We start from the raw sequence: 55,123 nt of genomic DNA, 5'->3' as shown, positions 1-55,123 counted from the left end.
CGAGCAGCGCGTCGGGCTTGCGGCGCAGGAGGCCGGCGATGCCGTCCGCGATGAGCTCGCCGCCCGCCTTGGCGTCCTTGACGATGACAACTTCCACGTATGGCCTACCGTTTCTGAAGGAGGGTGGACTAGACCACCGTATCGAGATCGGCCCGCTCGGGAAACCTGGCTCGACCACTTTATTCGGTCATTGACAGAACGTTTTCGGGCTCCTACGTTGACCGGCAGCGATCAGGCCGTCGACCACGGTCGGCGCGCTTCCCCACGACGGTCCGACATCAGCAGACACCGACACCAGGTGGTACTCATGACCCCTTCGCCCTCGATCGATCGTCGCCGCGTCCTGCAGTGGGGAGCGGTCGCCGGCCTCGCCGCGGCGTTCGCCCCCGACACGGCCGCCGCCGGCACGCCCCGTGTCCGGATCACCGAACTGGGCCCGGCGGTGAACAACTTCTCGCTGGCCGCCGGCATCCCCGTCGGCGATCGGGTGTACGTCGCCTCGCGCAACATCGACCCCATGCGCATCGTGGGCTACGACCTCGCCACGCAGAAGGTCACGAGCATCACGCCAGGGCCCGGGATCAGCACCCAGCTGCTGGCCGCCGACCCCGACGGCCGCTACCTCTACTCGGCGATCGACGAACGCGGAGGCACCGCGCCCGGGTTCATCCGGCTCGACCTGTCGCAGCCGGACGCCCCGAAGGAGGACCTGGCGAAGCTGGGCGGCCTGAGGCCCTACGCGATCGCGATGGCGCCCGACGGTGTGCTGTTCTTCGGTGGTCAGGAGACCGCTCCACGGCTCCGGATGTACGACCCGGCGTCCGACACTCTGACGGAGATCACCGGACCGGACCCCCACGTGCCGATGATCCGCTGCCTGGTGGCGACCGAACACCACCTCTACATCGGCACCGGTGCGTCCCTCGGCGCGACCCCGACCAGCACCAGGGCGGGGCTGTTCGTCATGGATCGCGCCACCGGCGAGTACACGTCCCTGCTGCCCCCTGAGTTCGCCGATGCCGTCGAGGTGCGCGACATCGCCCTCAAGGGCGACACGCTCTACGTCTGTGCCAGCCCCGCGGACGGAGCCGCGGTCGCGATCATCGACCTCGCCGATCCGAACCGGTACCGGCTACTGCGTCACGGCGGCAAGTTCCTGCGATTGCCGGTCTTCGTGGGCGAGGACAAGGTGTACTTCAACGGCGGCACGCTGGTGGAGCTCACGCCGAGCACCGGGGTCTTCCGTGGGATCGAGCTCCAGGAGGGCGAGTTCGGCGAGATCTGGGGGCTGTGGGAACGGGACGGGTCGGTGATGGCCGTCTCGGCGTTCGGCCTCGTCTACCAGGTGGACCCCGCCACCGGTCAGGCCACGACCTACGACCTGGTGGCCGGAGGCGCGCCGGCCGACCCCCAACTGGCGATGTCGGTCGCCGCCGGAGCCGACGGCGTCTACGTGGGCGGCACCAACGCGGTGATGCGCCACGACCTCCGCGACGGCACGAAGACCCGGATCCTCGCACCGAGCGAGGCCAAGGACATCCTCATCCACGAGCGCGTGGCCTACTTCGCGCAGTACAACGGCATCGGCATCCTGGCCCACGACCCGCGGGTCGACGGCGAATGGACCCGCAAGCAGGCCCTCCTGCCTCCCGGCCAGAACCGGCCGCACCAGATCGTCTGGGACGACAGGAACCAGGTGGCGCTGATCGGCCTCCAGTCCGACACCCTCGGCGGCGGCTCGCTGATGACGTTCGACCCGAGGACCTCCGAGACGACGGTCGCCGTCAACCCGATCGACAAGACCCAGATGGTGCGGACCGTCGCGGTGCATGACGGCATCGCCTTCCTCGGCGGGCAGAACGTCGGCAACAGCGGCGGGACCGTGGTGGCGTGGGATCCCTCGTCCCACCGCGAGCTGTGGCGGATGACTCCGCAGACCAGGCCGACCGGCGTCACCGGCCTCGCGGTGCTGGGCCGTCACCTGTACGTCATGTGCCACCGGGGCGACTTCTTCGTGGTCGACCTGACGACGCGACAGGTGGTCCACACCGCCAACCACGGGCCGGTGGTACCCAACTACGGCACGCTTCTGGTGAGCCGTGGGCAGGTGTTCTGCGCTTCCAGCAAGGCCTTCTTCCGGCTCGACCCGCGGACCTTCGAGCGCACCGACCTCGCCACCCTGAACGGCGAGTGGTACGGCATCCCGCGCGCGACGGTCGACGAGGTGGGCCGGTTCTACGCGATCCGCGGCCGCAACCTGGTCCGCATCGAACTCCAGGACCGCTGACCCACGTCTCGGCGCTCCTCGCGGCGAGCGGCACGCTGCACAGCTTCCCGAAGTCCGTCCTTCGGCACCTGTTGCGACAGGTGCCGAAGGATCCCTTCTTCGAGACGGTCCGCCGGCCCGCGAGCAGCAGGGCGGCTACCCGGCCAAGTGCGCGTGACAAGCCACTAGAACGCCTCTGCCGCGAGGGTCGCTCCGGCTCGCCGAAGCCAGTGCGGGGCGTGGGCGCGGGCCGAGGCGTCGTCGCCAGCGAGTGCGGTCAGGGAGAGCAATGTGTGTGCCCTGCCGTCGGCCGCGGCAACCCGCCCTGCCACTACCGCAGCGGACGTGCCCGCCCTGTGGGCCCGGTGCAATGACTCGCCGACGGCCTTGCCCAGGGCGCTGGTCCGGTCGAAGCATCCCTCACCCGTGATCAGCAGGTCGGCGGCGGCGAGTTCGCGGTCGAGGGCGAGCAGGTCGGCGATGGCTGCCGACCCGGGCACCAGCCGGGCGTCCCAGGCGGCCGCGAGGCCATAGGCCGTGCCGCCGGCCGCCCCGGCGCCGGGGGCTTCTGGATCCCCGCCGAGCAGCGTGGCCAGGCGGGCGAGCCCACGGTCCAGATGGGCGACTTCCCCCGGTCCCGCGCCCTTCTGCGGGCCGTAGACGGCCGCCGCGCCCTCCGGCCCCCGCAGCGGGTTCGTCACGTCGCTCAGCAGGAGAACCCCGCCGGGCGGCGGCGGACGAAGGGCCGTCAGGTCGGCCGTGGCGGCCTGGACGAGGATGCCGCCGCCGTCCGGGAGGAGACGGCCGTCGGCGTCGAGCAGCCTCAGGCCCAGCGCACTCAGGAGTCCGGCGCCGCCGTCCGTGGAGGCCGAGCCTCCCAGGGCCACCACGAGGCGTCGGGCGCCGTCGTCCAGGGCACGCGCGATCGTCTCACCGGTGCCGCGTGTCGTGGCCGTGAGCGGGGCGAGTCGGCCTTCCAGCAGCGGAAGGCCGCTGGCGATGGCGAGTTCGACCAGTGCCGTACCGTCGGGGAGCATCGCGTACGCCCCCTCGACGCTACGGCCGTCGGGCCCGGTGCAGCCCGGCACCATGCGCATCTCCGTACCCGGCGTGGCCGACGCGACGGCTTCGAGGGTGCCCTCGCCGCCGTCCGCCATGGGCAGCAGAACCAGGTCGTCGTGCGGCCGGACGGAGCGCCAGCCGTCGGCCAGGGCGCGTGCTGCCTGCGCCGCCGTCGCGGTCCCCTTGAACGAATCGGGTGCTATGACGACCCTCATGGGCCGGCCACATGGGCCAGGTGGCGTTCGACCACGGTCTTGAGGGTCTGCTCACCCGGGGTGTCCCAGATGTGCTCGTTGAAGATCTCGACCTCGATCCAGCCGGTGTAGCCGGCGGCGGCGACCTGGTCGGTCAGCGTGCGGAAGTCGATGCGGCCGTCGCCGACGTGGCCCCTGCCGAGCAGGGCGTCGGCGGGCAGCGGCAGGGTCCAGTCGCAGACCTGGTACGAGGCGATCCGCTGTCCGGCGCGCGCGATCTGGCGCGGCAGGTCCGGGTCCCACCAGACGTGGTAGCTGTCGACGACAACGCCCACCTGCTCCACGGGGTGCTGCTCGGCGAGGTCCAGCGCCTGGCCCAGGGTGGAGACGACCGCCCGGTCCGCGCAGAACATGGGGTGCAGGGGTTCGATCGCCATACGGACCCCGGCGTCACCCGCGTGCGGGGCGAGTTCGGCGATCAGGTCGGCGACCCGTGTCCGGGCGCCGGCCAGGTCGCGTGATCCCTCGGGCAGGCCGCCGACGACCATGACGAGCGTGTCGGTGCCGAGTTCGGCGGCCTCTTCCAGAGCACGGAAGTTCTCCACCAGCGCCGCCCGGTACGCCTCGGGCCCGTCGACGGTGAGGAAGCCGCCGCGGCACAGGCTGCTGACGGCGAGGCCGGCGTCGCGGACCAGCCTCACCGCCTCCGACAGCCCTGCTTCGGCGACTTTGTCCCGCCACAGGCCGATCGCCGGGATACCAGCGTCCACGCACCCCCGGACGGCTTCGGGAAGGCTCCACCGCTTGGTGGTGATCTGGTTCAGCGACAGGCGCTCCAGCCCGCTCACGCGTCCACCCCCGCGATGTGGAGGAACTGCCGCATCCGCTGGGCGGCGAGCTCCGGGTCGGGAAGGACGCCGGCCGCGTCGGCGAGCCGGAACAGCTCGGTCAGATGCGAGACGGAACGACCGCTCTGCGCACCGGCCACCATGGTGAAGTGACTCTGGTGTCCGGCCAGCCAGGCGAGGAAGACCACTCCGGTCTTGTAGTGGTACGTCGGCGCGGCGAACAGGTGCCGGGCCAGCGGCAGGGTGGGCTCCATCAGGGCGTCGTACCGGTCGGTGTCACCCGCGTCCAGTGCGCGCAGCGCGACCGCCGCAACGGCCGCGATGGGGTCGAAGACGCCCAGCAGCGCGTCACTGTGACCTACCTCGTCCCCGCGGATCAGATCGGGATAGTTGAAGTCGTCGCCCGTGTACAGGCGTACGCCCTCCGGCAGCGCGCGCCGTAGCGCGATCTCCCGGTCGGCATCGAGGAGGGACACCTTGATGCCGTCGACGCGGGGCTCGTTCTCCCTGATCAGGTCGAGCACCGTGTCGGTCGCGTCGTCCAGGTTCACGCCGCCCCAGTAGCCGGCCAGTGCCGGGTCGAACATCTCGCCCAGCCAGTGCAGGATCACCGGCTGCGAAGCGGTGTCGATGACCTCGCCGTACACGTGGAGGTAGTCCTCGGGGCCCTTGGCCACCGCGGCCAGTGCGCGGCTCGCCATCAGGATCGGCCGGGCACCGGCCTCCTCCACGACGGCCAGCTGTTCCTGGTACGCGTCGATGACGGCGGGCAGGGAGGGGGGCCCGGTGAGCTGGTCGGTGCCGACGCCGCAGGCCAGCCGTCCGCCCACGGCGCGGGCCTCCGCTCCGGACCGGGTGATGAGTTCACGGGTGGCGACCCAGTCGAGGCCCATGCCGCGCTGGGCGGTGTCCATGGCGTCGGCGACGCCGAGGCCGAGGGACCACAGGTGCCGGCGGAAGGCGAGCGTGGTGTCCCAGTCGACGGCCGCAGGGGCTCCCGGGCGGTTGTCTGCCAGGGGATCGGCGACCACATGCGCGGCCGCGTACACGACCCGGGAGGTGATCGGGCGGTCGGGCACGTCGAGGACGGCGGGGGCGCGGAGACGGTGGGGGCCGTCCGGGAGGCGCAGGACGAGTGTCATCAGATCTCCAGTGCGGGGACGTCGAGACGGCGGCCCTCGCGGGCGGAGCGCAGGCCGAGTTCGGCGAGCTGGACGCCCTTGGCGCCCTCCAGCAGGTCCCAGTGGTACGCGGAGCCGGTCACCACGTGCTTGAGGAAGAGCTCCCACTGGATCTTGAAGCCGTTGTCGAACTCGCCGTTGTCCGGGACCTGCTGCCACTGGTCGCGGAACGACTCGGTCACCGGCAGGTCCGGGTTCCACACCGGCTTCGGCGTCAGGGAGCGGTGCTGGACACGGCAGTTGCGCAGGCCCGCGACGGCGCTGCCCTCAGTGCCGTCCACCTGGAACTCGACCAGCTCGTCGCGGTCGACCCGGACGGCCCAGGAAGAGTTGATCTGGGCGGTGATGCCGCCCTCCAGCTCGAAGACGCCGTAGGCGGCGTCGTCCGCCGTCGCCGGGTAGCTCCGGCCCTGCTCGTCGACCCGCGCGGGGATGTGGGTCGCGGTGTGCGCGTACACGGAGCGGACCTCGCCGAACAGGCCGTCGAGTACGTACCGCCAGTGCGGGAACATGTCGAGGATCATGCCGCCGCCGTCCTCGGCACGGTAGTTCCAGGAGGGGCGCTGGGCGGTCTGCCAGTCGCCTTCGAAGACCCAGTAGCCGAACTCGCCGCGTACGGAGAGGATCCGTCCGAAGAAGCCGCTGTCGATGAGCCGCTTGAGCTTCAGCAGGCCGGGCAGGAACAGCTTGTCCTGCACGGCGCCGTTGCACACACCCGCCTCGCGTGCCAGCCGGGCCAGTTCCAGTGCGGCGTCGAGGGATTCGGCGGTCGGCTTCTCGGTGTAGATGTGCTTGCCGGCCGCGATCGCGGTCCGGATCGCCTTCTCCCGAGCCGTGGTGACCTGGGCGTCGAAGTAGATCTCGGCGAGGGGGTGGGCCAGGGCCTCGTCCAGCTCCGTGGTCCAGTGCTCCAGGCCGTGCCGGTCGGCCAGTTCCTTCAGCTTGCGGTCGCTGCGGCCGACGAGGATCGGTTCGGGCCAGATGACGGTTCCGTCGTCCAGGGGCAGACCGCCCTGTTCGCGGATGGCCAGCACGGAGCGGACCAGGTGCTGGCGGTAGCCCATGCGACCGGTCACGCCGTTCATGACGATGCCTACGACTTTGCGGCTCATGCTCGTGTCTTCCTCTGGTGTGGCGTGGAGCTAAATGCAACTGAGTGCAGAAAGCGCTTGCTATGCGGTATGCGGCTGCCCCCGCCTCCTTGTGAGAGGTAGGGATCGGGGTACCCGTGTCAGGTCAGCCGGTTTCGGCGACGCAACGGAAGCCGATGTTGCCGGCGCTGCTGTCGGGAGTGTTGGAGCTGCGGGCGTCGACCCGGTAGCGGAAGCAGTAGCTCTCGTGGCACAGGTAGGAGCCGCCCCGCATCACCTTGCGGTCCCCGCTCGGCGGCCCGACGGGGTCGGCCCGGGGGCCGGTGGCGTGCCACGTGGGGTGGAACCAGTCGGAGCACCACTCCCACACGTTGCCGCAGGTGTTGTACAGGCCGTACCCGTTGGGCTCGTACGCGTCGGCCGGTGCGGTGCCGAGGTGGCCGTCCGCGCCGGTGTTGCGCGCGGGGAACTCGCCCTGCCACACGTTCATCCGGTGCTCCCCGCCGGGCTCGCGCTCGTCGCCCCATGGGTATCGGGCCTGCGTCAGACCGCCGCGGGCCGCGTACTCCCACTCGGCCTCGGTCGGCAGGCGCTTGCCCGCCCACTTCGCGTAGGCGCGGGCGTCACGCCAGGTGACGTGGACCACCGGGTGGTCCATGCGGTCGGCGATGTCCGATCCGGGTCCTTCGGGACGGCGCCAGTCGGCGTGCGCGACTTCCCGCCACCACGGCGTCACCGGTACGGGGCGGCCGCCCCCTACACCGTCGGGCAGCAGGCCGGCGAACACGAAGGAGGTGCCGAACCGCTCTGCCAGCGTCACCCACCCGGTGGCGTCGGTGAACTCGGCGAACGCCTCGTTGGTGACCGTCGTGGTGTCGATCAGGAAGGGCGCGAGGCGGATCTCGCGCACCGGGCCCTCTCCGTCGGCGGCGTACCCGTCTCCGGCGTCGGTGCCCATCAGGAACGTACCGCCGGGCAGCAGCGCCATGCCGGGACGCCCGGACGGAAGCCGTTCCCCGCTCGGCTCCATCGCAGGCAGCCGCTGCTCCCGCCCGGCCTCGCGGCTCGCGGCACAGCACGACCGCTGCGCGGTCATGACAGGCTCACCGGTGCGCCGCTCGTGCGGCTGCGGTGGGCGGCCTCGACGATCGCGACGATGTCGAGCACCTCCGCCTCGGGGACGTTGGGGATGCCGGTGCGGCAGGCGTCGACGATCGAGGCGAGCAGCCCGGTGAGCATGGGCGGTCCGGCCTCGATGGTGAATTCACGTGCTCCGCCGGGACCGCTGACGCGCCCCGTCGTGAGCGGTGACCACCGCTCCTCACCTCCGAGGGTCGCCACCCGTCCGTCCGGCCAGGTCAGCGTGACCCTGTCGCCGGTCGAGGCGTCGACCTGCGCGCATCCCGGCCCGAGCGCCGCGACCGCGAGGTCGACCAGGTGCACGCCGTACCAGGCCAGGAAGGCGTGGCCGGGCTGGGTGGGCAACGGGCCGGTCAGGTCGACGCGGTCGGCCCGCCCCCAGCCGGTGGCGCGGCGGAACTCGGGTGTGAAGCGCTTCGGTGAGCCCGCCAGCGGCAGGCACCCGTGGACACCTGCCGTCGCCAGCATGGCCCGGGCGTCCTCCGCCGTGAGAGCGAAGCGCGTGTCGACGTAGACCGGCTTGCCGAACGGCGCCAGCCGGGTGAAGTACCCGGCGTGGGTACGGGCGTCGGAGGCGACGACGAGCAGGGCGTCACAGCGCTCGGCGACGTCCTCGGGAGTGTCGTACAGCAGCACGCCCAGATCGGAGACCTCCTGGGCGAAGGCGTCGATGCGGTCCCGGCTGAGCGGGAAGTCCTCGGCCGCCACGCCCCTCCAGGCCGCGACGACCGTGCCGCCCGCCACGGTGCCGGTGACTCCGTCTCCGAAGAGTCGGGTGAAGGACGGTGCGTGCGGGGAGTCGACGCCGATGAGTCCGAACCGCAGGGGTGGCGCTGTCACGTCGTACGTCATCCCTTCACCCCCGACGAGGTGACGCCGGCGACGATGTGCCGCTGGAGGACCATGAAGATCACGAAGCAGGGGATGAAGCTCACGAGGGCGGCGGACATGATGCCGGCCGTGGACACCGTCTCGGTGTGCAGGGTGGCGAGTCCGACCGTCAGGGTCCGGGCCTCGTCCGTCTGGCCGACGACGAGCGGCCACAGGAGGTCGTTCCAGTGCCACAGGAAGACGAAGATGGCGAGCGTGGCGAGCACCGGCCGGATCAGCGGCAGCACGATCTGCACGAAGGTCCGCCACTCCCCCGCACCGTCGATCCGTGCCGCGTCGAAGAGTTCGTCGGGCAGGTCGCGGACGAACTGCCGGATGAGGAAGACCGCCTGGGCGTTGGCGAGGGTCGGCATGATCAGGCCCCACAGGGTGTTCACCCCGTCCATGCGGGCCACCAGGATGAAGGTGGGGATGAGCGTGGCCTGCATCGGCACCATCAAGGTGGCGACGATCGCCCACAGCACCGCGTTGCGCCCGGGGAACCTCTTGCGCACCAGGGCGTAGGCGGCCATGGAGGCGGTGAGGAGGATGACCACCACGGAGACCACGGAGTAGACGAAGGAGTTGAGGAGCCAGAGCGGGAACTCTCCGACCTCGAAGATCCGCGTGATGTTGTCGAGCGTGAGGGAGTCGGGGATCGCGTGCGGCAGGGTGGGCGCGTCCTCGGGCGAGAGGGCGAGGACAACCACGGCGATCAGCGGCGCGACGGTGAACAGCGAGATGACGGTGAGCGCGAGGACCGGCAGCCGGTTGCGGGGCCGACGGGCGGCGGGGCGGCCGGCGTCGAGGGTGGAGGGCTGGGCGGTCACTTGGTCTCCTTGCCTTCGACGAGGCGTCGCTGGACGAGGGACAGGACGAGCACGATGACGAAGAGGACCATGCCGATCGCCGCCGCGTAGCCGAAGTCGAGGAACTTGAAGCCCTCGTCGTAGAGGAAGTAGATGAGGCTGTGGCTGGCCCGGTTGGGGCCGCCGCCGGTCATCACGTAGATGGTGTCGAACACCTGGAAGCCGATGATCGTCTCGATCACGAGGACGAAGAACATCACGGGCTTGAGCAGCGGGAGGGTCACATGCCGGAACGCCTGCCAGCTGCTCGCCCCGTCGAGGCGCGCCGCCTCGTGCACCTCGGCGGGCTGGGCCTTGAGTCCGGCGAGGAAGACGAGCATCGAGTATCCGAAGCCCTTCCACACCGAGACCAGCGCGAGGCTGGCGAGGACCAGGAGCTGGTCCCCGGTGAGGAACGGGACCGGGCCGAGTCCGAGTCCGCCGAGCGCGGCGTTGAGCGGCCCGTCCATGTCGAAGATCCAGGACCAGATGATGCCGGCCATCACGAAGGAGCTGAGGTACGGGACGAAGAGCACGGCCCGGAACGTGCCGGTGAACCTCACCATCTTGTTCAGGAGCAGCGCGCCGGCCAGCGAGACGACGATGATGAGCGGCACGAAGATGAGCACGTAGCTCACCGTCACGCCGAGGCTCTGCCAGAAGTGGGGGTCGGAGAACAGGCGCGTGTAGTTCTCGGCCCCCAGATAGCTGACGTCGCCGTTGAGGCGGTAGCGCGTCAGGCTCATCGCACCGGCGCCGGCGATGGGAAGGAACTTGAACACCACGAAGATGACGAGCGTCGGCAGCACGAACAGGATGCCCGCCATGGCCTCACGGCGCTTCAGACGGCGCCGGGCCGCCCGACTGCTCGGAGAGAGGTGCATGGGCTCAGGATGGCGGAACGGTCGGCTGTCCGAGCCGGTGCTCGGAGGTGTGTACACGGGCATGGCGGCCTATCAGCGGGGAGGAGAGGAAGCGCGCGGTCGGTTGGCGGGGACCGCGCGCTCCCCTGACGGGTTCAGGACCGGGCGAGAAGGGCGCGCGCTTCCTCGGCGGCCTTCTTCAGCGCCTCCTTCGGCGTGAGGTCGCCGCCGAGGGCGGCCTGGATGTACGGCGCCAGGGTGGCCATCACCTGGCGGGCGAAGGGCGAGGGCTCACCGGGGTTGGCGTACTGGAGGGTGTCGTTCAGGACCTTGAGGTCGGGGCCGGAGTCCGGCGTGTCGACGCCGATGCGGGTCGGCAGGTTGCCAGCGGCAGCGTTGAGCGACTTCTGGGATTCGGCCGAGGAGAGGTAGGAGAGCACCTCGTAGGCGGCTTCCCGGTTCTCCTCCTCGTTGATGGAGGTCAGGGACAGCAGACCGGGGTTGCCGTAGGTCGCCCGGACCTTGCCCTGGAGGGGCAGGCCGAGGGACACGTTCTCCTTGCCGAGGGCGGCGCGCATCTGCTTGAGCTCGGGCAGGGACGTGACGGGTCGCATGGCGACCTTGCCGGCCGCGATGGGGGCCCCTTCGACCTTGGGGCCTTCGGTGGCCGCCTCGGCGGGGAGGCCGCCCGCCTTCTTCAAGTCGACGAGGAACTGGAGAGCGGAGACGCCGGCGGGCGAGTCGAACGCGACGTCGCTGCCGTCCGGGCTGAAGACGAACCCACCGGCCTGCCAGAGCAGGGGGTAGAACGAGAGGTTCAGGGTCTGCTCGGGGCTGCCGGCGTAGTCCATGACGGCGATGCCCTTCTTGGCGAGTACCGGGGCGGCCTTGAGCACGTCGTCCCAGGTCTTCGGCAGGGCGAGGCCGGCATCGGCGAAGATCTTGGTGTTGTACGCGGTGGTGTTGACGTTCTGGAAGGCGGGGACGCCGTAGAGCTTGCCCTCGATGGTGGCGGCTTCGAGCGTCCCGGGGAGGAACTTCGTACGGTCGTCGGCGACGGCGTCGTCGACGGGAAGCAGCCCCCGCACCTTGTGGTAGGTCGCGGCCTGGTCGGGGGTGATCAGGACGATGTCCGGGCCGGATCCCGCGGCGAGGGCGGCGGAGATCTGGGCGTCGCGCTTGTCGAAGGTCTGCAGTTCGATGTTCAGGTCGATGTCGGGGTGGGCCTTCTCGAAGGCGGCTTCGGTCCCGGCCCAGTACTTCTTGCTCGCGGCCTCGTCCTTGATGACGGGGTACATCCACAGCGTGACCTCGGCCTTGCCGTCACCGGAACCCGAGCCCGAGCAGGCCGTGATCGCCATGGTGGCGGCAGCGGCGAGGGCCGCGAAGCGAAGCGGTCGTGTGCTCATGCTGTTTCTCTCTCTCGTGGGGGTGCGACGGCCTTGTCGGCAAGGGAGTGACAGATGGGGGCGGACGGACCGGGAAGCGGCTGCGTCCCGTGGTCGTGGGCGGCGTGGCCCAGAGCGGTGAGAGCGTCCTGATGACGCCGTTGCAGCGGCGGCGCGCTGAGGAGCGGATCGCCGGTGGCGCGCATCCAGTCCAGCAACGCGGCGGCGAGTTCGCCCCGGACGCCCTCGTAGGCGGGGTCCAGGGCACGGTTGTCCCGCTCGTGCGGATCGCGGACCAGGTCGTACAGCTCCAGAGCGGGACTGGAGCCGATGCTGGAGCCGTTGAGGTCCACGGGGAGGCTGCGCCGTATCCACGACTGGGTGGGGTCCATGGCCCGCGGGGCGTTGGAGAAGTTCACGACCAGCTTGTGCGACGCGGACCGCACCGAGCGCTTCGGGTCGTAGTAGATGTGGTGGGACAGCTGCCCGAAGGTGTGGGTACGAGCCGGGCGGTCCTGTTCCACGACGGGGACCAGGCTGACGCCCTGACCGTCCGCGGGCTCTGGCAGGCCGACGAGTTCGAACAGGGTGGGCAGGACGTCGACATGGCTGACCTGGCCTTCGACGCGGCGGGCGCACCAGTCGGGCCGGCCTGGTACGCGCATCATGAGCGCGACTTCCAGGCCGGGGTCGTAGAGGGTGCACTTCGCCCGGGGCAGCGCGAGGCCGTGGTCGGTGGTGAACACGACGATGGTGTCGTCGTTCAGACCGAGAGCGTCGAGGTGGGCCAGGATGCTCCCGACGCCCTCGTCCATGTGGCGTACGGCGCCCTGCAGTTCGGCGATCTCTTCGCGGGCGCCCTCGTCGTCCTGGAGGTACGGGGGGACGGTGAGCCCGAGGGAGTCGTCCGCGGTCACCTTGCCGCCGAGGAACCCCATGACTCCGGGTCGGTCGTTCTTCGACGGTGTGCGGTGCGGTTCGTGGAATCCGACCTGGAGGTAGAAGGGGGAGTCCGACGCGGCCGCCCGGTCGAGGGCCTCGACGGTGCGCTCGACGACGGTGTCCCGGTCACCGCCGCTGCGGACCCGGTCGAAGCCGAGGCGCTCGGCCACGACGTCGTCCGCCAGGACCCGTGACTCGTGGTGCACGCCGATGAGTTCGGTCGCGTATCCTGCCGCGCGCAGACGGCCGGCGAGGTGGGTCGAGGGGTCGGTGAGATCCCAGCCGAAGGGGTCGTGGGTGAGTCCGAGGACCCCGTTGGCCTGCGGGTAGGTGCCGGTGAACAGGGAGGCCCGGGCGGGGCTGCAGTGCGGGGCTGTGGCGAACGCCGCCTCGAACAGGGCCGACTGCGCGGCGAGGGCGTCCAGGTGCGGTGAGACCACGGTGGGAACCTCGTACGCGCCGAGGAACCGGCCCAGGTCGTGGCAGTGGAGCAGCAGAATGTTGCGTGCCGTGGTCGCGGTCATCCCATCCTCGCCAGGTCCTCGCGCGTCAGCGCGTGCTCCAGAGGCTCTCCTGCCAGGTGCCGGCGGATCTCCTCCACGACGATCCGCCCCGCGCGTTGCCGCGAGTCGCTGGTCGCGCCGGCGATGTGCGGCGTGAGGAGGGCGTTCGGCAGGCGGCGCCAGCGGTCGTCGACGGGCAGCGGCTCGCGGTCGAACACGTCCAGGGCGGCGTCGATCCGACCCGAGGCGACCGCCTCGAACAGGGCGTCCATGTCCACGATCGAGGGCCGGGAGGTATTGACGAACCGGGTGCCGTCCCGCATCGCGGCGATCTCGTCCGCGCCGATCATGCCGTGCGTCTCCGGTGTGGCCGGGGCGTGTACGGCGACGACGTCGCTGGAGGCGAGCAGGTCCCGCAGTCCGGTGGTGAACTCGGCGAGCGGATCACAGGGCTGGACGTACGGGTCGTAGACGCGGATGTCGGCACCGAGCGCCCGGCACATGTCGATGTAACGCCGCCCGGTCCGTGAGGCGCCGACGACCCCGATGCGGGCCCCGCTGATCTCGCGTGCCCGCTCGGAACCGGCAACCGTCTCCCAGCTCCGGCCGGAGTGGAGCGCGTGGTCGTGGCGGTGGGTACGGCGCAGCAGGGACAGCGTGAAGCCCAGGGAGAGCTCCGCCACGGCCGGGGCCATCGCCGCTCCCGCCTGGGAGACGGGCAGGCCGGTGGCCCAGAAGTCGTCGCTGACGAGCCAGTGGAGCGAGGACGCGGCGTGCATGACGAAACGCAGGTCGGGTGCCAGCGCGAGGCGGGCGGCGTCGAGCCGGGGGAATCCCCAGGCGGTGACGAGAACGTGTACGCCGTCGAGGGCCCGGCGAAAGGCGTCCTCCGTCTGCAGCGCGGCCGGCTCCCGCTCGGTGACCTCACCGAGCGCTGCCAGTGCCTGAAGTGTCGCCGGAGGGAAGAAGGCTTCCTTCTCTCCTGGAGGGACGCTCAGGAGGATCCGGATGTGTGAGCCCAGAAGGCGCTGCTCCTGGCCCACTCCGAGGTGGTGACTCATGCGGCGAAGCTAACCCCGAGAGTTACTTCTGTCAATGACCGAATAAACTAGACTGGGCCCACGCGCCCAGAGGACGGAGCCCCGTCCACATCGAGCGATCAGCAGAAGGAGCCGCCAGTCATGAGGCCACGCGCCGGGAGCAAAGCCCTGATCCGCGAGATCAACGAAGCCCTGGTTCTCGATGTCGTCCGTGCTCATCGCCCTGTGGCCAGGGCCAGGATCGCCGCCGAGACCGGACTGAGTCCGGCGACCGTCACCGGCATCACGACCCGGCTGCTGGGCGCCGGGCTGCTCACGGAGACCGACGCCGTACGCAACACCGGAGGCAGGCCCGCCCGCCTGCTCGACCTGGGCACCGACGCCGTACTCGCCGCCGGCGTCAGGCTGTCGGACACCGAGGCCTACGTGGTGCTGGTCAACCTGCGGGGTGACGTCGTCGCCGCCCACCAGGAGCCACTGGCCTCCACCCGCCCGCAGGACGTCGGCGAGAGCGTCGCCCGCGCGGTGGCCCTCGCCGGCGCGAGCAAGACCTCCGCGACCCTCATCGGCGTCGGCGTCGCCGTGTCGGGCGTGGTCGACCAGCAGGGCGGCGTCGTCCGGCACAGCGGATCGATGGGCTGGGAGAACGTACCGCTCCAGCGTCGGTTGACGGCGCTGCTGGAGGCTCCCGTCGTGCTCGACAGCTACGTCAACGCCTTGGCCTCCGGTCTGCTGCTCTTCGACGACAGACTCACCGGCCGGGATCTCATGATCTTCAGCGTGGGAGCGAGTCTGGGAGCCTCCGTGGTGGTGCGGGGACGCATTCACCGTGGCTTCAGCGGCAGCGCCGGGGGGTTCGCCCACTCCCGCGTCGGCACAGATGCCGGGCGGCCCTGCCACTGCGGTGCCGAGGACTGCCTGGAGACCTGGGCCAGTCACTGGGGTATCCAGCGAGAGCTCGAAAGGCGCGGTGCGAAGCCGGGAAGCCCCGTCGGCCGCGACGACGACATCATCGAGAGCGCCGCCGACAGCCTCGGCACCGCCGTGGCCAACGCCGCCAAGATGCTCGGCCCGGAACGGGTCGTGGTCGCCTTCACGCCCGAGATGAACCTGCCGGCACTCACCGCCCGGACGGAGCAGGTGTTCCGACGGCAGTACGCTCACGGCACCAGCACTCCCCCCGCGCTGGAGATCGCCGCGACCGGCCCCTCCAGTCACGCCGCCGGCGCCGCCTACACCGTCCTGGCACAGCTCTTCACCGCCAGCACCTCCGATCCGGACACCAGCGGCGCCCACAGCAGCGTCACGGCCGGATGAGCCCGGGCCGACGCGGGCCCGGCATGGGCGACTCCGCACAGACCATCCGCCTTTCGTTCACGCCCAGACGCATCCGCGACGACGGTGAAACGCCCGACTACCGCTTCTCTCTCGCCAACGAGCGGACCTTCCTCGCCTGGATACGGACAGCGCTCGCGCTCATCGGTGGTGGCTTCGCCGTCGACCAGTTCCTGACGGACCTCGACGGGACGGTGCGGGCGGCTCTGGCACTCGCCACCATCGGCGTGGGCGCGCTGTGCGCCGTGCGGGCGGTGCACCACTGGGTCCGCTGCGAACGGGCGATACGACGCGGCGAGGACCTGCCGGCCACCGCCTTTCCCGCGCTGCTCGCCGCCTTGGTGACCATCGTCTCCGTCACCATGGTGGCCGTCGTGGCCCAGGGCAGCGCATGACCGCACCGAGCAACCGCGACCCCGGGCTCCAACCCGAACGCACACGGCTCGCCTGGCGCCGGACCACCCTCACCTGGACGGTCACGGCCCTTCTCGCGAGCCGTCAGACAGCCCACTCCCCCGCGATACTCGCCGCGGCCATGGTCACCGCACTGCTCACCTTCTGGGCCGTCGCGCACCACCGGATCACAACGTTGCGCCACGCCGAGGAACCTCCGACCATGGCGCCGGGCACTGCGGCCGCCGCCCTTGCCACCACGCTCACGCTGGCAGCGATCGCCGTCGTCCACGTCCTGTAGCACTCGGCATCCGCCCACCACCGCCCCTCCGTCGGGCAACGGGCGACGGGCGACGGGCAGACGACGATCCACCGGCCCGACAGGGCGTGCACCGCCACGCCGGCCGGTGCACGCCCTGGGCTCCTCGCTGAACGAGCCGTGGGCGGCGGCCGTCAGACAGCTGCCGCCGCGGCGAGCAGGTCCCGGGCTAGCAGCCCCGCACCCACGCACCCGGCGGCGTCCCCGAGGGCCGCCGGGACGATCGTGGGGAGCTTCTGGAACGTGATGCGTTCCGCCACTGCGGCGCGTAGGGGTGCGAGCAGGGTTTCTCCGGCCTCGGCGAGGCCGCCGCCGATGATCAGTGTGCGGGGGTCCAGGACCGTGAGCGCGGTGAGCAGGCCGTCGGCGAGGGCGTCGACCGCCGCCCGCCACACCCCGTTCGCCGCCTCGTCGCCCGCCGCGACGGCCCGGGCGCAGTCGGCGGCGTCGGCGGCGGGGTCACCGCTCGCCACGGCCCAGGCGCGACCGACCGCGGCTGCGGAGGCCACGGCCTCCAGACAGCCGCGCCCGCCGCAGCCGCACGCAGGGCCGCCGGGTCGTACGACGATGTGGCCGAGCTCGCCGGCGCCGCCGCGGGCGCCGGCCTCGATGCCGCCGTCCAGACCGATCGCACCGGCGATGCCGGTGCCGAGCGACACGTACAGGAACCGGCCGGTGCCCCGGCCCGCCCCGATGCGGCCCTCGGCAAGGCCGCCGGTGCGCACGTCGTGCCCGAGCGCGACGGGGATCCGCCCGAGCCTGTAGCTGATCAGCCCCCGCAGCGGGACGTTCCGCCAGCCCAGGCCGGCGGAGTAGACGGCGACGCCGCGCTCCGCGTCGACGGTGCCGGGCACGGCGACCCCTGCGGCCTCGGCCGCCGTGCCGAAGTGCCTCTCTCCGTGGGCGCGCAGCTCCTTTGCGAAGCCGACGATCGACTCCACGACGGCGTCGGGCCCCCGCTCGCGCCCGGTGGCCCGCCGCGCCGCGTACAACAGCGCCCCGTCCAGCCCGACCAGAGCCGCTTTCATTCCGGTGCCCCCCACATCGAGGGCGATGACATGTCTCACGGGAACACTCTCACTGGTGACTCAGGCCGTTCTGACCACTGGTTCGTATCTCGTGCCGCGTCGTGACACGGCTGTGAGGGCGAGGACTTCCTAGCGATGGAGGAGCCTCGCCCCGCGGGCTCAGCCCTGGGAGAGATCCAGGACGCGGATGTCGTCGTGGTAGACGACGCGCGTCGGTACGTCCCCCTTTTCGATCGTCTGGCCGGGGCGGTAGAGGCCCCACTTGATGTAGCCGAAGTCGGCCGGGTTGACGGGGTGGAAGGTCTGCACGTTCTCGTACGTCTGCCGCAGCGTGTAATCCGCTTCGCCGGGCATCCGTGTGGAGACCTTGTAGTAGCCGGTGCTGTCGTCCGTCCAGCTCACGTCCACGCGGAAGTGCATCCACTGACCGATGTGGGGGCGGAAGTCGCCGACCACGGTGGACTGGAGGTCGAGGGTCGGCGACCGGAAGGCGATGCTGTTCCGCTTGGTCATGAGGTAGAAGGAGGGAAGGTTTCCGCCGGCGTGCTTCCCCTGGAAGATGATGTCGCCGGTTTCCGACTCCCCGGACTCCCACGTATCCCAGTCCTTCAGCAGGACGCTGAACTCGTACCGCTGCTTGTCGCCGACGACGAACTTTCCCTCGTAGACGTCGTTCGTGGCGCTCTCGCTGCGCGGGGCGCCGTCGGAGACGTAAGCGGGATCGCCCAGGGTCACCTTGTGCGCAACGGCGTGGTCCTCGCCCGACTCTACGACGTACGAAGCGTCGGCCGCAGTCGCGTGCGTCGTGGTCAGGTTCGGGATGCCGGAGTTCAGTTCGCCGTTCCTGTAATCGATGGCCAGCAGGACAGGGACGCTGCTACTGGTGGTGCACGAGACCACCGAAGACTCGCTCCCGCCGTCCTGCCCCGCCTGCGCGGTGGCCAGGCCGGCGATGGTCAGCGTTCCCGCCATGGCCACGGCGATGGCGGACCGCCTCGTCGACTTCTTCATGGTCAGATCACCGGCCTGTCCTCGACGCGGACGAGGTTGTGGCCGCGCATGGTGTACAGCCGGCCGTAGTTGTCGGCGTTGACATGCGGGCCGCTGTACCAGGCGCCGTTGATCTCGGGGACGACGGTGCTGACGGCGAAGGTCTTGGGATCGAAGCGGAAGAGGGTGGTGTCGGAGACGCCGTAGACGATGCCCCGGCTGGTGACCATGGCCGCGAAGCCGGGGCAGAGGGCGCGGTGGTCGGCGGTGTGGATCACCCGGCGGATCGTGACGTCGACGACGAAGAAGCCGCCCTTACGGGTGAGTCCGTACAGGTGCTTGCCGTGCACTGCCAGTGCAGCCGTTCCCGTGGTCAGGGTCGCGGGGAGGTCGATGCGCCACAGCTCCCGCCCGGCGACCGGGTCGAAGGCTACGATCGTGCCACGAGGCCCCTGCGTGGTGGGGTTGTCTCCGCCGAGGAACGCGACGCCTTCCCGGGTGGCGACGGCACGCACCAACTGGCTTTTGTCGATCGGGTTGATGTAGGCGGCCTTCTTGCCCGTCTTCGTGGAGTAGGTCCACAGGGAGCCCCCTCCCTCGGTGTCGGACTGCGCGCCGACCAGCAGGAGCTCGTTGATCGGGTCGTGGCAGACGTCGAGCGGACGGTTCTGTTCGCTCGGGAACGCCGCCAGCTGGTGGGGCTGCTCGTCACGCAGGGGGTCGTACGTCCACATGCCCTGCGAGCTGTACTGGCCGGTGTAGAGCTCCCCGTCCAGCACCTGGGCGTCCTTCGCCTCACCGGGCGCCCGGAGGTTGACCACCTTGCCGCTGCGCAGGTCGTGACGGGCTATGCCGTTGTTGCCGCCGACGTAGACGAACCGGTGGTCGGCGGCGATCCCCATGGTGGCCTGGGGACTGACGGGGGCGCCCGCCGGACCGAGTTCGGTGACGAAGGACGCACCGGCGGCCATGTCGATCTCCGCGACGAAGCCGTAACCCGAGACGACGGTCAGCTTGCCGCCGGCGTAGTCCAGGCCCCAGATCTCGCCGAGGTCGCCGTCGAACGCGACGGGGGCGACGACCTTGCTCGCCGTCGAGTAGGAGTGCAGGCCCGCATCGGTGGCGAAGTAGATCAGGTCGCCGTTCGCGGCCAGATTCTTGACCACCTTGCCGGTGGTGGGCGTGACGCTGTACGAGGAGAGGTCGGCCAGGTCCATCACGGCGAGCTTGGCGGGTTCGGTCGAGCCCGCTGTACTGACGACGAGGCGGTCGCCGAGGACGAGGAGGTCGCGCAGGCTGGGGTCCTTCTCCATCTCCGGCGGGGTGACGTTGCCGAAGGTGCCCGCCTTCCGGTCGTACGCGTACAGCGACGCCTTGCTCGCCCCGTCTCCGCCGCCCAGGGTGCTGCCGGCGCCGAAGAAGACGGTGGTGTCCGTGGCGGCGACGGTCCTGGCCAGGGTCGCCTTCGGGTCGGGGATGCCGAGGTTGGTCACTTTGCCGGTGCCCGGGTCGTACATCCACAGCGCGGGCGCCTTGCCCGGCACGCCGCCGACGGCGTACACGGTGCCGTCGGGGGCGACGGCGAGGTCGCGGATGTCGCGGTCCTCGGTCCGGCCGACGCCCACGGCGGGCTTGTCCGGGGTGGTCAGGTCCCAGCGGAAGATGTTCGGCCTGCCCTCGTCGCCCTTGGTCAGGATGCCCGCGTACAGGTACCTGCCGGTGGAGTCGGCGGCGAGCGCCTGGATCGAGTGACCCACGCCGAGGACGGTCTGGGACACGACCTTGCGCGTCGGCAGGTGGAAGGCGATCACCCGGGTCGGTTCGAGGTTGCGGGACCCGATGTAGACCGTGTCACCGACCTGGAGTGCGCTCATGAGCGCGAACTGCTCGATGCCGGGGCCGAGATCGGTGATGCGGACGCAGGGTCCGTCGGCCGTGGCCTTGGCCTGGGCCGGTGCGGTGAGCAGCGGGCCCGCGGCCGCGGCGAGCCCGAGGGCACCGCCTGCCATGAGCAACTGACGCCTGCCCATCGAAGGATGGTCTTGCATGGGGGGACTCCTTTGGTCGTTGTGCGGGGGACACAAAGCGGGGAGGAGCAAGAGCCGTGGTGGGGAGCCCACGGGAGGGGTCGGCCGGTCCCCGGATGGACGGAATCCGGGGACCGGACGTGTCAGGCCGACGTCGCGAGGGCGGCGTGGTGCACGGCGTGCGCGAACGGTTCTCCGGAGCAGTAGCGCTTGACCTCGTCAACGGCGCTGCTGGTGATCCGGTGGAGTTCGCCGCCGAGCGAGCCGGCGATGTGCGGGGTGAGGAGGACGTTGGGCAGGGAGTAGAGCGGTGAGGTGGCGGGGAGCACCTCCGGCTCGGTGACGTCGATGACCGCCCCGATGCGACCGGTCACGACTTCGGCGGTGAGGGCGTCGGTGTCGACGAGGGACCCGCGTGCCGTGTTGATGAGCGTGGAGCCGTCGCGCATCAGTGACAGCCTGTGCGCGTCCACCATGTGGTGGGTCTCCGGCAGGGCCGGCGCGTGCAGCGAGACGACGTCCGAGCCGGCGACGAGTTCGTCGAGGCCGACGTGCCGGGCGCCCAGCTCCGCGGCCTGCGCGGCGTCGACGTGGGGGTCGGCGAGGAGCAGGTCGAGGTCGTAGGGCCGCAGCAGTTCGAGGACCTTGCGGCCGACGAGCGAGGCGCCGACCAGGCCCACGGTCCGGCGGTAGTTGCCGAATCCGGGGAAGTGCTGGGACCAGTCGAGGGCGGCACGGTGGTCGCGGTAGAGGCCGCCTATGTCCAGGACCCTCTTGTTGGCGAAGAGGATCGCGGCGACGGTGTACTCGGCGACCGGGACGGCGTTGGCAGCGGCGGCCGAGGAGACCACCAGTCCGCGGTCCCAACAGGCCTGGGTAACATGGTGCTTGACACTGCCCGCCGCGTGGACGATCGCCTTCAGCGCAGGCGCCCGTGCCAGGATCTCCTCGTCGAGGACGGGACAGCCCCAGGACGTGATGAGGATCTCCGCGTCCTCCAGGGCCGGTTCCTCGGTAAGGTCCTCGGCGACGTGGTCCGGGTCGATGTCGACGTACGCCGTCAGACGCTGGATCTCGGCGGGTGAGAACAGGGCGTCCCGGTGGCGACGCCCCATGGCGAACAGGGCGCGAGGGCGGGTGGTCGGGGTCGGGCGCATGGAAGGGTTCCTCACGGTGGCGGCCTACTTGACGGCGCCGGCGGTCATGCCGGACTTCCAGAACCGCTGCAGCATCAGGAAGATGGCGATCAGCGGGGCCACGGCCACGAGCGAGCCGACGACGGCCAGCAGGTAGTCCTCGGGATGGCCCTGCGTGAGCGCTGACGAGTACCAGACGTAGAGACCGAGGTTGACCGGGTAGAGGTCCTGGTCGGAGAGCATCACCAGGGGCAGGAAGAAGCTGTTCCAGATCTGGGTGAACTGGAAGAGGAAGATGGTCACGAAACCGGGAGCGATCATCGGGAACGCGATGCGGCAGAAGGTCCGGAACTCACTGGCCCCGTCCATCCGCGCCGCTTCCAGGACCTCGTCCGGCACGTAGGAGGCGCTGAAGACCCGCGCCAGGTAGACGCCGAACGGGAAGACCAGTCCGGGGATGAACACGCCCCAGAAGGTGTTGACCAGGCCGACTTTCGCGGCGAGCAGGTACAACGGGATCGCCATCGCCGTGCCGGGCACCATCACCCCGAGCAGCACGAGCGAGAACAGGCGCTCCTTCCCGGGAAACGCGAGCTTGTCGAAGGCGTAGCCGGCCGCGACGCTGAACACCGATGCCAGCAGGGCCCCGACACCGGCGTACAGCACCGTGTTGAGCAGCCAGCGCAGGTAGACGCCGCCGTCCGCCGTGAACAGGTGCCCGAGGTTCTCGGTGAGGTGGACCTCGTCGCCGAGCGCGAAACCGTTCGTGCCGAACAGATCCTCACGGCTCTTGGTGGAGGACAGCAGCAGCCAGGTCAGCGGCAGCAGGGTGTAGAGGGTGGCAAGGCCCAGCATCGCCGTGACCCCGGCCTTGGACAGCAGGGCGGACGGTGACTTCACAGGGCGGCCCTTGTCTCTACGAGTCGCCGACCGACGGCCGGACGACTGCGGCGTCACGGGCGCGGGGGCCGGAGCGTCGAGTGTGGAGGACTTGGTCACGACGTGCTCCCGCGGCGTGAGAGGCGAGTGACGACGAACGACAGCACGGCTGCGAACAGGGCGATCAGCAGTGAGGCGGCTGCCGCCAGGCCGAAGTCGTTGTTCTGGAAGGCGGCCGTCTGGACGTACATGTTGGGCGTGAAGCTGCTGCCGATCGCGCTGGAGGCGTTGTAGATGACCTTCGGTTCGGTGAAGAGCTGGATCGACCCGATGACCGTGAACAGGACCGCGAGCGCGATCGCGGGGCGGATCATCGGGACCTTGATGGACAGTGCCGTCCGCACGGCGCCCGCACCGTCGACCTTCGCCGCGTCGAGCGTCTCGCGGGGCACGGCCTGCAGAGCGGCATAGAAGATGACCATGTTGTAGCCCATCCACTCCCAGACGGCGATGTTGGCCGCGGAGAACACGGCGTTGTCGACCGACAGGAAGTTGACGTCGATGCCGCCGGATTCCAGGAAGTCGATCACGGGGCTCAGGCCGGGTGTGTAGAGGTACACCCAGATCAGCGCGGCGATCAGTCCAGGCACCGCGTGCGGCAGGAAGAGCGCCAGCTGGAAGAAGTTCCGCGCCTTGGCCAGGCCCGAGTCGAGCAGCAGGGCCAGGACCAGCGATCCGCCGATCATCACGGGGATGTAGACCGCGCAGTACACGGCGATGACGAGGAAACCGTCGCGGAACGCCTCGTCGGACAGGGCGCGGGCGTAGTTCCCCAGCCCGGAGAAGACGTTTTCCGTACCGCCGAACCCAAGGCCGGACGTGCGGGTGGTGAACAGACTCAGCCATGCCGCGTAGAACAGCGGGGCGAGGGTGACGGCCGCGAACAGGCCGAAGAACGGTGTGAGGAGCAGTGCGGCGGTCCGGCGCTGACCTCGGGCGGATGGGCTTGCCATACCGGCCTTCCTTGGGTGGGGCGGGGGAGAGCGGGTGCGGGAGGGAGCCGGGGGCCGGCCGCCTGGCAGGGAGGCCGGCCCTCCGAGCTGGGCTCCTACGGGGCGGTGACCTTCAGGCCGCGCTGCTCCATCTGCTTGATCGTGGCCTGCTCGGCGGTGGTGAGGACGCCGGGCAGGGTCACCGTGCCGTCGGCGACCTTCGGGAGCTGGTCCACGATGGCCGTGTTGGTGGCGCCCATGACGGGGCCCCACGTCCAGCCGGGCCGGATGGCGTCGTAGGACCGCGACATCAGGGTGTAGATGTCCTGCCCGCCGTAGTAGTCCGTCTTGAAGGCGGCCTTCGTGACCGGCACGAGTTTCGGGTCCGCGGGGAACATGCTGCTGGTGCCGGACGACACCCAGGCCTTCATGCCCTCGGGGTCCGTGGTGATCCACTTGATGAACTCGGCGGCGGCACCGCTGTTGTCGGACCCCTTCGGAATCACGAAGGACGAACCTCCGTACATGCCCGAGGCCGGCTTGCCGTCCCAGGTGGGCACGGGCGCCACGGCCCACTTGCCCTTCTGGTCGGGGACGGTCGCCTGGTGCGCCCCGGCGCACCAGCTGGCGCAGACGTAGGCGACGGTCTGGTTCTTCTGGACGCTCGTCCAGAAGGGGTCGAGCTGGCTCAGCGAGCGGACGAGGTCCTTGCGGGCGAGGTCACCCCAGTAGGCGGCGACCTTCTTCGACGGGCCGTCGTCGACGGTGACCTTCCAGGAGTCCTTCTCGGTGGAGAACCACTGCCCGCCGGCCTGCCAGGAGAGAGCCTCCAGGAGCCCGGGGTTGTCGGTGTACAGGACGCCGCCGCGGGCGGCGGGGTCCGCCTTCTTCACCTGCTCGGTCATGTTCCGGTACGCGTCCCACGTCGTGGGGACGTCGAGCTTGTGCTGGGTGAAGAAGTCCTTGCGGTACATCATCATCAGGGGCGCCGCGTCACGCGGGACGGCCCAGGTCCGGTCGCCGAGGTTGACCAGCTGCCGCGCCGCCTCGGGGAACTGGGCCTTCACCACCGGTCCGAGGGTGCCGCTCAGGTCCTCGATCTTCCCCTGGGCCGCGAACTCGGGTAGGTGCGGGTACTCGACCACCGCGACGTCCGGGGCGGTGCCGGCCTTCACGGCGTTGGTGAGCTTGGAGTAGTACTCCTGGCCCGACGGCACCGTCTCGAAGGTCACCTTGATGTCCGGGTGGCTGCGGTTGAAAGCCGCAGCCACCTTGTCGGACCCCTTCACGAAGGACCAGAAGGTGACCTCACCGGTCTTCTTCGCCTCGGTCGAGGAAGCGCCCTGATCCGCTCCTCCACCGCAGGCGGTGGCAAGCAGGGCGAGCGCCATGACGGAGCCGGCCATGACGGCCGTGGTTCTGCGAAGCATGATGTGCACCGATCGTTCGCTGGGGCGTTGACCGGAATCATTCGTCAGTAAATACGGCTTCGTCAATCCCTAGAGCTTCATTCGACAGATAACGAAATCAACTGATGCGATGTGGCACCGGCCTCCTGCCCGCGCTCTACGCGTGTTCACCCGCTACGGAGGAGGCCCCGCTGGAGTCCCGTACGCGCAGCTCCGGGCGGAGCAGCAGCTCGGCCAGCGGGGCGGCCGGATCGGCGAGTCGCCGCCTCATCAGATCGACCGCCCACTCCCCCACCGCCCGCTTGGGCGGTGCCACAGCCGTGAGCGGCACATCGCTCAGCTCGGCGACCTCGTCGTCGTACGTCACGATCGCCAGATCCTCCGGAACGCGCAGGCCGCGCGCCTGAAGGAGGCCGACCAGGGTGACGGCATCGAGATCGTTGTGGACCAGGGCGGCTCGCACGTCACCCGCCTCGACCGCCGACACGAGCTCCTCCAGCCACTCGGCCGACGCCTGCCCGTCAACCGGATCAATGCCGTACTCCGGGCCCGACGTCAGCCCCAGGGCCTGACAGGCCGACACGTAACCCTCCCTGATCAACAGGGTATTGGGGCTCTCCGCCCTGGCGGCCAGCGCGATCCGCTCGTACCCAAGACCGGCGAGGTGCCGGACGGCCAGGCCCGCGCCATGGGCGTGGTCCGACGCGACCTGTTCCAGCCGCCCGGCCTGCGCACCAGCCCGCCGGTCCACGAGAACGACCGGTATCTCGAGGCCGGCCAGCCACTCCTCGGCCAGGTCCACGGGTTCGAGTCCGGCGCGCGGCATCAACAGCAGACCGTCGACGCCCGCCGCGATCAGCCGTCGCACCTGCTCCTGGTTGTCCGCCAGCGTCTCGCCGGAAACCGCGAGCACAACGCGCACCCCGTGCGTGCGCGCCGCGTCCTGCACACCTCGGATGATCTCGGGGTAGTAATAGCCCCCCGGCGGGACGATCAGCCCGAAGGCATCCCCCTGCCGCGCCGAGGACCGGGGGGCGGCGGGGCCGGGCACGTCGGCCGCCTGCGCCGCGGTTGGCGACATGGCACCTCCGTGGACACGGACGATCAGCCCCCGGCCTGCCAGCTCCCGGACGTCCTGGCGCACGGTGACGGCGGAGACCCCCATCTCCTCCGCCACGTCCTTCACCTTGATCGATCCCCGGCGCTCGACCAAGCGCAGGAGCACCTCACGCCGCTCTTCAGCCAGCACTCACGTGCCCCCTCCCATCGTGAGCGAAGCCATTTGCTTTCACTCGACAAGTGAAAGGTATCAACCAAGGGCAGCGACGCGTTGCAGCGAGGAAGATCCAGCGACTAAGGTCGGACAGAAAGCGCTTTCTAAGAAGGGGGCCCTGTGTCGACCTCGGACGTCCTCGTCTACACCCGCACGGCCGGCTACCGCCACGATTCCATCCCCGCGGGTACGGACGCGCTCGTCGAGCTGGCCCGCGAGGGCGGGTTCGAGGCGGAGGCGACGGGCGAACCAGAGGCCTTCACGGCCGAGCGGCTCGGGCGGTGCGCGGTGGTGGTCCTCTTGTCCACCACCGGGTCGGTCCTCACCGGCCAGGGTCGATCGGCCCTGGAGGCATTCGTACGGCGCGGCGGCGGGCTCCTCGCCGTCCATGCGGCCGCCAACGCCGAGCCCGACTGGCCGTTCTACGGCGAGCTGCTCGGCACCCGCTTCGCGGGCCACCCCCCTCTGCAGCACGGTCTGGTCCACGTAGAGGACCCGGCACACCCGGCGACCGCGCACCTGCCCGCGGAATGGGCCTGGACCGACGAGTGGTACGACTTCACCTCACCCCCGCGCGACGCGGACGTCCACGTCCTGCTGCGTGCCGACGAGTCCACGTACACCGGCGGGACACACGGCGCGGACCATCCGCTCTCCTGGTGCCACGAGAAGGCCGGCGGCCGGTTCTTCTTCACAGCCCTCGGCCACACCTCGGAGTCGTACGCGACCCCCGCCTTCCGCACCCACCTGGCCGGCGCTCTCCATTGGGCCGCGGGCCGCCAGGGCCGCTAGGTCGTGTCCGGTCGACTGGGCGGAGTCGGACCGCGTGGTCCGGGCCATCCGCCGCCGAACAGCGAGACCGGGTCGCACGCCCTCGACCGTCGAACGGCTCAGCCGTGGGCGGCCTGGCCAGGGTGGCGCCTCAGCGGGCGGGCAGATCCTGCTCCGTCCAGATGATCTTGCCCTCCCTGGCGTGCCGGGTTCCCCAGCGCTGGGCCAGCTGCGCGACCAGCATCAGGCCGCGGCCCCCCTCGTCGAAGAGGCGGGCCCGGCGCAGGTGAGGTGCCGTGCTGCTGGCGTCGGACACCTCGCAGACGAGGCTTCGGTCGTGAATGAGCCGGAGCCTGACCGGCGGTCGGCCGTAACGGATGGCGTTGGTGACCAGTTCGCTGACGATCAGCTCGGTGATGAACGCGGAGTCGTCCAGTCCCCAGGCCGCCAGCTGTTCCGAAGCGTTCCGCCGGGCCCCTGCCACGGCCTCGGGCTCGGACGGAATGTCCCAGGCGGCGACCCGGCCGCGGTCGAGGGCCCGGGTGCGGGCCAGCAGAAGCGCGACATCGTCTTGGGGAAGGTCGGACAGGAGCGCCCCGAGCACGGTGTCACAGACCCGTTCCAGGGACGCGGCGGGTTGGGCCAGGGCCTGGCTCAGTACGTCGAGCTCGTCGCCGGTGGTGCGGCTTCGGCTCTCGGTCAGGCCGTCGGTGTACAGGGCGAGCAGACTGCCTTCCGGCAGTTTTAGCTCAATCGTCTCGAAGGGCAGCCCTCCAAGGCCCAATGGCGGCCCGATCGGCAGATCGGGAGTGACGGCCTCAGCGGGTGCCGCGGCGGGGAGGACTACACGCGGCGGCACGTGCCCGGCGCTGGCCAGCGAGCAGACACGGGAGACCGGGTCATAGACGGCGTAGAGGCACGTGGCGCTGATCTCGTCCTCGGTCGGCGACTCCTCTTGCTGGAGGCGGACGACGACGTCGTCGAGGTGGGTGAGCAGCTCATCGGGGGGCAGGTCGACGTCCGCGAGGGTCCGGACGGCCATCCGAAGCCGGCCCATGGTCGCGGAGGCATGGATACCGTGGCCGATCACGTCGCCGACCACAAGGGCGACGCGGGCCCCGGACAGCGGGATGACGTCGTACCAGTCTCCGCCCACCCCCGCGTGAGAGCCGGCCGGCTGGTATCGGGAAGCGACCTCCACGGCAGACTGCTCCGGTGGGCACCGCTGCAACAGGCTGCGCTGCAGGGTGAGCGCGGTGGAACGCTCGTGTGTATAGCGGCGAGCGTTATCGATATAGACGGCCGTTCGCTTGGTGATCTCCTGGGCGAGAAGCAGGTCGTCGTCGCTGAACGAGGCCGCCGTGCGGTGTCGGAAGAACTGAGCGAGGCCCAGGGTCCTCCCCCGTGCCTGCAGCGGCAGCACCAGCACCGAGTGGATTCCGTACTCGGCGACGACCGCCCTCTGATCGGGGCTCCGCGTCAGCCACACCGGGAGCGCCGAGGCGTCGATGCGGCAGCGCCACGGCTGCCCCGTGGCGAGGACCTGCGCAGGCTCCGCCCCTTCCGGGCAGATGTACGAATGACCGGTCCTGACAGCGGAGTCCGGGCAGCCTTCCCATACGGACCGCTGCGCGACGCGGTGGAGGGTAGGGGGTCCGGGGACCGGTTCGGCGTCCCGTTCCAGGAGCGCGGAGTCGAGCAGGTCGACGGTGACGAGGTCGGCGAAGTAGTCGGTGCCGACGGCGGCCAACTCATCCGCGGTGCCGGCGATGTCCAGGGTCGTCCCCACCCGCACGTTGGCCTCGTTCACGAGCGACAACCGCCTCTGCACCCAACGGTCGCGCTCCTCCTGATACGCCGCGACCGCCTGCTCCGAGGTGCGGTCGATGAACTCGAGGATCATCCCGCTCAGCTTGACCGTCGCCGCGTTGATCAGCACCGGGTCCTTCGTGAGCCGGTTCATCTCAGCCAGCATCGCGCGCAGGAGGCCGGCCTGCCCGTACCGATACGTCCGCAGCAGGGTGCTGATGCGCCCTCCTGCCCGGGCGAACCGCCGCGCGTACTCCACGAAGGAGAGCGGCGCCTCGACCCGCGTCAGGTCGAGACCGTTCTCGAGGGCGTCACCCCACACCGTGATGTTGTCGGCGATGCTCGCCCCTCCCAGCGTGACGATGTCCTCGTACTCCGTGAGCTCGGGAACCTTCACGCTCAGGAGCTGCGCCAGCTGGTCGGCCAGCTCGGCCGCCCTGGACACGACACCGCGAGCGGCGTGAGAGAGGATCACATCGACGTCGGACTCCACCACAGCAATGTATGCCCGACGAGCCCGTGGCGCCCTGGCAGAGACCGGGGGCCCTGCCGGACAGGAGACAGAGAGCCGGAGGAATCCTCCTGGTCAGACCACCCGGGAGGAGGCCCAGATCCGTATTCTTCGAGCGGCGGGCCTGCCATGGCCTGCCGGGCTCGAAAGCCGTTCCGTGATCCGCGATCACGTCCTGGTCCGCGAAGTGCGCCAGCGAGGAGGCGCCTGCCGTGGTGCGCCACGTCCTTCTGGGCCAGCTCTGCAGCCGGCCCAGGCCGCGCCGGCCCACACGCTCATCTCCGGCGACGCTCAGCTGAGCAACGGAATGATGTCGGAGCCGTACGCGTCGATCGTGCCCTCGCGGTTGTCGTGCATGGCGTAGACGGCGAACTGGTCGACTCCCAGGTCCTTCAGCCTGCGGAGCTTCTCGACGTGGGCCTCTGCCGGGCCCAGGAGGCAGAAGCGGTCGACGATCTCGTCGGGGACGAAGGCGGTGTCGGGGTTGTCGGCGCGGCCGTGGTGGGAGTAGTCGTAGCCCTGCCGGTCCTTGATGTACGCCGTCAGCTCCTCCGGGACCATCGAGGAGTGTTCGCCGTACTTGGAGACCAGGTCGGCGACGTGGTTGCCGACCATGCCGCCGAACCACCGGCACTGGTCACGGGCGTGCGCCAGTGCCTCGGGCGAGTCGTCGGCCGTGACGTACGCGGGCGCGGCGACGCAGACAGTGAGCGCGTCGGGGTCCCGTCCGGCGTCGGCGGCGGCCTGCCGAACCGCCTTGACCATCCATTCGGTGAGGAACGGGTCGGCGAGCTGGAGGATGAACCCGTCGGCCTTCTGCCCGGCCAGGGCGAGGGCCCTGGGGCCGTACGCCGCCATCCAGACGGGCAGCTTGCCCTCCTTGATCCACGGGATGCGGATCGGGTTGCCGTCGACCGTCGCCTCGCGGCCCTCCGCCAGGTCGCGGATGACCTCGATGGCCTCGCCCAGCCGGGCCAGGGTGTTCGGCCTGCGGCCGGCGACGCGCATCGCGGAGTCGCCGCGCCCGATGCCGCAGACGGTCCGGTTGCCGTACATGTCGTTGAGGGTCGCGAAGGTTGAGGCCGTCACCTCCCACGTCCGCGTCCCGGGGTTCGTCACCATCGGGCCGACATGGAGTTTCGTGGTGTGTTCGAGGATCTGGCTGTAGACGACGAAGGGTTCCTGCCAGAGCACGGCGGAGTCGAAGGTCCAGCCGTAGCGGAAGCCGTTGCGTTCCGCCCGGCGCATCAGGCCGACAACCTGCGAGGCGGGCGGGTCGGTCTGCAGGACGAGTCCGAAGTCCACGCGGGACCTCCAAGTTCGAGTCGGTGCGATGGGACCACTGGGCCGTTCAGCCCAGGTACTGACAGAGACCGCGCGGCACGAACGCTCCGTGGCCGGCGTGACCCACGTACTTGCGCCGGTCGATGACGACCTCACCGCGCGAGAGGACGGTCTCGACCTGCCCGGTCACCCTCTGGCCCTCGTACGCCGAGTAGTCGACGTTCATGTGGTGGGTCTCCGCCGACAGCGTCTGAGTCGCGTGCGGGTCGTAGAGGACGATGTCCGCGTCCGCGCCCGGCGCGATCGTGCCCTTCTGCGGGTACAGGCCGAACATCCTCGCCGGGGACGCGCAGGCGATCTCGATCCACCGGCGGCGCGAGATGTGTCCGTCCACGACGGCCTGGTGGAGGAGGTCCATGCGGTTCTCCACCCCCGGCAGACCGTTGGGGATCTTCGAGAAGTCGCCCCGGCCCAGCTCCTTCTGGCCGACGAAGCAGAACGGGCAGTGGTCGGTGGACACCACCTGGAGGTCGTTCGTCCGCAGCCCGCGCCACAGCGCCGCCTGGTGCTCCTTCGGACGCAGCGGCGTCGAACATACGTACTTGGCGCCCTCGAAGTCCGGCTCGGCGAGGTTGTCCGTCGACAGGAACAGGTACTGGGGGCAGGTCTCGCCGAAGACCGGGAGGCCCTTGTCCCGGGCGGCGGCGATCTCGGCGACCGCCTCCTCGGCCGAGACGTGCACGACGTACAGGGGAGCCCCCGCCACCCGGGCGAGCTGGATGGCACGGTGGGTGGCCTCCGCCTCCAGCAGGGCCTTGCGGACCTCCCCGTGATAGCGCGGATCCGTCTCGCCCCGAGCGAGCGCCTGCTCGACGAGGACGTCGATCGCGATGCCGTTCTCCGCGTGCATCATGATCAGCCCGCCGGTCTCCCCGGCCACCTGCATCGCCCGCAGAATCTGGCCGTCATCCGAATAAAAGACACCCGGATACGCCATGAACAATTTGAACGAGGAAACGCCGATTTCGACCAGCTTCCGCATCTCCCGCAGCGTCGCCTCGTTCACGTCCGACATGATCATGTGGAACGCGTAGTCGATCGCGCAGTTCCCGTCCGCCTTCTTCATCCAGGCGTCCAAGCCGGCCCTGAGTTCCTGCCCCTTCGACTGCACCGCGAAATCGACGATCGTCGTCGTACCGCCCCACGCCGCAGCCCGCGTCCCCGTCTCGAACGTGTCCGACGCGAACGTGCCGCCAAAAGGCAGCTCCATATGCGTGTGCGCGTCGACCCCGCCCGGGATCACGTACTTCTGCGACGCGTCGATCACCCGGTCCGCCGTCCACTCCTGCGTCCCCGGCGCCGCCAACGCCACCACCCGACCATGCTCGATCAGCACATCCGCGTGCACCTCGTCCGCGGCCGTGATCACAAAACCACCGGTAATCAGAGTCCGAGTCATTCCCCAGCCATCCCTTCACACCGACCAACGACCAGACCACCACCGACACGGGCCGGGGCCACACCCCGGCCCGCCGGCCCCCTCACGCCGCCACCTCGCACGGCACACGGCCTACTCCGCTAGAAGACCCCTGGTCACGCGACCGAACGAAACTCTTGAAGGAGGTGATGCCCTCCTGGACGAGACGGTCCATCTCCTTGAGCGTGTGCTCGTTGACGTCGGAGAGGATCATGTGGAAGGCGTAGTCGATCGCGCAGTTGCCGTCGGCCTTGGCGTACCAGGCGTCGAGTCCCTCGCGCAGGGACCGGCCGACGGTCTGGACGGCGAAGTCGACGATGGTGGTGGTGCCGCCCCAGGCGGCGGCGCGGGTGCCGGTCTCGAAGGTGTCGGAGGCGAAGGTGCCGCCGAAGGGCAGTTCCATGTGGGTGTGTGCGTCGACGCCGCCCGGCAGCACGTAGCGGTCGGTGGCGTCGATGGTGCGGTCGGCGGTCCAGCCGGCCGCCGCGTCGGAGCCGTGGGCCGCGAGGGCGACCACACGGCCGTCCTCGATCAGCACGTCGGCGTGGAGTTCGTCGGCGGCGGTGACGACGAGGCCGCCGCGGATGGCGGTACGGGTGCTCACGGGGACTCTCCCTGCTCGATGCGGCGGGACGACGTGACTGCTGGACCTGGGCGGAGGCGGGATGGGCCTACGGCGTGCGGTGACCGCCCGGGCGGGGGTGGGCCCACAACCTGCGGTGACCGCCCGGGCGACGTGGCTACAGCACGCCCAGGGCCTGTTCGAGGACCGCGGCGCCCTCCTCGGCCTCGGCGACCGTGAGGGAGAGCGGCGGGGCGATGCGCAGGGTGCTGGTGTTGTGGCCGCCTCCCTTGCCGAGGAGCAGGCCGTTCTCGCGCGCGGCCTCCAGTACGGCGCCGGCCGCCGCCGGGTTCGCCCGGTCGGTGCCCGGTTCGGTCAGCTCGATGCCGATCATGAGACCGCGCCCGCGGACCTCGCGTACCGCCTCGACCCCGGCGCAGGCCGCCCTGATCCGCTCGATGAGCAGGCCGCCGACCCGGCGCGCGTTGCCCTGGAGGTCGTGTTCCAGGAGGTGGCCGAGGTTGGCGAGCCCGGCGGCCATGGTGACGGGCGAACCGCCGAAGGTGGAGATGGAGCTGGCGTCGAGGCAGTTCATGACCTCGGCGCGGGCGACGACACCACCGACGGACATGCCGTTGCCGATGCCCTTGGCGAAGGTGAGGATGTCCGGCGGCCCCGCCTGGCCGTGGGCCTGCCAGCCCCAGAAGTGGTCGCCGGTACGGCCCCACCCGGTCTGCACCTCGTCGGAGATCCACAGGATGCCGTGCCGGTCGAGGACCTGCCGGAAGGCGGCGTAGAGCCCGTCGGGCGGGGAGGTGAAGCCGCCGACGCCCTGGATGGGTTCGGCGATGAGCGCGGCCACGTCCCGGGTGTGCCCGAGCAGGTCTTCGAGGTCGGCGACGCAGGCCTCGGTGAAGCGCTCGTCGGTGTACTGGGCGTACGGGCCGCGGGTGCGGACGCCGCCGTGCACGTACAGGGTCTGGAGCGGCGAGAGGCCGGTGGGCGACCAGGTGCGGTTGCCGGTGATGCCGACGGTGGAGAAGGAACGGCCGTGGTAGCTGTTCCGCATGGCCAGGATCTGGTTGGAGCGCCGGTACGCCGTGGCGAGGAGGAGCGCGGTGTCGTTGGCCTCGGTGCCGGAGGTGGTGAAGAAGACCCGGGCGTCGGGGATGCCGGAGAGTCCCGCGATCCGCTCCGCCAGCTCCACCATCGGGCGGTTGAGGTAGAGCGTCGAGGAGTGGATGATCCGCCCGGCCTGCTCGGCGACGGCCTTGGTGACCTCGGGCAGGGCGTGGGCGGTCATGGTGGTGAGGATGCCGCCGAAGAAGTCGAGGTACTTGCGGCCCTCGGCGTCCCAGACGTGGCGGCCCTCGCCGTGGGTGATCTCGATCGGGTCCTTGTAGTAGAGCGCGACCCAGTCGGGGATGACGGCCTTGTGCCGGTCGAAGAGGCTGCTCACGGCCGCACCAGCCCGTCGTACGCGTCGGGGCGGCGGTCCCGGTAGAAGGCCCACTGCTGGCGCACCTGCTCGATGAGCCCGAAGTCGAGGTCGCGGACGAGGAGTTCCTCGGACTTGTCGGAGGCGACCTCGCCCACGAACTGCCCGCGCGGGTCGACGAAGTAGCTGGTGCCGTAGAAGTCGTTGTCGCCGTACTCCTCGATGCCGACGCGGTTGATGGCGGCGACGAAGTACTCGTTGGCGACGGCGGCGGCGGGCTGTTCCAGCTGCCAGAGGTAGGAGGACAGACCGCGGTGGGTCGCCGAGGGGTTGTAGACCAACTGGGCGCCGTTCAGGCCGAGTTGGCGCCACCCTTCAGGGAAGTGCCGGTCGTAGCAGATGTAGACGCCGACCCGGCCGACGGCGGTGTCGAAGACCGGCCAGCCGGCGTTGCCCGGGCGGAAGTAGTACTTCTCCCAGAAGCCCTTGACCTGGGGGATGTGGTGCTTGCGGTACTTGCCGAGGTAGCTGCCGTCGGCGTCGATCACGGCGGCGGTGTTGTAGTAGAAGCCCTCGCTCTCGACCTCGAAGACGGGCACCACGATCACCATGCCGGTCTCGCGGGCGAGCTCCCGCATCCGGGTGACGGTGGGGCCGTCGGGGACCGGCTCGGCCCAGCGGTAGTGCTCGGGCTCCTGGACCTGGCAGAAGTAGGGGGCGTTGAACACCTCCTGGAAGCCGATCACCTTGGCGCCCTGCCGGGCCGCTTCCCGGGCGTGCTCCTCGTGTTTGGCGATCATGGATTCGGTGTCGCCGGTCCAGGTCGCCTGGACGAGCGCGGCGCGTACGACGTCGGTCATGAGCTGCTCCTTCGGCACGGCGTCAGAGAGCCTCTACGCACGTAGACGCGGTGCGTAGGAGGAGAACGTAAGCCCCGTCACACCCCGGAGCAAGACCGCCGCCGCGAAGCGGCCGGGTCGATCATGTTTCATACCCGAGTGGTCCACGTCGGACACGTACCGACACGGCGGGACACCTGATGACACCTGCCGGTGCTCGTACGCGCCCCGGGGCGGGCGAGGCGGTCAGGCCCCGGCGAGGCCCGCCACCCGGAAGGCGTGCCGCAGGTCGCGCTCCCGTGCCGCGGACACCGCGCGGGCCGCTTCGAGCAGCCGCGGGACCAGCCCGCGCGGGTCCGCGCCCGCGAGCCGGGCCGCGTCCCCGGGGGCGCGCACCCGCACGAACGCGGTGAGCAGCGCGTGGGCCTCCCGGTGGTGGCCCTCGGCCCGCAGGGCGGCGCACGCCCCGGCCAGTTCCTCGACGGGGCGCGCCACCCCCTGGCGCAGCAGCCGCTCGCAGTCCGCGGCGCGGCCGGCGTCGGCGAGGACGCCCGCGACGGCCGCGAGCCGTTCGGGCGGCAGCGAAGCCGCCTCCCAGAGCAGGGTGGACCAGTCGGCCGCGAGCCCGGCCCGGTGCAGTTCCACGGCGACGGCGGGGAGCCGGGCGGGCGGCCCGTCGAGCGCCTCGCAGAGCAGGACGTGCGCCTCACCCGTACGGCCCTGGGCGCGGAGGCGCTGGAGGGCGTAGACCGCGTTGGCCGCGGCGCGGGCGTCCCGCGCGGGGTCGGCGGCGGCGGTCGCGGCGGGGTCGGTCGCGCGGGCGGCGGCCGGGGCCGCGGCGGGGGCGGTCGCCCGGGTTCCGGCGGGAGACCGGGCCGCACCCCGCTCACCGAAGCCGCCGAACCGGGCCCCGCGCGGGGCGGCGCCTCCGGACGGGAGGACGGGTACGGCCGCGGGCGCCGCTCCGGGTACGGACACGGGCAGGGGTCCCGCGTCCGGTGCGCCCATCGGCCCCGGGCCCTCCGCCCCGTCCTCCAGCCAGGCGTACCGGGCACCCCTCGGGCGGCAGCCCGCCCCCGCCCTGCCCGGTGGTGCGACGGGTGCCGGCGACGGCGGCGGGTCGAGCCGGGCCAGCCGGGCCGTCAGCTCGGCGACCCTGGCCGCGGCCCTCGCGCGGTCGTCGCGCGTCCACGCCAGGTCGTGTTCCAGGCGGGCCGCCTCCTCCGCGTCCGGGGCGGGGTGTGCGTGCAGCCGGTCGTCGATGGCGCGGGCCCGGGCCTCGGCGTCCCGGCGTTCGCGTTCCATGAGGTCCCGGCGTTCGGCGAGTGCCTCCGCTCCGCCCGGCCTGCGGTCGTGTGCGGCGGCCGCCGCCGCGTACAGCGCCCTGCCCCGGGCGGCGCGCGGCCCGTCGCCGGGCTCGCCGGCGTCCTGGAGCAGGGACCCGACGACGTCCCAGGGCAGGAGCTCCGCCCCGGCGAAACAGGCGCGCATCCCCTCGGGGTCGCGCGCGCGGAAGAGTCCGTACCAGCCGCCGGGCGGGACGCGCTCCACGAGCTCCACGAGCCAGCCCGTGAACGCGGCCATGTCCGACGGAGGCCGGGACACCGGGAGTTGAGACACCGTCATGCGTTTCGCACCTGCCCCGCAGTCGACTGGAACCTTCCGGTCCGCGGGTATTGGACCGCAGTCGTGTTACGGGACGACTACGGACCGTTTTCGTGCGCGTGCCCCGTCGGTCCGTTCACCCGAAGGAGACGACGATCCCGGTGTGCGGGCGCTTCCCGAGCCGGACGATCATCGCGGGGACGTCGGTCAGCCAGAACTGCCAGGTGTACTTGCGGGCCAACAGCCCCCGGATCCGGCGGAGTTCGTCGCCCTCCACCAGCCGGCCCGTACCGGTGAACCGCTCGGCCCCCTCGGCGACGTTCCCGCGCACGTCACAGACGGCGACGGCGACCCGGGGGTCGTTCCGCAGGCGCTTGACCTTCCAGGAGTCGCTGCGGGTCCAGGCGTACAGCTCGGAGCCCTCCACCGCGTACCAGACGGGAGTGGCGACCTCGGTGCCGTTCTTCCGGAAGGTGGTCAGGCTGACGTAGCGGCCGCGCCGCAGCTCTTCGGGCATCATGCCCGGGAGCCTATGCCGGGGTCGGGTTGGAGGCGTGGGTGAGGGTCTCCCAGGCGACGAACAGGTCGTCCGTGCCGCCCGGCCGCTGGCTCGCGGCGAGCCTCTCGGTCTGCGGGAGCCTCATGCCCATCCGCCCTTCGAGGTGGTTGAGGGCGACCTCGACGTCCGGGCCCATCGTCCGGACGACCTTGCCGCCGCACAGCCACTTCGGAGGGGTCGCGCCGAGCTGGTAGCGGGAGTGGAACTCCAGTGCCGCGCCGATCCGCCGGGCCTCCTCGCGGTACAGGTCGAGCCCCTGGTGCCAGGCGGTCTCGGCGATGTGGGCGGTCGCGGCGAGCGAGTACCCGATGTGCATGAAGTTGCGGCAGGTCTCCTGGCCGATGCCGTCGGCGTAGGTGCGCTGCCCGAACCAGTACGTGGCCAGTTCGTCGGCCGTGTCGATCGTGCCGCCGGGCGGCGGTTTGGGCAGGGCGCCGTCGGAGGCGAGGTAGAAGTAGGCGGGGACCCGTGCGCGGTAGCGGCGTACCGCGCCCTCGAAGACCGTACGGTCCTCCAGGAACACGGCCATCCCGATGGCGGCGTCGGTCATCGCCAGTTCCCAGTTGCCGTTGTAGTCGGGCACCTCGGCGGTGACAGCCGGCAGGTAGGCCCTGCGCAGCATCCACTTGAACCGCTGGACGGCGGGGCCGCCCCACTGCGGGTATCCGGCGTGCACGATCTCGGCGGCGCGCGCCCAGGAGGAGCCCGACCAGGCGGTCTGGAGGTCGGCGTCGTCGCGCGTGTGCTCCTTGACCGTCTTCGACCAGGCGTCCATGATCTCGACGGCCTTGGCGGCGTGCGCGGCCTCTCCGGACACCGACCACATGAGGGCCTGGGTGTAGGCGGCGATGGCATCCTCGCGCTCGGCGACGCAGGCGTCCGTGCCGGCGTTGGACGGGCAGGCGACGGTCTTCGCGGGGTGGGGCGCGTAGTCCAGCGAGGCGTACGCGCTCTCGCCCATCGACCGGTAGGCGGAGGACCAGGGCTCCTCCCCCGCGGCGACATGGCGGCGCACCGACGCCAGCTGGGCGCCGCCGACGAGGACTCCGGGGTGGCGGAAGTGCTCGGGTGCGGTCCCGGCGGGCACGGCCTCGGCGTCGGACCGGGGGCCGCCGTTCCCGGCACCGCAGGCCGTGCCGAGCAGGAGCGCCGGGCCGAGGAGAGCGGCGAGGAGGATCTTCTGTCGACGGTGCACGGGTCCACGGTCACCGAGGCGGCCGGAGCGCGCATCCGGGGCTGGGCCAGCGGGTGGGGCCCGGGCGCGGGCGCGCGTCGGGTACGCGCCCCGCGCTCAGTCGCTCTTCGCGTACGCGGTCCGGGCCTCGGTGATCTCCGGGACGTGGGCGCGGGCCCAGGCGCAGGCGGTGTCGAGCGGCTCGATCAGCGAGCGGCCGAGGGCGGTCAGCGCGTACTCGACGCGCGGCGGGTTCTCGTCGTACGCGGTGCGGGTGAGGAAGCCGTCGCGCTCCATGGTGCGCAGGGTCTCGGTGAGCACCTTGGGGGTGATCCGGTGGAGCGGGACGCGCAGCTCGGAGAAGCGGCGGGGCCGTCCGTCCTCCAGACAGCGGAGCACCGTGGCCGTCCACTTGCCGCCGACCCGGATCGGCCGGGCGCGGTCGGAGCACTCCGGGTCGTCGAAGAGGTCGGCGGGCAGCTGCTGGCTCATGCGCCCGAAGCTAGCCCAGTACCGTTGAAGTAACCAGGTGGTCCGGTTCTACGGTCCTGCCATGACCAACGACATGAGCAGCGGCGACAGCGGGAACATCATCGTCTTCGGAGCGGGTGGACGGGTCGGCCGGGCGGCCGTGGCGGAGGCGGTGGCCCGGGGCCACCGGGTGACGGCCGTGGTGCGCGATCCGGCGAAGTACGGGGATCTGGCGGGGAGTTCGGTCACGCTGGTACGGGGTGACGTGACCGATCCGGCGTCGGTGGCCGCGCTCGCGGCGGGCCACGACGCGGCCGTGAACGCCTCGGTCAGGCTCGACGTCTCCTCGGAGGAGTACTTCACGGCGGCGGCGAAGGCCCTGGTGGCGGGTCTCGGGGAGGCGGGCGTGCGGCGCCTGTTGACCCTGGGGATCGCCACGACGCTGGAGAGCGAGCCGGGTGTGCGCCTGATGGACGCACCCGAATTCCCGGCGGAGTGGCGGGCGTTCTCGCAGGGGCATGTGGCCGAGTTCGCGCTCCTGTCCGCCGAGGCGGGGCCGGAGCTCGACTGGCTGATGGTGGTGCCGCCGATGGACCTGAACGCGGAGGCCGAGGTCACCGGCGGCTACCGGACGGCCGTGGGCACGGTGATCGAGGGCCCCGGCCGGATCGCGCACCGGGACCTCGCCCTGGCACTGCTCGACGAGATCGAGCGCCCGCGCCACAGCCGGGTCCAGCTGGCGGTGTCGGTCCAGGACGCGCCCGAAAAGCCTTCCGGACGCACCCCGGCCCCCTGAGGAGTGCCGACCGACCCACTCGTCAGACGGGCACGAACGCGCACCGGGTGACGAGCTCGTCCATGGAGAGGCCGAGGACCCCGGCGAGGGCCGCGACGGTGAAGAAGGCCGGGGTCGGGGCACGGCCGGTCTCGATCTTGCGGAGGGTCTCGGCGGAGAGTCCGGCGGCCGCGGCGATCTCCACCATGGACCGCTCTCCGCGCGATTCGCGCAGGAGGCGGCCGAGGCGCTCGCCGCGCTCGCGCTCTTCGGGGGTCAGGGGTGTGCGCACCATGCCGCCATTCTAATACCGGTATAGTAATTGGCATGGTGGAGATCAAGACGAACGAGAACCTGGCCGCGATGCGCGAGGCGGGGCGGGTCGTGGCCCGCGCCCTCGCGGCCGTACGGGAGAAGGCCGCGCCCGGGGTGGCGCTGACCGAGCTGGACCGTGCGGCGCGGGAGGTCCTGGCCGACGCGGGGGCCGGCTCACCCTTCCTCGACTACCACCCGGAGTGGGCGCCGGTGCCGTTCCCGGCGGTCGTGTGCGTCTCCGTGAACGACGCGATCGTGCACGGCATCCCGGACGGGACCGTGCTCGCCCCGGGCGACCTGGTCTCCGCGGACTGCGGGGCGCTGCTGGGCGGCTGGGCCGGCGACTCGGCCGTCAGCTTCACGGTGGGCCCGGCACGCCCCGAGGACGCCCGGCTCATCGCCGCGGCGGAGGAGGCCCTGGAGGCGGGCATCGCCGCCGCCGTCGTCGGCAACCGCATCGGGGACATCGCGCATGCGATCGGCCGGGTCTGCCGGGCCGCCGGGTACGGCGTCCCGGACGGCTTCGGCGGCCACGGGATCGGCCGCACGATGCACGAGGACCCGGGCGTCCCCAACGAGGGACGACCGGGCCGGGGCATGAAGCTGCGCCACGGGATGGTCCTCGCGATCGAGCCGATGCTCATCGGCGGCGGCACGGACGACCACTACACGGCGGGCGACGGCTGGACGATCCGCACCCTCGACGGCTCGCGCGCGTCGCACGCCGAGCACACGGTGGCGATCACGGACGACGGCCCGCGCATCCTGACCGCGCCGTAGGCGGCCCCGGCCCCACGCGCGCGACCGGGACCCGCGCCTCCGGCCGGGGCCCCACCCCGCCGGTCAGGCCCCGCGGCTCCTCATCGCGCCGGCCGTACGACCATCGCCGAGCCGCCGCCCCTGCGGACCGTCTCCGCCGCGGCCACCCAGCGGCCGTCCGGCAGACGCTGCACGCCCGTCGCCGCGCCGATCTCCGGGTTCTGCCGGAAGCCGTGCCCGATCGCCTCCAGCTCCGCCCTCACCGGGCTGTTCCACAGGGCCGGTTCGAGTTCGGTGGTCGCCTGGTTGCGCTGGCTGGCGCGCGGGGCGGCGATGGCGTCGACGAGCGGCAGCCCCCGGTCGACGACCCCGGTGAGCGTCTGGAGGACCGTCGTGATGATGGTGGCGCCGCCCGGGGAGCCCAGCGCGAGGACGGGCCTGCCGTGCCCGTCGAGGACGATCGTCGGGGAGATCGAGGAGCGCGGCCGCTTGCCGGGGCCGGGCAGGTTCGGGTCGTGGACCGCCGGGTTCGCCGGGGCGAAGGAGAAGTCGGTCAGCTCGTTGTTGAGCAGGAAGCCCCGGCCGGGCACGGTGATGCCGCTGCCGCCGGTGGACTCGATGGTGAGGGTGTAGGCGACGATGTTGCCCCACTTGTCGGCCACCGTGAGGTGCGTGGTGTTCTCGCCCTCGTACGTGGTCGGGGCCGCCGTCCCGCCGCTCGCGCACGGCACCGGGCTGCTCGGGTCGCCGGGCGCGAGGGGGCTGGTCAGGGCGGCGTCGTCACGGATCAGGCAGGCCCGGGAGTCGGCGTACCGCTGGGAGAGCAGTCCGCGCGTGGGCACCTGCTCGAAGGCCGGGTCGCCGACCCAGCGGCCCCGGTCGGCGAAGGCGATGCGGCTGGCCTCGATGTACCGGTGCAGATAGCGGGCCGGCGGGGCGGCGGCGAGGTCGGTGCCCTCCAGGATGTTGAGCGCCTCGCCGACGCTGGTGCCGCCGGAGGACGAGGGGGCCATCCCGTAGACGTCGAGTCCGCGGTACGAGACCTTCGTGGGCGCGCGGAACTCGGTGCGGTACGCGGCGAGGTCACGCTCCGTCAGGTCGCCGGGGCGGACCTTCCGGGTGACGCCCTCGCGGACCGGGGGCGTGCGGACGGTGTCGACGATGTCCCGGGCGAGCGGCCCCCGGTAGAGCGCGCCGACGCCCTCCCGGCCGAGCTTCTCGTACGTACGGGCCAGGTCGGGGTTCTTGAACACGGAGCCGACGACGGGCAGTCGGCCGCCCGGCAGGAACAGTTCGGAGGTGGCGGGGAAGTCGCGGAACCGCGCTTCGTTGCCCGCGGTCTGCGAGCGGAAGGTCTCGTCGACGCTGAATCCCTCGCGGGCGAGCCGCTCGGCGGGTTCCAGGAGGGTCCCGAGCCGCTTGCTGCCCCAGGCGTCGAGGGCGGTCTGCCAGGTCGCCGGGGTGCCGGGGGTGCCGACGCCGAGGCCGCTCGTCATGCCCTCCTCGAAGGGGATGGGCGCGCCGTTCTCCTGGAAGAGGCCGGCGCCGGCCGAGCGGGGCGCGGTCTCGCGCCCGTCGATGGTCCGTACGGTGCGGCTCTTCGCGTCGTAGTAGACGAAGTAGCCGCCGCCTCCGATGCCCGCCGAGTAGGGCTCGGTGACGCCGAGGGCGGCCGCGACGGCGACGGCGGCGTCGACGGCGTTGCCGCCCTTGCGGAGCACCTCGACACCGGCGGCGGAGGCGTCGGCGTCGACACTCGCGACGGCGCCGCCGTACCCGACGGCCACCGGTGTCTTGACCGGTGGCGGCGCCGCGGCCGGCGGGGCCGTGGGCGGGGCGGCGGCACCCATCGAGAGCACCGTCGCCGCGACGGCGAGAACGGAGACCTTGCCAGCGGCGGAGCGACGCATTCCCTACCTCCAGTCAATGACCGTCCGCGCAGCGTAACTTCCTTCCGCCCCTCCCGTCAGGACCGCCTCGAACAAGAGGCCGGTGTCCCGCTAGCATGCGCGCCCATGAACGAAGACGTGCGCAACATCGTGCTCGGGGTGCTGGCGACGGGGGTCAGCGCGTCGTTCGGCTGGCTGAGCCGCACCTACCTCTGGCGGCGCCGGCTCCGCCGCAGGCAGGCGTTCTTCGGACTGCCCTCCGGTTCCGAGTGCCTGCTCGTGGTGAACCGCCTGGCCGGCAACGAGCGCGGCGTGCACGCCACCGACGTCTCGGCGCTGCTGGAGCTGTCGGCGCTGATCAAGGACTGCGGGGCGCGGCCCCGCATCGTGCAGCACGACACGGCCCGTCAGGGACTGGGCGAGATAGCCGAGTTCTGCATCGGCGGCCCCTACTCCAATCGGCGCATGGCGGCCCATCTGCCGAATCTGCTGCCGGGACTCACGATGAACGTCGAGCAGGAGCCGCGCGAGGACCGGGGGCTGATCACCGTGGCGGGCGGGACCTACCGCCCGGAGTGGGGCGTCAGCGAGTACGTCGTCCTCGCACGCCTCACCCGCGGCGAGGGCAGCCGGCCGGTGTTCCTGCTCTGCGGTCAGGCCGCGGTCACCAATCAGGCCGCGGCACGCCATCTGGCCCGCCACCACGAGGAGCTGACCCACACGTACGGGCCGTACGGCTCCTTCGTGCTCCTCCTGAAGGTCGTCAACTCCCAGGCGTACGGCCCCGATGTGGTGGAGCTGGTGGCCGATGTCACCCGCGAGGCGCGGACGGCTCCCGCAGTCGAACCGGCAGCGACTTGATGCCGTTGATGAAGTTGGAGACGAGGCGCCGGGGCGGTCCGGCGAGTTCCACGCCGCCGCAGGCGCGGCGCACCTCCTCGTGGAGGATCCGGAGCTGAAGCCGGGCGAAGTGGGCCCCGAGGCAGACGTGCGGGCCATCGCCGAAGGAGACGTGCGGGTTCGGGTTCCGGCCGAGGTCGAGGCGGTGCGGGTCGGTGAAGACGCGCTCGTCGTGATTGGCGGAGGCGTGGAGGACGACGACCTTGTCGCCGCGCCGGATCGCCTGCCCGGCGAGTTCCGTGTCGTGGGCGGCGGTGCGGCGGAAGGACAGCACGGGCGGGTGGACCCGCAGGAGTTCGTCCACTGCCGTGTCCATGGAGACCTCGCCGTCCCACAACCGCCGCTGTTCGCCGGGGTTTTCGGCGAGCGCGAGGAGTCCGCCGGGGGCGGCGCTGCGGACGGTGTCGTTCCCGGCGACGGTCAGCAGGAAGAAGAACATCTCCAGTTCGGCGTCGGCGAGTTCGGAGGCGGCGAGGACGCTCATGATGTCGTCGGCGGGGTGGGCGCGCTTGTGGACCGCGAGCCGCTGGGCGTAGTCGAACATCTCGGCCAGCATGGCGGGTGAGCGGGGGTTGACCGGTCGGCCCTCGGCGTCGAGGACGGGTGGCTCGTCGGGGTCCTGGTATGCGATGACGCGCTCGGTCCAGGTGTGGAGCAGGTTCCGGTCGCTCGCGGGGACGCCGAGCAGATCGGTCAGGTTGAGCAGGGCGTAGTCGTCGGTGACGGCCCGGACGAGGTCCACCTCTCCCCCGCCGTCGACCGCCGCCGCGAGCAGCTGCCGGGCCCGCGCCCGGGCGGTGGCGCCGAAGCGCTCGATCCGTCCTGGAGTGAAGGCACGACTGACGAGCCGCCTCAACGATCCGTGTTCCGGCGGGTCCTGATTGAGCATCATGCGCCGGATGAAGGGCAGGTCGGCGGGGTCGGGGTCGCGGATCTGGGTGGCGCCGAGGCAGGAGGAGTACGTCCCCGGGTCCTTGAGCACGCGGACGACGTCGGCGTGCCGGGTGACGGCCCAGAAGCCGGGACCGGCGGGCCATCCCAGGATCTCGGGCTCGTCCTGGCGGGCGACGGGGGCGTGGTCGCGGAGCACGCGGAAGCGGTCGTGCGGGATGCCGGCGGCGTAGATCCGCGGATCGAAGACGTCGGGTGCGTCGGCCGTGTTCCCCACCGGCTCTCCCCTCGGAGTGAAGACGTCACCATCATGACAGGTCAGAGCCGTTTTTCGTAGGACGGAACGCACAGTTCGGGAGCCTTGTCCGGGCTGTCCCCCGACTCCCAGAATCTCCCTCGTGCATCACACGGAGAACAGGGGGCACATGGGGAACGAGGAGAGGTTCAGCCGGGACGCGGTGCTGCGGGCGCGGGCCCTGCTGCTCGCTTCGGAGTGGCCGTCGCTGCGGGAGCGGGTCGGGGCGTACCGGGTGCTGGCGGAGGTGAGCCCGCGCGCCTATCTGCCGAAGCTGACGCAGGCGCTGGGCGAGTGGGCCCGGGAGCAGGGGGATCCGGAACACCGGCAGTCGCTGTACGCGGAGGTGGTGGACGTGCTGCGGCGGCTCGGCGCGGAGGTGCCGGACGGAGCGCGGCAGCTGCGGTTCGCCCTGCGCGGCTACGAACACGCGCTGTTCACCGCCGGCCGGCGGGCCGAGGGGCGCGTGGTGTGCGAGGAACTGGCGGAGACCGAGCCGTACGGTCGTTTCGCGGTCGTCCTGGCCGAGGAGGGGCGGCACGCGGAGGCGGCCGAACTGTACGGTCGGCACCTCCGCTCCGACAGCACGGGCGGGACCGACTGGGCCCGGATCGAGTGGGCGGCCGAGCTCGACGCGGCCGGACGGCACGAGGAGGCCCTGCGGGCGTTCGAGCACCTGGTCGAGGACAGCCGGGGAAGGGCGGCGGCGGACCGTGCGCCGCTGGCCTCGCTGGTGTGGAAGCTGAACGAGTACGCCCGGATGCTCCGGGCCGTCGGACGCCCGGCCGAGGAGGCCGCCGCCCGGCGCGAGATCCTGGCCCTGCTCGCCCGTCTCGCACGGGACGGCGAGCCCGTGATCTGGAGCGACATCAGGGGCACCTGGTCCACGCTGTTCGCTCTCTCGGGCCGGGGCGCCGAACCGGCCGCCACTCCCGAGAGCCCGCAGCCGCCGTTCGGGAGCCATCTCCAGCACGGGTGGTCGCCCGACACGCTGGAGGCGTTCTTCGCCTCCGTCGCCGCCCTCGAGGAGGAGGCCGCCGCCCTGCGCGAGTCCGGCGACCCGGCCGGGGCTGCGGTCGCCCACCGCCGCCTCACCCTCCGCCGCGCACTCCACTGGGAGACGACCGGCCGCCGCAGCGAGGAGACGCTGGGCCGGGCCCTCGACGAGGGCGTCACACTGGCCCGGAACCTTCCCGGCGACGACGATGCCGTCGCCCGCGCGCTGACCGACCGCGCGATGTACCTCGTCGCCGCCAAGCGGTACGCGGAGGCGCTGGCCGACTTCACGGAGGCATACGCGGATCTCGCGGGGGCGCACGCCGACGTCACGGAGGCCGACGCCCTCCGGGACCAGGCCGCGCCAATCGTTACCCGCACGTAACTTACCGACCAGTTACCACGGGTAAACCACCCCGGTTACCGTCGGGTCACTTTCACTGCCCCCCACCGCTCCATCCCCGCACCGGCAGTGCCCCAGTGAGGAGTGACCCGTGCGCACATCCCTGGCCCTCGCCGCCTCGGCCGCTCTCGTGGCCGGGGCGGCCCTCGGGCTCGCCCCCACCGCCCAGGCCGGAACGACCACGGCCGACGGCATCCGCTTCGTCGACATCCCCGGAGACGGCGGCACCGTCCTCAAGGCGAACGTCATCACCCCCTCCGGAGCGGGACCGCACCCGCTCATCGTGCTCCCCACCAGCTGGGCCATGCCCCAGATCGAGTACCTCGCCCAGGCCGAGCAGCTCGCCGACTCCGGCTACGTCGTGGTGAGTTACAACTCGCGCGGCTTCTGGCAGTCCGGCGGCGAGATCGAGACGGCCGGCCCCAAGGACATCGCCGACGCCTCCGAGGTGATCGACTGGGCCCTCGCGAACACCCCTGCCGACCCCGCCCACATCGGCATGGCGGGCGTCTCGTACGGCGCCGGGATCAGCCTCCTCGCCGCCGCCCACGACCCCCGGATCAAGGCCGTCGCCGCCCTCAGCGGCTGGGCCGACCTCATCGAGTCCATCTACAGCGGCCGCACCCAGCACGTCCAGGCCGCCGCCCTGCTCGGCGGCGCCGGCCGGCTCACCGGCCGCCCGGGACCCGAACTCCAGGAGATCCTGGGCGACTTCCTCTCCTCGAACCTGGCCAAGGAGGAGGACATGATCGCCTGGGGCCGCAAGCGCTCCGCCGCCGAGCAGATCGACCGGATCAACGCCAACGGCGCCGCGATCATGCTCGGCAACGCCTGGGGCGACACCATCTTCCCACCCAACCAGTACGCGAGCTTCTACGAGAAGCTCACCGGCCCCAAGCGGCTGGAGTTCCGCCCCGGCGACCACGCCACCGCCGAGGCCACCGGCCTGTTCGGGCTGCCCAACGACACCTGGACCAGCGCCCACCGCTGGTTCGACCACTACCTCAAGGGCACCGACAACGGCATCGACCGCGAGCAGCCCGTCCAGCTCAAGTCCCGGTCCACGGGCGCCTACGAGGGCTACCCGGACTGGAAGTCCGTCCACGCGAACCAGCGGAAGTTCGGCCTCGGCGGTACGCAGCGGATCCGGGCGAACCTCGACTCCGGCGCCAACGGCGGCATCACCCTGCTCACCAACGCCCTCGACCAGTTCCTCCGCACCCCGCCCGTCGTCTCCGTCCCGCTGCTCCCCCGCGCCTTCGCCGGCGTCTGGCAGTCCGAGCGGTACGACACCCCGCAGCGGGTGCGCGGCACGGTGACCGTGCACACCACCGTCACCTCCACCGAGGAGAGCGGCACCCTCGTCGCGTACCTCTACGACGTGGGCCCGCTCGGCGTCGGCAAGCTGGTCAGCAACGCCCCGTACACCTTCCACGACCGGACCCCGGGCACGCCGTTCGGCGTCGGCCTGGAGCTGTTCTCCACGGCGTACGACGTACCGGCGGGGCACCGGCTCGCGCTGGTCGTCGACACCGTCGACCCGCTCTACATCGAGCACAACCCGACCGGCGCGCAGCTGACCTTCTCCTCCCCCTCGGCCGACCCGTCGTACGTGTCGGTACCGCTGCGGAAGGAGTGATCACCGGCTGCTGCCGGGCGGGTGCGGCTCTCGCTCGCTACTGCGGTCCCGGCAGCAGCGTCCCCGGTTCGGCCGGAGCGACGTCGACGGCCTTCGTCTTCGGGCTGCGGCGCTCCCTCCTGGCCACCCAGGTGGCGAACCAGGAGAGCAGCATGCACATCCCGATGTAGATCGGCGAGATCACCATCACGACCGGGATGAAGGGCAGGTCGTAGTCCAGGTTGGAGGCGATCAGCTTGCCCGCGTGCAGGAACTCCTCGTAGGTGATGAGGTAGCCGAGCGAGGTGTCCTTGAGGGCCACCACGAGCTGGCTGATGATGGCGGGCAGCATCGCCCGGACGGCCTGCGGCACCAGGACGTAGGTCATGACCTGCGTCTTGCGCATGCCGAGCGCGTACGCCGCCTCGCCCTGGCCGCGTGCGACGGCGTGGATGCCGGTGCGGAAGACCTCGGCGAGCACGGAGCCGTTGTAGAGGGTCAGTCCGGCGACGAGCGCGGGCAGCGGCTGCACCTTGAGCGCCACGAAGATGAAGAAGATCATCACGAGGACGGGCATGGCGCGGAAGAACTCGACCAGCACGGTCGCCACCCAGCGCAGCGCCCGGTGTTCGGAGAGGCGCCCGGTGGCGAGGACCGCGCCGAGGGCGAGGGAGAGCACCGCGGCGTAGGCGAAGGCCTTGAGGGTGTTGCCCAGTCCTCTGAGCAGCAGTTCCTGGATTCCCTCGTAGAGGAAGGGCGACCACTTGGTCGAGGTGAACTGGTCGTTGTCGAAGAGGAGATAGAGGATCCAGCCGGCCAGCGCGAGGATCACCACGGTGGAGGCGAGGCCGTAGAGCAGGTGGCGGCGCCGGGCGTGCGGGCCGGGGATGTCGTAGAGGGCGGTGGACTGGGTCATCGGGCGACTCCCCAGCGCTTCTCCATGACGTGGAAGAGGGCGCTGATGGTGAGGGTGATGATCAGGTAGCCGACGGCGATCCAGACGAAGGTCCAGATGATGTTGTAGCCGAGTTCGCTCAGGGTCTTGTAGGTGCCGAGGAGTTCGGTGACGCTGAACGCCCCCGCGATGGCCGAGTTCTTGGCGAGCGCGATCAGGGTGGAGCCGATCGGCGGGATGACCGTGCGGAAGGCCTGGGGCAGGACGACGGTGCCGAGGGTCTGGGTGAAGTTCATGCCGAGGCTGCGGGCGGCCTCGCCCTGGCCGAGCGGCACGGTGTTGATGCCGGAGCGCAGGACCTCGCAGATGAAGGCCGAGGTGTAGCAGCCGAGCGCGAGGACGGCGAACAGCTCGAAGGGCAGCACGAGTCCGAAGCGGGGCAGTCCCAGCATGACCGCGAAGAACAGCAGGGTCAGCGGGGTGTTGCGCAGGATGGTGACCCAGACGGTGCCGAAGACCCGGAAGGAACCCACCGGGGCGACCCGGAAGGAGGCCATGACGAAGCCCAGGACGAGGGCCAGCGCCGAGGAATAGACGGTGAGTTCGACGGTGCCGAGGAATCCCTTGCCGTAGAGCGAGAAGTTCTGGGTCAGGACGTCCATGAAGTGGGCTCCATGTCGGGCGTTCCTCCGGTCAGTTCGCCGGGTAACGGTCGATGGCGGGCGGCGTCGGGGCCGGGACCCCGGAGAGGCCGAGGGTGGCGTCGTACGCCTTCTTCCAGTCGCCGTTCTTCTCGTGGGCGGCGATGGCGTCGTCGAGCGCGAAGCGCAGCGCGTTGTCCCCGCGCGGGACGCCGATGCCGTACGGCTCCTCGGAGAACGGCTTGCCGACCACCTTGAGTTCGTCGGGGACCTTGGCGGCGTAGCCCATGAGGATCGTGTCGTCGGTGGTCACCGCGTCGACCTGGTAGGTCAGCAGGTTGTCCACGCAGGCCGAGTAGGTGTCGTAGGCGACGAGTTCGGCCTTCGGGTAGTCCTTCTCGATCCGCTGGTACGGGGTCGACCCGGCGGCCGAGCAGACCCGCTTCCCGTCGAGGTCCTGGGGGCCCGTGATGTCGTTCTCGTCGGTGCGGACCAGGAGGGACTGACCGGCCAGGTAGTAGGGCCCGGCGAAGCCGACGAGCTTCTTGCGGTTGTCGTTGATGGTGTAGGTGCCGACGTAGTAGTCGATCTGCCCGTTCTGCAGGGCGGTCTCGCGGTTGGCCGAGGCGATCGTACGGAAGTCGATGCCGGCCGGGTCGAAGCCGAGGGAGGCGGCCATCATCTTGGCGATCTCGATGTCGAAGCCGGAGTACCGGCCGGTGGCCGGGTCCTTCTCGCCCATGTAGGGCTGGTCCTCCTTGGCCCCGACGATCAGCCGGCCGCGCTTCTTCGCCCGGTTCCAGGTGGCGGAGTCGGGCAGGGTGAAGCCCGACTGGACCTGGTAGACGGGGAGTTGGTCGGGCTGCGGGCCCTTGACGGGCGGGCTGCCCTCCCTGCCGCAGCCGCCCAGCGCCGCCGTCACGGCGAGCAGCAGGGCGAGCGCGACCACGGTGCGGTGCGTACGCTGCATGGTTCCCAACCCGCTCAGTGCTTGAGGATCTTGGAGAGGAAGTCCTTGGCGCGCTCACTGCGCGGCGCCGTGAAGAAGTCCTCCGGCGTGCGGTCCTCGACGATCTTCCCGTCGGCCATGAAGACGACCCGGTTGGCGGCGGAGCGGGCGAAGCCCATCTCGTGGGTGACCACCACCATCGTCATGCCCTCCTGGGCGAGTTGCTGCATGACCTCCAGGACCTCGTTGATCATCTCGGGGTCGAGGGCCGAGGTCGGTTCGTCGAAGAGGAGGGCCTTGGGGTCCATGGCGAGGGCGCGGGCGATGGCCACGCGCTGCTGCTGGCCGCCGGAGAGCTGGGCCGGGTACTTGTCGGCGTGGGCGGCGAGGCCGACCCGCTCGAGGAGTTCCCGCGAACGCCGGTCGGCCTCCTCCTTCTTGCGCTTGCGGACCTTGATCTGCGCGAGGGAGACGTTCGCGAGGACGGTCTTGTGCGCGAAGAGGTTGAACGACTGGAAGACCATGCCGACCTCGGCGCGGAGCCGGGCGAGCGCCTTGCCCTCCTCGGGGAGGGGCTGTCCGTCGATGACGATCTCACCGGACTCGACCCTCTCCAGGCGGTTCATCGCCCGGCAGAGGGTGGACTTCCCGGAGCCGGACGGGCCGATGACGACGACCACCTCGCCCCGGCCCACGGTGAGATCGATGGACTGGAGGACGTGCAACGTGCCGTAGTGCTTGTTGACGCCACGCAGTTCGATCAGCGGATCGACGACGGCCATACGCTGCCCTGCCCCATTTCTCAGCGGTGTCGAGTCAGCGCAAACTATCCAGCCGAAAAGGGACTTCAGGTCCGACACACATGAAACAGGAATAAGCCGTATTTACTGCAAAAGGGTGGTGGGGTGCACCCGGAATCAGTATTCGGCGGCCTCCGCGTAGACCTGCGAGAGCTCCGGCGAGCCCGTCATCGCCCAGTCGAGACCGGCCTCCACGACCTGGATCTCACGGCCCGAGGCGAGCCGGACCACCGGGCCGCCGCCCGGCCACACCTGCCAGCGGGCACCCGGCACGTTCCGGACGATCACGGTGCCGAGGTAGAGCCCCGCGTCGTTCCCGACCCAGGGCAGCTCCTCCGCATCGTCCCGCCAGCGGGGCGGCAGCTGGTCGAGCTCCTGGAGCGAGCGCGGGGTGTCGTCGAGCGCCACCCCGGACTGCGCCACACGGGTGCGCAGCAGCTCGCACTCGGCGAGCAGCTCGCCCACTCCCTCGGGGTCGCGGTCGTAGGCCGCGGCCAGCGGGGACTCGGCCGGCTCGGGCTGATGTCGCTTGCGCCAGTTGTCCAGAAACGGGATGTTCATCCGAACAGCGTCGCACCGTCACCTGCCGGTCGACCACCCGGCGCGCGGAGATCGTCTCCGCCGCCGGGCGGCGGTCCGCGCTACACGTCGAGGTCGACGACGACGGGGGCGTGGTCCGAGGCCCCCTTGCCCTTGCGCTCCTCGCGGTCCACATAGCTGTCGGTGACCGCCTCGGCGAAGGGCTTGTTGCCGTAGACCAGGTCGATGCGCATGCCCTTGTTCTTCGGGAAGCAGAGCTGACGGTAGTCCCAGTACGTGAAGGAGTGGTCGTACTTGAGGGGGCGCGGGACCACGTCGGACAGACCGGTCTCGCGGAGGCCGGCGAGCGCGGCGCGCTCCGGCTCGGTCACGTGCGTGGCGCCCTCGAAGACGCCGATGTCCCAGACGTCGTCGTCGGTCGGCGCGATGTTGTAGTCGCCGAGGACCGCGAAGGGGCGCTCGCCGGCCGCGTCCTCCCCGACGGCGGCCTTCAGGGCTTCGAGCCAGCGGAGCTTGTAGGCGTAGTGCTCGTGGGCGACCTCCCGGCCGTTCGGCACGTACACCGACCAGACGCGGACCGGGCCGCAGGTCGCGGAGATCGCCCGGGGCTCCTCGACGCCGTCGTACTCGGGCCCGCCGGGCAGACCGGTGACCACGTCCGCGAGGCCGACGCGGGAGACCAGGGCCACGCCGTTCCACCGGCCCGTGGCGTTCACCACCGACTCGTATCCGAGGGCGCGCAGCTCCTCGGCGGGGAACTGCTCGGCGGTGCACTTGGTCTCCTGGATGCACAGCACGTCCGTGCCGCTGCTCTCCAGCCAGGCGAGCAGCCGGGGCAGCCGGGCGGTGATCGAATTGACGTTCCAGGTGGCGATGCGCATGTGCGCAAGCCTACGTGCGGGCACTGACAATCGGCGTCGGACCCGGCTCCGGGCCGGTCGTCCGGGGTCCTTCGGAGGGTGCTCAGACCTCCGTGGAGGTCCCCGGGGCGAGGCGGTTGTGGTCGGTGCCGCCGAGGGCGCCGATCTGGCGGTCGTAGATCGGCCGGGCCAGGTCGGTCAGCAGCGCGTCGTGGATGTCGTAGGCCCGCCGCGGTCTGACCTCGCGGACGTAGTCGATGACCTCGGAGATCTTGTTCCACGGGGCCATGACGGGGAGCAGCAGCGTGTCGACGGGGTGGTCGGGCACGGTGAGGGCGTCCCCGGGGTGGAAGACGGCGCCGTCGACGAGGAAGCCCACGTTGGTGACGCGGGGGATGTCCGGGTGGATCACGGCGTGCAGTTCGCCGTGCACCTGGACGTCGAACCCGGCCGCCGTGAACGTGTCGCCGTGACCGACGGTGCGCACCCGGCCGGGGAAGGCCGCCGAGAGCTGTTCGGCGACGCTGTGCAGCGTCCAGACCTCGGCGGCCCCGTTCGCTTCGAGGGCCGCGCGCAGCCGGCCCTCGTCGAAGTGGTCGGGGTGCTCGTGCGTGACGAGCAGGACGTCGGCCCCGAGGACCGCGTCCTCCTCGGTGAACACGCCGGGGTCGAGGACGAGCGTCCGCCCGTCCTTCTCCAGCCGCACGCAGGCGTGGGACTTCTTCGTCAGCTTCACACGGCCAGGTTACGCCGGGGGCCTGGTCTCCTCCTCGACGACGCGGGCGACCACGCCGAGCGCGGTCTCGGCGGCGGGGAACCCGCAGTACACGCCCGCGTGGACCACGATCTCGCGCAGTTCCGCGGCCGAGAGGCCGTTGCGGAGGCCGGCGCGGGTGTGGTCGGCGAGGGCCTCCCGATGGCCGCCGGCGATGAGCGCGGTGAGGGTGACGACGCTGCGGGTGCGCCGGTCGAGGCCCTCCCGGTTCCAGACCTCGCCCCAGGCGTACCGGGTGACGAGGTCCTGGAAGGTTCCGTCGGGGTCCCCGGCCAGCGCCTGGTCCACATGGGCGTCGCCGAGGACCTCGCGACGCAGCGCGATCCCCTGGTCGTACGGGTCGGGCCGGCCTCCCTCGGCGGGCTCGGCGGCCGGGACGGGCGCGGGCACGGGTGCGGCCGGCAGCGGCGGCACGGTGAGGACGCCGCTGGTGTCCGGCGCGGTGCCCGCGAAGTGCTCCAGGAGCAGGTCGGTCACGGCGGCGGGCTGCTCGACGGGGGCGAGGTGCGAGGCGCCGGGCACGACGGCGAGCCGGGCGTCGGCGATGCCGGCGACGAGGGTACGGGCCTCGGCGGGCCCGGTGACCTGGTCCTCCGAGCCGACGAGGACCAGTACGGGGACGCCGATCCGGTCCAGGGCCTCACGGACGTCGAAGACGGCGAGGGCCTCGCAGGCGGCGACGTAGCAGGCGGGGTCGGTCGTCCGGACCATCTGCACCGCCCAGTCCACGATGGCGGGCTGCGCACCGGCGAACACGGGGGTGAACCACTGCTCGGGGGCGGTGCGGGCCATCGGCTCCAGGCCGTTGGCCCGGACGACGACGCCGCGCTGGCGGAACTCGTCGGCGCTGCCGAACCGGGGCGAGGTCGCGACCAGGGCGAGGGAGGCGACCCGGTGCGGTGCGCGCAGGGCGAGGTCGAGGCCGACGGCCCCGCCGAGGGAGCAGCCCGCGTACCCGAAGCGCTGGACGCCGAGCGTGTCGAGGGTGGCGAGGAGCCGGTCGCCGAGCTCGGCGACGGAGGTGAAGGGCTCGGCGGGGGCGCCGCCGTGCCCGGGGAGGTCGAACCGGACGACCCGCCAGTCCTTGGTGAGTTCGGGTATCTGCCGGTCCCACATGTGGCGCGTGGTGCCGAGAGAGGGTCCCAGGACCAGGACCGGGGCGTCTTCCGGCCCGTCAGAGCCGTACTGCAGGGTTTCCGTGTTCTTCTCGTTCACCCGCTCACGCTCGCACATCCGGTGCGCCGGCCGGGACGCGGGTGCGGGCCCGCCCCGCGCGGGGCCGGGTGCCGGGGTCGCAGGAGAGGGGTCGCGCACTGGTCGCGAAAGAAAATTCCGGTGGGGGCGAATCCTTTCGGGACCTCCCCGTCTCCTATCCCTGTACCGGCCGAACGGGCCGGCCGAACCGGGAGGAAACACCCATGGTCACCGCCATCGTCGTCATCGCAGTCCTGCTCGTGGGCGCGTGCAGCTGGCACCTGGCGCGCCGCTTCAGGAGCCGCGGCTGACCGCCGGCCGCACACGGGACGCCCTCCGGATATGAGTAACCCATGAACCCACGCTTTCCCTGGCCCGACGAGCGGATCATCAAGGCCGCTCAGGACGGCGACGTCGGCTCGCTCACCGCCGTCGTCATGGAGTCGCAGCCGCACGTGCGCAAGTTCGCCCTGTCCCTGTGCGCCTCGCCGCAGGACGCGGAGGACGCGGCTCAGGAGGCGCTGATCATCCTCTACCGGAAGATCGGGACCCTCCGGGCCACCGGCGCGCTCGCCTCGTGGATGTTCCGCATCGTGCGGAACGAATGCCTCAGGCAGGTGCGGGTGCTCGTGTCGCGGGGCGAGGAGGCGTCGGCCGAACCGGAGGGGAGCGCCGAGCCGTCCGCCGAGGAGGCGGTGCTGCACCGGCTGGAGGCGGAGCGGATCGCGGCCGCGGTCGGCGCCCTTCCCCGTGAGCAGCGGCAGGTCCTGGTCATGCGGGACGTACAGGGCCTGCCCGGCAGGACCGTCGCCCGTGCGCTCGGTCTGAGCACCGCCGCGATGAAGTCGCGGCTGCACAGGGCGCGGGCCGCACTGCGCCACTCGCTGGAGACGGCCGACCGGGCACCCGGCCGGGCATCGGATCCAGCGACCGGATCAACAGTCCGAGGAGAAACGCAACCGTGAACACCGTGAAGACCGCACCCGGCGTGCTGATCGAGAACCCCGTCGCCGCGAAGCCCGCGGGGCCCGATTTCGCCAGCAAGTCCGTCCCGCGCCATCTGGCGCGGGGTGCCATCGGATTCGGGCTGATCATCGGCTCGATCGCCATG

General features: G+C 71.1%; 51 protein-coding genes and 2 pseudogenes (1 of these 53 cut by a window edge). 12 read left to right on the top strand and 41 right to left on the bottom strand.

Annotated features, from left to right (window positions below):
* A pseudogene (locus ASD33_RS34900) lies at positions 1-97 on the bottom strand (glucosamine-6-phosphate deaminase); the annotation flags it as partial.
* A 210-nt stretch (positions 98-307) separates the two neighbouring features.
* On the opposite strand from ASD33_RS34900, the gene ASD33_RS08905 reads away from it, so the two are divergent.
* Positions 308-2,287 carry a PQQ-binding-like beta-propeller repeat protein gene (locus ASD33_RS08905; protein WP_056556146.1) on the top strand — a complete coding sequence of 660 codons (1,980 nt, stop codon included), beginning with the start codon at positions 308-310 and terminating at the stop codon, positions 2,285-2,287.
* Positions 2,288-2,451: 164 nt separating this feature from the next.
* Here ASD33_RS08905 and ASD33_RS08900 read toward each other — a convergent pair whose 3' ends face one another.
* From ASD33_RS08900 to ASD33_RS08850, 11 genes are all read right to left on the bottom strand, one after another.
* A complete protein-coding gene (locus tag ASD33_RS08900; RefSeq protein WP_056556143.1) occupies positions 2,452-3,543 on the bottom strand; it encodes a glycerate kinase in 1,092 nt (363 codons plus the stop codon).
* Positions 3,540-4,370: a sugar phosphate isomerase/epimerase gene (locus ASD33_RS08895; RefSeq protein WP_056556140.1), complete on the bottom strand. Its 831-nt coding sequence runs from the start codon at positions 4,368-4,370 to the stop codon at positions 3,540-3,542. Before ASD33_RS08895 ends, ASD33_RS08900 begins: the two co-directional genes overlap by 4 nt.
* The gene (locus ASD33_RS08890; RefSeq protein ID WP_056556137.1) at positions 4,367-5,512 is read right to left on the bottom strand and encodes a dihydrodipicolinate synthase family protein; all 1,146 of its coding nucleotides are present in this window, start codon (positions 5,510-5,512) and stop codon (positions 4,367-4,369) included. The genes ASD33_RS08895 and ASD33_RS08890 overlap by 4 nt, the downstream gene beginning before the upstream one ends.
* A complete protein-coding gene (locus ASD33_RS08885) occupies positions 5,512-6,663 on the bottom strand; it encodes a Gfo/Idh/MocA family oxidoreductase (RefSeq protein ID WP_056556133.1) in 1,152 nt (383 codons plus the stop codon). The genes ASD33_RS08890 and ASD33_RS08885 overlap by 1 nt, the downstream gene beginning before the upstream one ends.
* Before the next feature lie 124 nt (positions 6,664-6,787).
* Positions 6,788-7,672 (bottom strand): formylglycine-generating enzyme family protein, encoded by an 885-nt coding sequence (locus ASD33_RS08880; protein ID WP_242426879.1) that lies wholly within the window; start codon positions 7,670-7,672, stop codon positions 6,788-6,790.
* 62 nt (positions 7,673-7,734) lie between these two features.
* On the bottom strand, positions 7,735-8,622 hold the full coding sequence (locus ASD33_RS08875; RefSeq protein WP_199863482.1) for a hypothetical protein: 888 nt from the start codon (positions 8,620-8,622) through the stop codon (positions 7,735-7,737).
* 8 nt (positions 8,623-8,630) lie between these two features.
* Complete coding sequence (locus tag ASD33_RS08870) at positions 8,631-9,482, bottom strand: carbohydrate ABC transporter permease (RefSeq protein ID WP_107103651.1); 852 nt, start codon at positions 9,480-9,482, stop codon at positions 8,631-8,633.
* Entirely contained in the window at positions 9,479-10,384 is a 906-nt protein-coding gene (locus ASD33_RS08865; protein WP_056556123.1) for a sugar ABC transporter permease, read from the bottom strand. The genes ASD33_RS08870 and ASD33_RS08865 overlap by 4 nt, the downstream gene beginning before the upstream one ends.
* 134 nt (positions 10,385-10,518) lie before the next feature.
* Positions 10,519-11,772 carry an extracellular solute-binding protein gene (locus ASD33_RS08860; protein WP_056556120.1) on the bottom strand — a complete coding sequence of 418 codons (1,254 nt, stop codon included), beginning with the start codon at positions 11,770-11,772 and terminating at the stop codon, positions 10,519-10,521.
* A complete protein-coding gene (locus ASD33_RS08855; RefSeq protein ID WP_079044656.1) occupies positions 11,769-13,217 on the bottom strand; it encodes a sulfatase in 1,449 nt (482 codons plus the stop codon). Before ASD33_RS08855 ends, ASD33_RS08860 begins: the two co-directional genes overlap by 4 nt.
* Complete coding sequence (locus ASD33_RS08850; RefSeq protein WP_056556117.1) at positions 13,214-14,257, bottom strand: hydroxyacid dehydrogenase; 1,044 nt, start codon at positions 14,255-14,257, stop codon at positions 13,214-13,216. The genes ASD33_RS08855 and ASD33_RS08850 overlap by 4 nt, the downstream gene beginning before the upstream one ends.
* Before the next feature lie 120 nt (positions 14,258-14,377).
* On the opposite strand from ASD33_RS08850, the gene ASD33_RS08845 reads away from it, so the two are divergent.
* From ASD33_RS08845 to ASD33_RS08835, 3 genes are read left to right on the top strand one after another with little or no spacing between them, the layout of a single operon-like run.
* Positions 14,378-15,553, top strand: a complete 1,176-nt coding sequence (locus ASD33_RS08845) for an ROK family protein (protein ID WP_056556115.1) — start codon at positions 14,378-14,380, stop codon at positions 15,551-15,553.
* A gap of 23 nt (positions 15,554-15,576) precedes the next feature.
* Positions 15,577-15,966: a DUF202 domain-containing protein gene (locus ASD33_RS08840; protein ID WP_056556113.1), complete on the top strand. Its 390-nt coding sequence runs from the start codon at positions 15,577-15,579 to the stop codon at positions 15,964-15,966.
* A complete protein-coding gene (locus ASD33_RS08835; protein ID WP_056556112.1) occupies positions 15,963-16,265 on the top strand; it encodes a DUF202 domain-containing protein in 303 nt (100 codons plus the stop codon). The genes ASD33_RS08840 and ASD33_RS08835 overlap by 4 nt, the downstream gene beginning before the upstream one ends.
* Before the next feature lie 152 nt (positions 16,266-16,417).
* On the opposite strand, the gene ASD33_RS08830 is transcribed toward ASD33_RS08835, so the two are convergent.
* The 8 genes from ASD33_RS08830 to ASD33_RS08795 all read right to left on the bottom strand — a co-directional run bounded on the left by ASD33_RS08830 (position 16,418) and on the right by ASD33_RS08795 (position 25,993).
* The gene (locus tag ASD33_RS08830; RefSeq protein WP_056556109.1) at positions 16,418-17,350 is read right to left on the bottom strand and encodes an ROK family protein; all 933 of its coding nucleotides are present in this window, start codon (positions 17,348-17,350) and stop codon (positions 16,418-16,420) included.
* Between the two features lie 120 nt (positions 17,351-17,470).
* Positions 17,471-18,322 carry a heparin lyase I family protein gene (locus ASD33_RS08825; protein ID WP_056556106.1) on the bottom strand — a complete coding sequence of 284 codons (852 nt, stop codon included), beginning with the start codon at positions 18,320-18,322 and terminating at the stop codon, positions 17,471-17,473.
* A 2-nt stretch (positions 18,323-18,324) separates the two neighbouring features.
* Entirely contained in the window at positions 18,325-20,349 is a 2,025-nt protein-coding gene (locus ASD33_RS08820) for a PQQ-binding-like beta-propeller repeat protein (protein WP_056556103.1), read from the bottom strand.
* A gap of 122 nt (positions 20,350-20,471) precedes the next feature.
* Positions 20,472-21,485, bottom strand: coding sequence for a hydroxyacid dehydrogenase (locus tag ASD33_RS08815; RefSeq protein WP_056556099.1), 1,014 nt, complete (start codon positions 21,483-21,485; stop codon positions 20,472-20,474).
* A gap of 24 nt (positions 21,486-21,509) precedes the next feature.
* The gene (locus ASD33_RS08810) at positions 21,510-22,319 is read right to left on the bottom strand and encodes a carbohydrate ABC transporter permease (protein ID WP_242426878.1); all 810 of its coding nucleotides are present in this window, start codon (positions 22,317-22,319) and stop codon (positions 21,510-21,512) included.
* Positions 22,320-22,459: 140 nt separating this feature from the next.
* Positions 22,460-23,356 carry a sugar ABC transporter permease gene (locus ASD33_RS08805; RefSeq protein ID WP_056556093.1) on the bottom strand — a complete coding sequence of 299 codons (897 nt, stop codon included), beginning with the start codon at positions 23,354-23,356 and terminating at the stop codon, positions 22,460-22,462.
* Between the two features lie 95 nt (positions 23,357-23,451).
* A complete protein-coding gene (locus tag ASD33_RS08800; RefSeq protein ID WP_056556211.1) occupies positions 23,452-24,765 on the bottom strand; it encodes an extracellular solute-binding protein in 1,314 nt (437 codons plus the stop codon).
* A gap of 136 nt (positions 24,766-24,901) precedes the next feature.
* A complete protein-coding gene (locus ASD33_RS08795) occupies positions 24,902-25,993 on the bottom strand; it encodes a LacI family DNA-binding transcriptional regulator (protein ID WP_056556090.1) in 1,092 nt (363 codons plus the stop codon).
* A 144-nt stretch (positions 25,994-26,137) separates the two neighbouring features.
* Here ASD33_RS08795 and ASD33_RS08790 point away from each other — a divergent pair, with 144 nt between their 5' ends.
* The gene (locus tag ASD33_RS08790; RefSeq protein WP_056556087.1) at positions 26,138-26,809 is read left to right on the top strand and encodes a ThuA domain-containing protein; all 672 of its coding nucleotides are present in this window, start codon (positions 26,138-26,140) and stop codon (positions 26,807-26,809) included.
* Between the two features lie 130 nt (positions 26,810-26,939).
* On the opposite strand, the gene ASD33_RS08785 is transcribed toward ASD33_RS08790, so the two are convergent.
* From ASD33_RS08785 to ASD33_RS08740, 10 genes and pseudogenes are all read right to left on the bottom strand, one after another.
* Positions 26,940-29,090: a SpoIIE family protein phosphatase gene (locus tag ASD33_RS08785; RefSeq protein ID WP_242426874.1), complete on the bottom strand. Its 2,151-nt coding sequence runs from the start codon at positions 29,088-29,090 to the stop codon at positions 26,940-26,942.
* Positions 29,091-29,399: 309 nt separating this feature from the next.
* The gene (locus tag ASD33_RS08780) at positions 29,400-30,413 is read right to left on the bottom strand and encodes a TIGR03842 family LLM class F420-dependent oxidoreductase (RefSeq protein WP_056556081.1); all 1,014 of its coding nucleotides are present in this window, start codon (positions 30,411-30,413) and stop codon (positions 29,400-29,402) included.
* A gap of 46 nt (positions 30,414-30,459) precedes the next feature.
* The gene (gene hydA / locus ASD33_RS08775; RefSeq protein WP_056556078.1) at positions 30,460-31,851 is read right to left on the bottom strand and encodes a dihydropyrimidinase; all 1,392 of its coding nucleotides are present in this window, start codon (positions 31,849-31,851) and stop codon (positions 30,460-30,462) included.
* A gap of 154 nt (positions 31,852-32,005) precedes the next feature.
* Positions 32,006-32,473 (bottom strand): annotated as a pseudogene (locus tag ASD33_RS08770) (amidohydrolase family protein); the annotation flags it as partial.
* A gap of 136 nt (positions 32,474-32,609) precedes the next feature.
* Positions 32,610-33,890: an aspartate aminotransferase family protein gene (locus ASD33_RS08765; RefSeq protein ID WP_056556072.1), complete on the bottom strand. Its 1,281-nt coding sequence runs from the start codon at positions 33,888-33,890 to the stop codon at positions 32,610-32,612.
* The gene (locus ASD33_RS08760; RefSeq protein WP_056556069.1) at positions 33,887-34,729 is read right to left on the bottom strand and encodes a nitrilase-related carbon-nitrogen hydrolase; all 843 of its coding nucleotides are present in this window, start codon (positions 34,727-34,729) and stop codon (positions 33,887-33,889) included. Before ASD33_RS08760 ends, ASD33_RS08765 begins: the two co-directional genes overlap by 4 nt.
* Before the next feature lie 225 nt (positions 34,730-34,954).
* Positions 34,955-36,334 carry a UL36 very large tegument protein gene (locus ASD33_RS08755; protein ID WP_199863480.1) on the bottom strand — a complete coding sequence of 460 codons (1,380 nt, stop codon included), beginning with the start codon at positions 36,332-36,334 and terminating at the stop codon, positions 34,955-34,957.
* A gap of 115 nt (positions 36,335-36,449) precedes the next feature.
* The gene (locus tag ASD33_RS08750) at positions 36,450-36,833 is read right to left on the bottom strand and encodes a PPOX class F420-dependent oxidoreductase (RefSeq protein ID WP_056556063.1); all 384 of its coding nucleotides are present in this window, start codon (positions 36,831-36,833) and stop codon (positions 36,450-36,452) included.
* Positions 36,834-36,843: 10 nt separating this feature from the next.
* Positions 36,844-38,067 carry an alginate lyase family protein gene (locus ASD33_RS08745; RefSeq protein WP_056556060.1) on the bottom strand — a complete coding sequence of 408 codons (1,224 nt, stop codon included), beginning with the start codon at positions 38,065-38,067 and terminating at the stop codon, positions 36,844-36,846.
* Positions 38,068-38,163: 96 nt separating this feature from the next.
* Positions 38,164-38,538: a helix-turn-helix domain-containing protein gene (locus ASD33_RS08740; protein WP_056556057.1), complete on the bottom strand. Its 375-nt coding sequence runs from the start codon at positions 38,536-38,538 to the stop codon at positions 38,164-38,166.
* A gap of 61 nt (positions 38,539-38,599) precedes the next feature.
* On the opposite strand from ASD33_RS08740, the gene ASD33_RS08735 reads away from it, so the two are divergent.
* The gene (locus ASD33_RS08735; protein WP_056556054.1) at positions 38,600-39,313 is read left to right on the top strand and encodes an NAD(P)H-binding protein; all 714 of its coding nucleotides are present in this window, start codon (positions 38,600-38,602) and stop codon (positions 39,311-39,313) included.
* Between the two features lie 22 nt (positions 39,314-39,335).
* Here ASD33_RS08735 and ASD33_RS08730 read toward each other — a convergent pair whose 3' ends face one another.
* The gene (locus tag ASD33_RS08730; protein ID WP_056556051.1) at positions 39,336-39,587 is read right to left on the bottom strand and encodes a helix-turn-helix transcriptional regulator; all 252 of its coding nucleotides are present in this window, start codon (positions 39,585-39,587) and stop codon (positions 39,336-39,338) included.
* Between the two features lie 32 nt (positions 39,588-39,619).
* Between ASD33_RS08730 and map the strand changes: the two genes are divergently transcribed.
* A complete protein-coding gene (gene map / locus ASD33_RS08725; RefSeq protein WP_056556048.1) occupies positions 39,620-40,387 on the top strand; it encodes a type I methionyl aminopeptidase in 768 nt (255 codons plus the stop codon).
* Between the two features lie 80 nt (positions 40,388-40,467).
* Here the strand turns inward: map and ggt are convergent, their stop codons facing one another.
* The gene (gene ggt, locus ASD33_RS08720; protein WP_056556045.1) at positions 40,468-42,276 is read right to left on the bottom strand and encodes a gamma-glutamyltransferase; all 1,809 of its coding nucleotides are present in this window, start codon (positions 42,274-42,276) and stop codon (positions 40,468-40,470) included.
* 105 nt (positions 42,277-42,381) lie between these two features.
* Here ggt and ASD33_RS08715 point away from each other — a divergent pair, with 105 nt between their 5' ends.
* The gene (locus ASD33_RS08715) at positions 42,382-43,116 is read left to right on the top strand and encodes a hypothetical protein (protein WP_056556042.1); all 735 of its coding nucleotides are present in this window, start codon (positions 42,382-42,384) and stop codon (positions 43,114-43,116) included.
* Here the strand turns inward: ASD33_RS08715 and ASD33_RS08710 are convergent.
* Complete coding sequence (locus tag ASD33_RS08710; RefSeq protein WP_056556039.1) at positions 43,067-44,323, bottom strand: cytochrome P450; 1,257 nt, start codon at positions 44,321-44,323, stop codon at positions 43,067-43,069. The genes ASD33_RS08715 and ASD33_RS08710 overlap by 50 nt on opposite strands.
* A 121-nt stretch (positions 44,324-44,444) precedes the next feature.
* On the opposite strand from ASD33_RS08710, the gene ASD33_RS36755 reads away from it, so the two are divergent.
* Complete coding sequence (locus tag ASD33_RS36755) at positions 44,445-45,722, top strand: hypothetical protein (protein ID WP_157870013.1); 1,278 nt, start codon at positions 44,445-44,447, stop codon at positions 45,720-45,722.
* A gap of 121 nt (positions 45,723-45,843) precedes the next feature.
* Entirely contained in the window at positions 45,844-47,379 is a 1,536-nt protein-coding gene (locus ASD33_RS08700) for a CocE/NonD family hydrolase (protein ID WP_242426877.1), read from the top strand.
* Between the two features lie 37 nt (positions 47,380-47,416).
* Here the strand turns inward: ASD33_RS08700 and ASD33_RS08695 are convergent, their stop codons facing one another.
* The 8 genes from ASD33_RS08695 to ASD33_RS08660 all read right to left on the bottom strand — a co-directional run bounded on the left by ASD33_RS08695 (position 47,417) and on the right by ASD33_RS08660 (position 54,051).
* A complete protein-coding gene (locus ASD33_RS08695) occupies positions 47,417-48,274 on the bottom strand; it encodes an amino acid ABC transporter permease (RefSeq protein WP_056556030.1) in 858 nt (285 codons plus the stop codon).
* Positions 48,271-48,915: an amino acid ABC transporter permease gene (locus tag ASD33_RS08690; protein ID WP_056556027.1), complete on the bottom strand. Its 645-nt coding sequence runs from the start codon at positions 48,913-48,915 to the stop codon at positions 48,271-48,273. Before ASD33_RS08690 ends, ASD33_RS08695 begins: the two co-directional genes overlap by 4 nt.
* A 31-nt stretch (positions 48,916-48,946) precedes the next feature.
* Positions 48,947-49,864 carry a glutamate ABC transporter substrate-binding protein gene (locus ASD33_RS08685; RefSeq protein ID WP_056556024.1) on the bottom strand — a complete coding sequence of 306 codons (918 nt, stop codon included), beginning with the start codon at positions 49,862-49,864 and terminating at the stop codon, positions 48,947-48,949.
* A gap of 14 nt (positions 49,865-49,878) precedes the next feature.
* The gene (locus ASD33_RS08680) at positions 49,879-50,625 is read right to left on the bottom strand and encodes an amino acid ABC transporter ATP-binding protein (RefSeq protein ID WP_056556021.1); all 747 of its coding nucleotides are present in this window, start codon (positions 50,623-50,625) and stop codon (positions 49,879-49,881) included.
* 135 nt (positions 50,626-50,760) lie between these two features.
* Positions 50,761-51,204, bottom strand: coding sequence for a DUF6278 family protein (locus tag ASD33_RS08675; RefSeq protein ID WP_056556018.1), 444 nt, complete (start codon positions 51,202-51,204; stop codon positions 50,761-50,763).
* 80 nt (positions 51,205-51,284) lie between these two features.
* On the bottom strand, positions 51,285-52,064 hold the full coding sequence (locus ASD33_RS08670) for an exodeoxyribonuclease III (RefSeq protein ID WP_056556015.1): 780 nt from the start codon (positions 52,062-52,064) through the stop codon (positions 51,285-51,287).
* Positions 52,065-52,146: 82 nt separating this feature from the next.
* Complete coding sequence (locus ASD33_RS08665) at positions 52,147-52,779, bottom strand: MBL fold metallo-hydrolase (RefSeq protein WP_056556012.1); 633 nt, start codon at positions 52,777-52,779, stop codon at positions 52,147-52,149.
* Positions 52,780-52,788: 9 nt separating this feature from the next.
* The gene (locus tag ASD33_RS08660) at positions 52,789-54,051 is read right to left on the bottom strand and encodes an alpha/beta fold hydrolase (protein WP_056556009.1); all 1,263 of its coding nucleotides are present in this window, start codon (positions 54,049-54,051) and stop codon (positions 52,789-52,791) included.
* Positions 54,052-54,365: 314 nt separating this feature from the next.
* Between ASD33_RS08660 and ASD33_RS08655 the strand changes: the two genes are divergently transcribed.
* Both ASD33_RS08655 and ASD33_RS08650 read left to right on the top strand, forming a co-directional pair.
* The gene (locus ASD33_RS08655) at positions 54,366-54,977 is read left to right on the top strand and encodes an RNA polymerase sigma factor (protein WP_079044654.1); all 612 of its coding nucleotides are present in this window, start codon (positions 54,366-54,368) and stop codon (positions 54,975-54,977) included.
* A gap of 5 nt (positions 54,978-54,982) precedes the next feature.
* Positions 54,983-55,123, top strand: the beginning of a protein-coding gene (locus tag ASD33_RS08650; RefSeq protein ID WP_056556206.1) for a hypothetical protein. It continues 180 nt past the right edge of the window; the window shows 141 of its 321 coding nt (coding positions 1-141); it begins with the start codon at positions 54,983-54,985; its stop codon lies off the right edge, out of view.

It is taken from the genome of Streptomyces sp. Root1304 (genome assembly GCF_001426405.1).
Classification (GTDB): domain Bacteria; phylum Actinomycetota; class Actinomycetes; order Streptomycetales; family Streptomycetaceae; genus Streptomyces.
Note: the sequence above shows the minus strand (reverse complement) of the source record. Positions and strands in the feature narration are given on the sequence as shown.

What these genes read in the sequence shown, in the direction of transcription:
- ASD33_RS08905 (WP_056556146.1), top strand. Translation starts at nt 308, where the DNA reads ATGACCCCTTCGCCCTCGATCGATCGTCGCCGCGTCCTGCAGTGGGGA.
- ASD33_RS08900 (WP_056556143.1), bottom strand. Translation starts at nt 3,543, where the DNA reads ATGAGGGTCGTCATAGCACCCGATTCGTTCAAGGGGACCGCGACGGCG.
- ASD33_RS08890 (WP_056556137.1), bottom strand. Translation starts at nt 5,512, where the DNA reads ATGACACTCGTCCTGCGCCTCCCGGACGGCCCCCACCGTCTCCGCGCC.
- ASD33_RS08885 (WP_056556133.1), bottom strand. Translation starts at nt 6,663, where the DNA reads ATGAGCCGCAAAGTCGTAGGCATCGTCATGAACGGCGTGACCGGTCGC.
- ASD33_RS08880 (WP_242426879.1), bottom strand. Translation starts at nt 7,672, where the DNA reads ATGGAGCCGAGCGGGGAACGGCTTCCGTCCGGGCGTCCCGGCATGGCG.
- ASD33_RS08865 (WP_056556123.1), bottom strand. Translation starts at nt 10,384, where the DNA reads ATGCACCTCTCTCCGAGCAGTCGGGCGGCCCGGCGCCGTCTGAAGCGC.
- ASD33_RS08860 (WP_056556120.1), bottom strand. Translation starts at nt 11,772, where the DNA reads ATGAGCACACGACCGCTTCGCTTCGCGGCCCTCGCCGCTGCCGCCACC.
- ASD33_RS08855 (WP_079044656.1), bottom strand. Translation starts at nt 13,217, where the DNA reads ATGACCGCGACCACGGCACGCAACATTCTGCTGCTCCACTGCCACGAC.
- ASD33_RS08850 (WP_056556117.1), bottom strand. Translation starts at nt 14,257, where the DNA reads ATGAGTCACCACCTCGGAGTGGGCCAGGAGCAGCGCCTTCTGGGCTCA.
- ASD33_RS08845 (WP_056556115.1), top strand. Translation starts at nt 14,378, where the DNA reads ATGAGGCCACGCGCCGGGAGCAAAGCCCTGATCCGCGAGATCAACGAA.
- ASD33_RS08840 (WP_056556113.1), top strand. Translation starts at nt 15,577, where the DNA reads ATGGGCGACTCCGCACAGACCATCCGCCTTTCGTTCACGCCCAGACGC.
- ASD33_RS08835 (WP_056556112.1), top strand. Translation starts at nt 15,963, where the DNA reads ATGACCGCACCGAGCAACCGCGACCCCGGGCTCCAACCCGAACGCACA.
- ASD33_RS08825 (WP_056556106.1), bottom strand. Translation starts at nt 18,322, where the DNA reads ATGAAGAAGTCGACGAGGCGGTCCGCCATCGCCGTGGCCATGGCGGGA.
- ASD33_RS08820 (WP_056556103.1), bottom strand. Translation starts at nt 20,349, where the DNA reads ATGCAAGACCATCCTTCGATGGGCAGGCGTCAGTTGCTCATGGCAGGC.
- ASD33_RS08815 (WP_056556099.1), bottom strand. Translation starts at nt 21,485, where the DNA reads ATGCGCCCGACCCCGACCACCCGCCCTCGCGCCCTGTTCGCCATGGGG.
- ASD33_RS08810 (WP_242426878.1), bottom strand. Translation starts at nt 22,319, where the DNA reads ATGCTGGGCCTTGCCACCCTCTACACCCTGCTGCCGCTGACCTGGCTG.
- ASD33_RS08805 (WP_056556093.1), bottom strand. Translation starts at nt 23,356, where the DNA reads ATGGCAAGCCCATCCGCCCGAGGTCAGCGCCGGACCGCCGCACTGCTC.
- ASD33_RS08800 (WP_056556211.1), bottom strand. Translation starts at nt 24,765, where the DNA reads ATGCTTCGCAGAACCACGGCCGTCATGGCCGGCTCCGTCATGGCGCTC.
- hydA (WP_056556078.1), bottom strand. Translation starts at nt 31,851, where the DNA reads ATGACTCGGACTCTGATTACCGGTGGTTTTGTGATCACGGCCGCGGAC.
- ASD33_RS08760 (WP_056556069.1), bottom strand. Translation starts at nt 34,729, where the DNA reads ATGACCGACGTCGTACGCGCCGCGCTCGTCCAGGCGACCTGGACCGGC.
- ASD33_RS08755 (WP_199863480.1), bottom strand. Translation starts at nt 36,334, where the DNA reads ATGACGGTGTCTCAACTCCCGGTGTCCCGGCCTCCGTCGGACATGGCC.
- ASD33_RS08750 (WP_056556063.1), bottom strand. Translation starts at nt 36,833, where the DNA reads ATGATGCCCGAAGAGCTGCGGCGCGGCCGCTACGTCAGCCTGACCACC.
- ASD33_RS08740 (WP_056556057.1), bottom strand. Translation starts at nt 38,538, where the DNA reads ATGAGCCAGCAGCTGCCCGCCGACCTCTTCGACGACCCGGAGTGCTCC.
- ASD33_RS08735 (WP_056556054.1), top strand. Translation starts at nt 38,600, where the DNA reads ATGACCAACGACATGAGCAGCGGCGACAGCGGGAACATCATCGTCTTC.
- ASD33_RS08730 (WP_056556051.1), bottom strand. Translation starts at nt 39,587, where the DNA reads ATGGTGCGCACACCCCTGACCCCCGAAGAGCGCGAGCGCGGCGAGCGC.
- map (WP_056556048.1), top strand. Translation starts at nt 39,620, where the DNA reads ATGGTGGAGATCAAGACGAACGAGAACCTGGCCGCGATGCGCGAGGCG.
- ggt (WP_056556045.1), bottom strand. Translation starts at nt 42,276, where the DNA reads ATGCGTCGCTCCGCCGCTGGCAAGGTCTCCGTTCTCGCCGTCGCGGCG.
- ASD33_RS08715 (WP_056556042.1), top strand. Translation starts at nt 42,382, where the DNA reads ATGAACGAAGACGTGCGCAACATCGTGCTCGGGGTGCTGGCGACGGGG.
- ASD33_RS08695 (WP_056556030.1), bottom strand. Translation starts at nt 48,274, where the DNA reads ATGACCCAGTCCACCGCCCTCTACGACATCCCCGGCCCGCACGCCCGG.
- ASD33_RS08690 (WP_056556027.1), bottom strand. Translation starts at nt 48,915, where the DNA reads ATGGACGTCCTGACCCAGAACTTCTCGCTCTACGGCAAGGGATTCCTC.
- ASD33_RS08685 (WP_056556024.1), bottom strand. Translation starts at nt 49,864, where the DNA reads ATGCAGCGTACGCACCGCACCGTGGTCGCGCTCGCCCTGCTGCTCGCC.
- ASD33_RS08680 (WP_056556021.1), bottom strand. Translation starts at nt 50,625, where the DNA reads ATGGCCGTCGTCGATCCGCTGATCGAACTGCGTGGCGTCAACAAGCAC.
- ASD33_RS08675 (WP_056556018.1), bottom strand. Translation starts at nt 51,204, where the DNA reads ATGAACATCCCGTTTCTGGACAACTGGCGCAAGCGACATCAGCCCGAG.
- ASD33_RS08670 (WP_056556015.1), bottom strand. Translation starts at nt 52,064, where the DNA reads ATGCGCATCGCCACCTGGAACGTCAATTCGATCACCGCCCGGCTGCCC.
- ASD33_RS08660 (WP_056556009.1), bottom strand. Translation starts at nt 54,051, where the DNA reads ATGTGCGAGCGTGAGCGGGTGAACGAGAAGAACACGGAAACCCTGCAG.
- ASD33_RS08655 (WP_079044654.1), top strand. Translation starts at nt 54,366, where the DNA reads ATGAACCCACGCTTTCCCTGGCCCGACGAGCGGATCATCAAGGCCGCT.